This window comes from Marinobacter sp. (genome assembly GCF_041690615.1).
Taxonomy (GTDB): Bacteria; Pseudomonadota; Gammaproteobacteria; order Pseudomonadales; family Oleiphilaceae; genus Marinobacter.
The window spans coordinates 1-57,671 of sequence record NZ_JAWLGY010000021.1; the positions used below are offsets into that span (position 1 = coordinate 1).

50 protein-coding genes, 1 tRNA gene and 2 riboswitches are annotated in these 57,671 nt (G+C 59.8%); of the genes, 28 read left to right on the top strand and 23 right to left on the bottom strand.

What is annotated here, in order from left to right; all coding sequences use genetic code 11:
• Nucleotides 1-260 precede the first annotated feature (260 nt).
• Complete coding sequence (locus ACESMZ_RS14015) at nt 261-1,091, top strand: DODA-type extradiol aromatic ring-opening family dioxygenase (protein WP_372958314.1); 831 nt, start codon at nt 261-263, stop codon at nt 1,089-1,091.
• Between the two features lie 19 nt (nt 1,092-1,110).
• Complete coding sequence (locus tag ACESMZ_RS14020) at nt 1,111-1,629, top strand: cytochrome b (RefSeq protein WP_372958289.1); 519 nt, start codon at nt 1,111-1,113, stop codon at nt 1,627-1,629.
• Nucleotides 1,630-1,679: 50 nt separating this feature from the next.
• Here the strand turns inward: ACESMZ_RS14020 and ACESMZ_RS14025 are convergent, their stop codons facing one another.
• Entirely contained in the window at nt 1,680-2,279 is a 600-nt protein-coding gene (locus tag ACESMZ_RS14025; RefSeq protein ID WP_372958313.1) for a trimeric intracellular cation channel family protein, read from the bottom strand.
• A 40-nt stretch (nt 2,280-2,319) separates the two neighbouring features.
• A riboswitch (glycine riboswitch) is annotated at nt 2,320-2,417 on the bottom strand.
• Nucleotides 2,418-2,503, bottom strand: a riboswitch (glycine riboswitch). It lies immediately after the preceding riboswitch.
• Between the two features lie 183 nt (nt 2,504-2,686).
• Between ACESMZ_RS14025 and ACESMZ_RS14030 the strand changes: the two genes are divergently transcribed.
• Nucleotides 2,687-3,250 carry an NADPH-dependent FMN reductase gene (locus ACESMZ_RS14030; protein WP_372958288.1) on the top strand — a complete coding sequence of 188 codons (564 nt, stop codon included), beginning with the start codon at nt 2,687-2,689 and terminating at the stop codon, nt 3,248-3,250.
• 113 nt (nt 3,251-3,363) lie between these two features.
• Complete coding sequence (locus ACESMZ_RS14035) at nt 3,364-4,107, top strand: NYN domain-containing protein (protein WP_372958287.1); 744 nt, start codon at nt 3,364-3,366, stop codon at nt 4,105-4,107.
• Nucleotides 4,108-4,152: 45 nt separating this feature from the next.
• Here the strand turns inward: ACESMZ_RS14035 and ACESMZ_RS14040 are convergent, their stop codons facing one another.
• Both ACESMZ_RS14040 and ACESMZ_RS14045 read right to left on the bottom strand, forming a co-directional pair.
• Nucleotides 4,153-4,521, bottom strand: a complete 369-nt coding sequence (locus ACESMZ_RS14040; protein WP_372958286.1) for a gamma-glutamylcyclotransferase — start codon at nt 4,519-4,521, stop codon at nt 4,153-4,155.
• Nucleotides 4,521-6,203 (bottom strand): methyltransferase domain-containing protein, encoded by a 1,683-nt coding sequence (locus ACESMZ_RS14045; protein ID WP_372972791.1) that lies wholly within the window; start codon nt 6,201-6,203, stop codon nt 4,521-4,523. The genes ACESMZ_RS14040 and ACESMZ_RS14045 overlap by 1 nt, the downstream gene beginning before the upstream one ends.
• Before the next feature lie 391 nt (nt 6,204-6,594).
• Between ACESMZ_RS14045 and ACESMZ_RS14050 the strand changes: the two genes are divergently transcribed.
• The gene (locus tag ACESMZ_RS14050; protein ID WP_372972792.1) at nt 6,595-7,512 is read left to right on the top strand and encodes a DUF3883 domain-containing protein; all 918 of its coding nucleotides are present in this window, start codon (nt 6,595-6,597) and stop codon (nt 7,510-7,512) included.
• A gap of 379 nt (nt 7,513-7,891) precedes the next feature.
• The gene (locus ACESMZ_RS14055) at nt 7,892-9,046 is read left to right on the top strand and encodes a C4-dicarboxylate TRAP transporter substrate-binding protein (RefSeq protein WP_372958048.1); all 1,155 of its coding nucleotides are present in this window, start codon (nt 7,892-7,894) and stop codon (nt 9,044-9,046) included.
• Nucleotides 9,047-9,126: 80 nt separating this feature from the next.
• Here the strand turns inward: ACESMZ_RS14055 and ACESMZ_RS14060 are convergent, their stop codons facing one another.
• Nucleotides 9,127-9,792 carry a metallophosphatase domain-containing protein gene (locus ACESMZ_RS14060; RefSeq protein WP_372958049.1) on the bottom strand — a complete coding sequence of 222 codons (666 nt, stop codon included), beginning with the start codon at nt 9,790-9,792 and terminating at the stop codon, nt 9,127-9,129.
• Nucleotides 9,793-9,973: 181 nt separating this feature from the next.
• Here ACESMZ_RS14060 and ACESMZ_RS14065 point away from each other — a divergent pair, with 181 nt between their 5' ends.
• Nucleotides 9,974-10,891, top strand: coding sequence for an Rpn family recombination-promoting nuclease/putative transposase (locus tag ACESMZ_RS14065; protein WP_372958050.1), 918 nt, complete (start codon nt 9,974-9,976; stop codon nt 10,889-10,891).
• A 37-nt stretch (nt 10,892-10,928) separates the two neighbouring features.
• Here the strand turns inward: ACESMZ_RS14065 and ACESMZ_RS14070 are convergent, their stop codons facing one another.
• On the bottom strand, nt 10,929-11,264 hold the full coding sequence (locus ACESMZ_RS14070; RefSeq protein ID WP_372958051.1) for a hypothetical protein: 336 nt from the start codon (nt 11,262-11,264) through the stop codon (nt 10,929-10,931).
• A complete protein-coding gene (locus ACESMZ_RS14075) occupies nt 11,261-11,944 on the bottom strand; it encodes a hypothetical protein (protein ID WP_372958052.1) in 684 nt (227 codons plus the stop codon). The genes ACESMZ_RS14070 and ACESMZ_RS14075 overlap by 4 nt, the downstream gene beginning before the upstream one ends.
• Nucleotides 11,945-12,223: 279 nt before the next feature.
• Between ACESMZ_RS14075 and ACESMZ_RS14080 the strand changes: the two genes are divergently transcribed.
• From ACESMZ_RS14080 to ACESMZ_RS14165, 18 genes are all read left to right on the top strand, one after another.
• On the top strand, nt 12,224-13,102 hold the full coding sequence (locus tag ACESMZ_RS14080; RefSeq protein WP_372958053.1) for a cation transporter: 879 nt from the start codon (nt 12,224-12,226) through the stop codon (nt 13,100-13,102).
• Between the two features lie 6 nt (nt 13,103-13,108).
• Entirely contained in the window at nt 13,109-14,035 is a 927-nt protein-coding gene (locus tag ACESMZ_RS14085) for a 5'-nucleotidase (RefSeq protein ID WP_372958054.1), read from the top strand.
• Nucleotides 14,036-14,216: 181 nt separating this feature from the next.
• Complete coding sequence (locus ACESMZ_RS14090; protein WP_372958055.1) at nt 14,217-15,026, top strand: ABC transporter ATP-binding protein; 810 nt, start codon at nt 14,217-14,219, stop codon at nt 15,024-15,026.
• Nucleotides 15,027-15,125: 99 nt separating this feature from the next.
• On the top strand, nt 15,126-16,319 hold the full coding sequence (locus ACESMZ_RS14095) for an ABC transporter substrate-binding protein (RefSeq protein WP_372958091.1): 1,194 nt from the start codon (nt 15,126-15,128) through the stop codon (nt 16,317-16,319).
• Nucleotides 16,316-17,146 (top strand): ABC transporter permease, encoded by an 831-nt coding sequence (locus tag ACESMZ_RS14100; RefSeq protein ID WP_372958056.1) that lies wholly within the window; start codon nt 16,316-16,318, stop codon nt 17,144-17,146. The genes ACESMZ_RS14095 and ACESMZ_RS14100 overlap by 4 nt, the downstream gene beginning before the upstream one ends.
• 82 nt (nt 17,147-17,228) lie before the next feature.
• Nucleotides 17,229-18,890, top strand: coding sequence for a sigma 54-interacting transcriptional regulator (locus ACESMZ_RS14105; RefSeq protein ID WP_372972793.1), 1,662 nt, complete (start codon nt 17,229-17,231; stop codon nt 18,888-18,890).
• Between the two features lie 217 nt (nt 18,891-19,107).
• The gene (locus ACESMZ_RS14110; RefSeq protein ID WP_372958058.1) at nt 19,108-19,662 is read left to right on the top strand and encodes an OsmC family protein; all 555 of its coding nucleotides are present in this window, start codon (nt 19,108-19,110) and stop codon (nt 19,660-19,662) included.
• A 29-nt stretch (nt 19,663-19,691) separates the two neighbouring features.
• Nucleotides 19,692-20,831 carry an acyl-CoA dehydrogenase family protein gene (locus ACESMZ_RS14115; RefSeq protein ID WP_372972794.1) on the top strand — a complete coding sequence of 380 codons (1,140 nt, stop codon included), beginning with the start codon at nt 19,692-19,694 and terminating at the stop codon, nt 20,829-20,831.
• Entirely contained in the window at nt 20,828-22,186 is a 1,359-nt protein-coding gene (locus tag ACESMZ_RS14120; protein ID WP_372958060.1) for an FAD-dependent oxidoreductase, read from the top strand. Before ACESMZ_RS14115 ends, ACESMZ_RS14120 begins: the two co-directional genes overlap by 4 nt.
• Before the next feature lie 61 nt (nt 22,187-22,247).
• On the top strand, nt 22,248-22,697 hold the full coding sequence (cynS, locus tag ACESMZ_RS14125; RefSeq protein ID WP_372958061.1) for a cyanase: 450 nt from the start codon (nt 22,248-22,250) through the stop codon (nt 22,695-22,697).
• 386 nt (nt 22,698-23,083) lie between these two features.
• Entirely contained in the window at nt 23,084-24,718 is a 1,635-nt protein-coding gene (locus ACESMZ_RS14130) for a long-chain fatty acid--CoA ligase (RefSeq protein ID WP_372958062.1), read from the top strand.
• 10 nt (nt 24,719-24,728) lie between these two features.
• Nucleotides 24,729-26,447, top strand: a complete 1,719-nt coding sequence (locus ACESMZ_RS14135; protein WP_372958063.1) for an acyl-CoA dehydrogenase — start codon at nt 24,729-24,731, stop codon at nt 26,445-26,447.
• A gap of 5 nt (nt 26,448-26,452) precedes the next feature.
• The gene (locus tag ACESMZ_RS14140; RefSeq protein ID WP_372958064.1) at nt 26,453-27,667 is read left to right on the top strand and encodes an ABC transporter substrate-binding protein; all 1,215 of its coding nucleotides are present in this window, start codon (nt 26,453-26,455) and stop codon (nt 27,665-27,667) included.
• A 57-nt stretch (nt 27,668-27,724) separates the two neighbouring features.
• Entirely contained in the window at nt 27,725-28,483 is a 759-nt protein-coding gene (locus tag ACESMZ_RS14145) for an ABC transporter ATP-binding protein (RefSeq protein WP_372958065.1), read from the top strand.
• A complete protein-coding gene (locus ACESMZ_RS14150; protein ID WP_372958066.1) occupies nt 28,476-29,180 on the top strand; it encodes an ABC transporter ATP-binding protein in 705 nt (234 codons plus the stop codon). The genes ACESMZ_RS14145 and ACESMZ_RS14150 overlap by 8 nt, the downstream gene beginning before the upstream one ends.
• A gap of 1 nt (nt 29,181) precedes the next feature.
• Nucleotides 29,182-30,063, top strand: coding sequence for a branched-chain amino acid ABC transporter permease (locus tag ACESMZ_RS14155; protein WP_372958067.1), 882 nt, complete (start codon nt 29,182-29,184; stop codon nt 30,061-30,063).
• Nucleotides 30,060-31,028 carry a branched-chain amino acid ABC transporter permease gene (locus ACESMZ_RS14160; protein ID WP_372972795.1) on the top strand — a complete coding sequence of 323 codons (969 nt, stop codon included), beginning with the start codon at nt 30,060-30,062 and terminating at the stop codon, nt 31,026-31,028. Before ACESMZ_RS14155 ends, ACESMZ_RS14160 begins: the two co-directional genes overlap by 4 nt.
• 82 nt (nt 31,029-31,110) lie before the next feature.
• Nucleotides 31,111-31,803: a TetR/AcrR family transcriptional regulator gene (locus ACESMZ_RS14165; protein WP_372958069.1), complete on the top strand. Its 693-nt coding sequence runs from the start codon at nt 31,111-31,113 to the stop codon at nt 31,801-31,803.
• A gap of 66 nt (nt 31,804-31,869) precedes the next feature.
• On the opposite strand, the gene ACESMZ_RS14170 is transcribed toward ACESMZ_RS14165, so the two are convergent.
• The 10 genes from ACESMZ_RS14170 to ACESMZ_RS14215 form a co-directional block, all read right to left on the bottom strand.
• Nucleotides 31,870-32,640 (bottom strand): VOC family protein, encoded by a 771-nt coding sequence (locus tag ACESMZ_RS14170; RefSeq protein WP_372958070.1) that lies wholly within the window; start codon nt 32,638-32,640, stop codon nt 31,870-31,872.
• A gap of 119 nt (nt 32,641-32,759) precedes the next feature.
• Complete coding sequence (locus ACESMZ_RS14175; RefSeq protein WP_372958071.1) at nt 32,760-33,371, bottom strand: NTP transferase domain-containing protein; 612 nt, start codon at nt 33,369-33,371, stop codon at nt 32,760-32,762.
• Nucleotides 33,372-33,431: 60 nt separating this feature from the next.
• Entirely contained in the window at nt 33,432-34,430 is a 999-nt protein-coding gene (locus tag ACESMZ_RS14180; RefSeq protein WP_372958072.1) for an XdhC family protein, read from the bottom strand.
• 5 nt (nt 34,431-34,435) lie between these two features.
• Nucleotides 34,436-36,787: a xanthine dehydrogenase family protein molybdopterin-binding subunit gene (locus ACESMZ_RS14185; RefSeq protein ID WP_372958073.1), complete on the bottom strand. Its 2,352-nt coding sequence runs from the start codon at nt 36,785-36,787 to the stop codon at nt 34,436-34,438.
• Entirely contained in the window at nt 36,784-37,248 is a 465-nt protein-coding gene (locus ACESMZ_RS14190) for a (2Fe-2S)-binding protein (protein WP_372958074.1), read from the bottom strand. Before ACESMZ_RS14190 ends, ACESMZ_RS14185 begins: the two co-directional genes overlap by 4 nt.
• Before the next feature lie 133 nt (nt 37,249-37,381).
• Complete coding sequence (locus ACESMZ_RS14195; protein ID WP_372958075.1) at nt 37,382-39,442, bottom strand: TonB-dependent receptor family protein; 2,061 nt, start codon at nt 39,440-39,442, stop codon at nt 37,382-37,384.
• Between the two features lie 111 nt (nt 39,443-39,553).
• On the bottom strand, nt 39,554-41,650 hold the full coding sequence (locus ACESMZ_RS14200) for a PQQ-dependent dehydrogenase, methanol/ethanol family (RefSeq protein WP_372958076.1): 2,097 nt from the start codon (nt 41,648-41,650) through the stop codon (nt 39,554-39,556).
• Nucleotides 41,651-41,729: 79 nt separating this feature from the next.
• Nucleotides 41,730-43,214, bottom strand: a complete 1,485-nt coding sequence (locus ACESMZ_RS14205) for an aldehyde dehydrogenase family protein (RefSeq protein WP_372958077.1) — start codon at nt 43,212-43,214, stop codon at nt 41,730-41,732.
• 320 nt (nt 43,215-43,534) lie between these two features.
• On the bottom strand, nt 43,535-45,163 hold the full coding sequence (locus tag ACESMZ_RS14210; RefSeq protein ID WP_372958078.1) for a flavin-containing monooxygenase: 1,629 nt from the start codon (nt 45,161-45,163) through the stop codon (nt 43,535-43,537).
• A 4-nt stretch (nt 45,164-45,167) separates the two neighbouring features.
• Nucleotides 45,168-46,112 carry an alpha/beta hydrolase gene (locus ACESMZ_RS14215; RefSeq protein ID WP_372958079.1) on the bottom strand — a complete coding sequence of 315 codons (945 nt, stop codon included), beginning with the start codon at nt 46,110-46,112 and terminating at the stop codon, nt 45,168-45,170.
• Nucleotides 46,113-46,399: 287 nt separating this feature from the next.
• On the opposite strand from ACESMZ_RS14215, the gene ACESMZ_RS14220 reads away from it, so the two are divergent.
• Both ACESMZ_RS14220 and ACESMZ_RS14225 read left to right on the top strand, forming a co-directional pair.
• Nucleotides 46,400-48,352 carry a sigma-54-dependent Fis family transcriptional regulator gene (locus ACESMZ_RS14220; RefSeq protein ID WP_372972796.1) on the top strand — a complete coding sequence of 651 codons (1,953 nt, stop codon included), beginning with the start codon at nt 46,400-46,402 and terminating at the stop codon, nt 48,350-48,352.
• 84 nt (nt 48,353-48,436) lie between these two features.
• On the top strand, nt 48,437-49,105 hold the full coding sequence (locus ACESMZ_RS14225; RefSeq protein WP_372972797.1) for a phosphoribosyltransferase: 669 nt from the start codon (nt 48,437-48,439) through the stop codon (nt 49,103-49,105).
• A 60-nt stretch (nt 49,106-49,165) separates the two neighbouring features.
• Here ACESMZ_RS14225 and ACESMZ_RS14230 read toward each other — a convergent pair whose 3' ends face one another.
• From ACESMZ_RS14230 to ACESMZ_RS14260, 7 genes are all read right to left on the bottom strand, one after another.
• Complete coding sequence (locus ACESMZ_RS14230; RefSeq protein WP_372972798.1) at nt 49,166-50,479, bottom strand: erythromycin esterase family protein; 1,314 nt, start codon at nt 50,477-50,479, stop codon at nt 49,166-49,168.
• 71 nt (nt 50,480-50,550) lie between these two features.
• Nucleotides 50,551-50,793 (bottom strand): acyl carrier protein, encoded by a 243-nt coding sequence (locus ACESMZ_RS14235; RefSeq protein ID WP_091848648.1) that lies wholly within the window; start codon nt 50,791-50,793, stop codon nt 50,551-50,553.
• The gene (locus ACESMZ_RS14240) at nt 50,790-52,043 is read right to left on the bottom strand and encodes a dihydrolipoamide acetyltransferase family protein (protein ID WP_372972799.1); all 1,254 of its coding nucleotides are present in this window, start codon (nt 52,041-52,043) and stop codon (nt 50,790-50,792) included. The genes ACESMZ_RS14235 and ACESMZ_RS14240 overlap by 4 nt, the downstream gene beginning before the upstream one ends.
• Nucleotides 52,040-54,019 (bottom strand): pyruvate dehydrogenase (acetyl-transferring) E1 component subunit alpha, encoded by a 1,980-nt coding sequence (pdhA, locus tag ACESMZ_RS14245; RefSeq protein ID WP_372972800.1) that lies wholly within the window; start codon nt 54,017-54,019, stop codon nt 52,040-52,042. The genes ACESMZ_RS14240 and pdhA overlap by 4 nt, the downstream gene beginning before the upstream one ends.
• Before the next feature lie 20 nt (nt 54,020-54,039).
• The gene (gene acsA / locus ACESMZ_RS14250) at nt 54,040-55,770 is read right to left on the bottom strand and encodes an acetate--CoA ligase (protein WP_372972801.1); all 1,731 of its coding nucleotides are present in this window, start codon (nt 55,768-55,770) and stop codon (nt 54,040-54,042) included.
• 150 nt (nt 55,771-55,920) lie between these two features.
• On the bottom strand, nt 55,921-56,394 hold the full coding sequence (locus ACESMZ_RS14255; RefSeq protein WP_372972802.1) for an acyl-CoA thioesterase: 474 nt from the start codon (nt 56,392-56,394) through the stop codon (nt 55,921-55,923).
• 189 nt (nt 56,395-56,583) lie between these two features.
• Nucleotides 56,584-57,021 (bottom strand): META domain-containing protein, encoded by a 438-nt coding sequence (locus ACESMZ_RS14260; protein WP_372972803.1) that lies wholly within the window; start codon nt 57,019-57,021, stop codon nt 56,584-56,586.
• 253 nt (nt 57,022-57,274) lie between these two features.
• On the opposite strand from ACESMZ_RS14260, the gene ACESMZ_RS14265 reads away from it, so the two are divergent.
• Nucleotides 57,275-57,351 (top strand) — tRNA-Met (locus ACESMZ_RS14265).
• Nucleotides 57,352-57,671: the final 320 nt, after the last annotated feature.

Here is a 57,671-nt window from a genome sequence, read left to right on the forward strand (position 1 = left end):
ATAACGGCTGACAATCAACAACAGAACCCTTCGGTGACTTGCTGAAGTTGCCTCCTTGACCTGGACCATCTCCCGGTTCAAGGCCTCGCCCCGATGCCGCTGGTACCGGGGCATTTTTTTAAGCACCACGCTTCACCTGATGCCCCGCCGCGGACAGCTATCGGATTTTGCCGATACTCACGCCTATTAATAACGCGTAAATTAGTGTGCTACTCATTTCACGCAAATTTCAGCACGAGGTACGCTCTGTGTCGAATGAAATCCCGCGTCAAAGACAGCCCGCCGTTCAGCCGGTGTTGTTCATACCCCATGGCGCCGGCCCCTGCTTCTTTATGGACTGGGAGCCCGCAGACGCCTGGAATGGTATGGCAGATTATCTGAGCAACATTCACTCATCGTTGCCAGAAAAACCACTGGCCATCCTCATGGTATCCGCTCACTGGCTGGCGGAGGATTTCACCGTGACCGCCGGCGAACAACCCGGGCTTATCTACGACTATTACGGCTTTCCCGAGCATACCTACGAGCTCACTTACCCCACACCGGGCAATCCGACGCTGGCACAAAGGGTTACTGATTTGCTGGGCCAGGCAGGACTGACCAGCCGTCAGGACAGGGAGCGGGGGTTTGACCATGGCATGTTCATCCCGCTGAAACTGATGTTTCCGGGCGCTGACATTCCGGTTGTGCAGTTGTCCCTGCGCGCTGACCTGGACCCCGCGGCCCACCAGCGGGCCGGCAAGGCCCTGGAGACGCTGCGCAGGGAGGGCGTACTGATCATCGCCAGCGGCATGAGTTTTCACAATATGCGTGGCTACGGCGACCCTCACTTCACCCCGCTCTCCGAGGCTTTTGACACCTGGCTGAGTGAGACCATGGAAGCACCACACGCGCAACGAGAGGACCGGCTTAACCACTGGAGCGAGGCACCCTACGCCCACCAGTGCCACCCGCCGGGGCACGAGGAACACCTGTTGCCACTGATGGTGGCCGCCGGCGCCGCAGGTGAGGACACCGGGCAGCAAGCTTGGTCCGGGCAGGTACTCGAAACACAACTCTCAGCCTTTCGATTTGACTGGCCAGGACACTAACACAACCAGGGAGACACCCATGATCCAAGATTCCAAAACCCAATACGGTACGCTCAGCAAGATCCTGCACTGGGGCATGGCACTGCTAATTGGCTGGCAATTGATGAAGTTCGGCGACCGGATCGCAGATGGAGAGCACTGGGTTGGCCAGACGCTGGTGCCATGGCATGTATCTGTTGGTTCGTTGCTGCTGGTGCTCATTGTCGCCCGGCTTATCTGGGCAGCGAGCCAGCGCAAGCACCGTCCGGAGCAGGATCCACAGACAGCCAGGCTGGTCAAGGCTGGTCACGGTCTGCTGTATGCCGGCACGCTGCTGATGCCACTTACCGGCATGATGGTGATGCTTGGGGGCGGTTACGGGGTGAATGCCTTTGGCCTTCAGATTATCGCAAAGGGCGAAGAGCTGGGCTGGGCCGCTACCCTGGGCAGCCTGCACTCGCCACTGGCCTGGGCCCTGACGGTCCTCATTATCGGCCACATCGGCATGGCCCTGATGCACCACTTCCGGGGCGAGGATGTGCTTAAACGAATGGTGTGAACTGTTTCGGCAACGCCTGATTCAGGTATACACGGCCCGTTTAAGCCACCTCAATCCCATCGCGCCCGGGAATAACTGAACACCGGCAGCGAAAGCTTCCAGCGAATGGCAGCCATACGCAGCAACAGACCAAGGCTGAACGCCGCCAGCAGGGTGATGTTTTCGCCCACCCCGTGGTTCAGCAGGGTGAGATAGAACAGCGCCACCAGCAGGGAAACGCTGGCGTAGAGCTCGTGGCGCAGTACCTGCGGGGTTCGGTTGCACATGATGTCCCGGATAATGCCGCCAAAAATCCCAGTGGTGATACCTGCCATCACCACCACGACCGTCTCATACCCCAGCCTGAGGGCAACATTGCAGCCAATCACGGTAAAGGCCACCAGGCCAATGGCATCCAGTACGAGAAACAGCTGATGAAGGTGGCGCATGAACCGGGCGATAACAATGGTTACCAGACCGCCGGTAATGGTCATATAAATGTAGAGGGGGTGCTGGGTCCAGGTAACCGGGAAGTTACCCAGCAGGATATCCCGAACGGTGCCACCGCCCAGGGCGGTGAAAAAGGCAATCACGGCGACACCGAACAGATCCATGTTCCGCCGGCCGGCAGCAAGCGCTCCGGACATGGCTTCGGCGGTAATGGCAATCATATAAATAGAGGTCAGCACACAGCACTCCTGCGTTTCTGTGGCCTCTCCCCCTGTCCCTGATACCTGAGAGTTTACAGGGCCTGGCCCTGCTTGCCCCTTCGGTGGGCTGCTGTGCAGCCTCTCTCCAGACGGCGTTGAAAAATGCCCGCAGTACCTGTGCCTGAGCGTTTATGGGAGTTTGCGCCTTCGGCGGGACCGGTCGTCCTCTCTCCTGCGGAAGCAGCGGATTATAAAGATGCCAACGTCGGGCGTCGAGTGGCGCGCACGCACAGCCCAACCGTCAAATTGGTTGAACATCTCTGCCAAAAAGCCCTGATATCTTTATGTCCCAGGCGAAACTACATTAATCATAGTAAGCAAATTATCCTGCCGCCTGCTGAAGCGGCCCCGCAAGGAGGATTGCCATCATGTCGCTCAAACTTCAAACCATCATCTGCAGCACCCGCCCCGGGCGTATCGGCCCATCTGTCGGCGAGTGGTTTCACCAGGTTGCCGGTACCCACGGAGCATTCGACAGCGAACTGGTCGACCTGGCCAGCTTCAACCTTCCGATTTATGACGAACCCAACCACCCGCGTACCCAGAAGTACGAGCACGCCCACACCAGGGCCTGGTCCGAAAGCGTGGCCAGTGCCGATGCCTATGTGTTTGTGATGCCGGAATACAACTTCAATCCGCCGTCCTCATTCATTAACGCTATCAGCTACGTATACAACGAATGGAACTACAAGCCCTGCGGCTTCGTCAGTTACGGCGGCGTATCCGGGGGCTTACGCTCTGCCCAGGCCGCCAAGAACCTGGTGACCACCGTAAAGATGATGCCCATGGTGGAAAGCGTGATGGTACAGATGCCTTGGGAAAAACTGGCCGATGACGGCGGCTTTACCGCGGCCGATATGCATACCAGCTCTGCCAACACCATGTTGGAAGAAATGACCAAATGGGCCAAGGCCCTCAAAACCATGCGTTAAGGCCATGTTCCGGCCTTCGCCGATGGCAGGCGTTGGCCGGGTGTGGAGAAGGTAGGCACCGGAAAACATGGTAGTGTGTTCCCAACCACCCCGCACAGGAAGGTTTCGGGAAAATGAAGAGCAACTACAAAATTGCCCTGCTGATTGATTGCGACAATGTCAGTCACCGCTCCATTGAAGGTGTCCTGCAGGAGCTGGCCAAGTACGGTGCCGTCAATGTCCGACACGCCCACGGCAACTGGAACGGACCGCAGCTCGGCGGCTGGATCGAGAAACTGCACGCCAACGCCATCCGCCCGGTCCAGCAATTTGCCTATACCACGGGCAAGAATGCCACCGATGCCTCCATGATCATCGACGCCATGGATCTGCTCTACAGCGGCAACGTGGATGCCTTCGCGCTGATGACCAGTGACAGCGATTTCACTCCCCTGGTCATGCGGATTCTGGAAGCCGGCCTGCCCGTTTTCGGCTTCGGGGAGCACAAAACCCCGATGCCGTTCGTCAACGCCTGCTCGCAGTTCATTTATACCGAGAACCTGCGGGAAGAGAGCGAGAGCAGCGAAGATAACCCGACCAATGGCGAGCCTGCCCCTCAAAAGCAGACCCGCTGGGAGCGCAACCAGCTGCGGGGCGACTCGGTACTGGTCAGAACGTTGCGCACGGCAGTGGAACAAACCGCTGACGATGACGGCTGGGCACACCTTGGCGCAGTCGGCCAGTACATCTCCAACAACAGCTCCTTCTCACCGGTGAACTACGGCTACAAGAAACTCAGTGATCTGGTGCGGGCCAGTGAGCTGTTCGAGGTCAGTGTGAGAGAGAAGAACGCGATGTATATCAAGAGTCCGGGGTAACTCCCGGGCCGGGCAAACAAGATCCCGCCGGATTATCACGACAAGCTATCGGGGCCAGCCACCACACCGAATCGCACCATTCGGCGGCACAGCGTGGTTGTAGATATACACCCAGGCCTCTCCCAGGGGCGTCTCCACAAGCTTGCGGTCATACAGGCCCATATCGGGCGACGCGGCATCATAACCTTCCAGAGCATCCAGCCGGGCAAAGGTCGTACCGTCGACCTCGTAAACCTCGGTCACGACACCCTGACTGCGCTCGAGCTTCGCCCCGGGGTATGGCCCCAGATCATAGAGCACAATGGAATTCAGCGAACACTCACCCACGAACCGGGCACCGGCGAGAACGCGGTGGTTTGAGTGATGCCGCTTCAGAGTGCCGTAGACGGCAACGCGGTAGGGCCGGAGCATCATTACACCCCCAGCCATTCGGCCAATTGAAGGTTGGTTTTCAGCCGCAGGCGTTGCTGAAGCATGCCCTCAAAAACCGAATCAACAGAACGGTTGTCGCCCAACAAGGGCAACGCTGCCTCAGCCTCGGCAAAGAACCGGGGCTCGATCTTGGTTCCGATCACGGCTCGTTCCCACCACTCGGTTACCCTGGGACGGGCCTGTTTCAGCAACGCATCGGACGGCAACTTCTCGGACTTGGCGGCATTGGCCGTCTGGGAGGCGGGCAGCAGGTTCCACAAATCATTATTGCTCCACCGCGACCAGGGAAAACAGTGGTCAATATCATACCGCTGCTGAGACAAGTTACGTGCCGTCCAGACGCACTCTACCCTGCCCGCCGCCAGTTGCTGCTCCACCAGCTTACGCACCAGCGAAGTATCACGCCGGCCTTCTGCCCACTGAAGGGCATTGCGGTAAATCTCGGTGGAGTAACGCACCTCCCAGCCGGACATCAGATTGACCCACTCGTTGACGATGGCCGGCTCCACCCAGCAGGCATAGCGACTGAAGGTATCCCAAAGCATGGCGGGCACCCGGAACACCCCGAACCGGGACAGGGTTTCCCGATTCAGGGCCACCGGCTCTTCACGAATACGTATGCGGTTGGCAGCCCCCTCAAACACGGGCCGATTAGTGCCGGGCCAGGTGGTAAAGTGGGCGGGGTTCTTGAGGATATTGGCAGCAGCCTGCCCGATTGCCCGCATGACCAGGGGCCCGTGTACAGCCGACAACGACAGCCCCGGCCTGAAATCCAGTGGCGAGAGCTGCTCCAGCGCATAGAAGTCCTCGCCCGCAAATCCATAACCCTTCGAGCCAGGCGCCTGCCGCAACCGGTGGCGCAAAACCAGCGGGTGATATTGCATCAGCCAGAACAGGCCCACAGCGCCCAACGGTAAATCGACCCAGTCGTCCGTCCGGTTGATCACCAGGCCCGGCGCACTGTCAGCCAACCGAACCAGGGTGCGCAAAAGACCCAGCTTGTAAGAGGAAGATTTGTCATCGTTAACAATGATATGCCGCAGCGTGGGCAGCGCCCCAGTGCCATCATCCGGCAGGCGATAAACTGCCGTCTCCCACCACACCTCCGGCCGCTTCAGCTGGTCTGCCGCAGTGCGGCTAACCACCGGCACAGGCACCACAGCCCGGTGTCGGGCAAAACCATCCAGCTCTGCCTTGCTGACTTCATGGAACACCCGTTCCCCATCGCCGGGACCATGCCGCAGAGTGATCACCAAAGTGCCCGACGGTGCCAGCAACTCAGTGAGAATCCGGAACGCCCGCTCCCGGGAAGATGGGGCAATGTGCATCCAAACCGCTGATACCAGAATCAGGTCAAAGCGGTAGCTGAGCTTACGGATTTCGGCCAGGTCCGGCAGGCTGTCCTCCACCCACTGAATACTCCTGTGGACGGTAGCCGCCTCCCCCAGGCGTCGTAACTCCTCCGCCGGCTCCACAGCGACGACATCCCAGCCCCGCTCAGCCAGCGCCAGCGCATCGCGTCCGCTGCCCGCACCGACATCCAGTGCCAGGCCGGAGCTTGTCTCCAACAGGGGAAGCCAGTCGCTGTGGACCTGTTCGAAGGTCAGGGACTGGTATTGATCAAAGAACTTCCGGGCGTTCCGGTTGTAGGGTGTGATGGACATAGCGACGACTTTTCTGCCCGGTCCGGAATGATGGATGAGAGCGCACCTGTTCCCTATTAAAGCTGCTCTCACTAACCCGTACAACAACCGAACGACTCCAGACTCCTGAGAAACCCGACGCGTGCTTTATGAACCAAGTACTTACCTGCACATCCTGAGCATGCCTAACGTGGCCACAGACCTGGAGGTTACGGGTGACGTCCAGTTCGCATAAATCACTGCTCCATGTCTATAGGAGGACCGGGAAAGACCTTTCCGCACTTCTAACCAGGAGCCGGACAATGACTGCGAGCTTGGACAGTACCTGCCCAGAAGTTCGAGAGAGCAAACCCGCTCCGGAAAAGAACACCTAGACGAAGTCAGGCGCATAAACTTCAAACGGGTAGGTTGCTTGGCTTCAGCCCAATTTGTAACTATCCTGGATTATCACTACAACGACCCAGATGGACAAAGCAGTATGGCAAATGGGGCAAGCTGGAGCGGGGACGAAATAGCGGCTACTGTTGCCGACTATATGAAGATGTTGACCCTTGAGCTTTCAGGTCAACATTATAATAAAACAGCCCATCGGCGCACTCTTATTGAAAAGCTGGACGGGCGCAGTGAGGGAGCGATAGAGCTCAAGCATCAGAATATCAGCGCAGTGCTTCGTGATCTGGACTGTATCTGGATTCCCGGCTATAAACCGCGCGGCAACTATCAAGCGTCACTGGCAGATTATGTTGAGCGCTGGATTAACTCGCACCCGGAATTTGACTGGGCATCCCAGGCTGCCGTTGAACAACCTGCCGTTGTACCGGACGAAGTCGACTATCACCGCCTCGTAGTAGACCCACCAGCAATATCCCATAGAACACGGGAAAACTCTGCAGCCTATGCCCCTACACGTCAGGCCTCTAAACGGGACTATGTCGCTCGCGAAGCTCGCAATACAGCACTTGGCAACGCTGGCGAACTACTAGTAATGCGCTATGAGGAGTTTAGGCTCCGCCAAGCAGGAAAGACCGCACTGGCAGAAAGGATCGAACATGTTTCAGCTACCCAGGGCGATGGTCTGGGTTACGACGTTCTGTCATTCGATGTTTCTGGGAAAGAGCGTTTTATCGAGGTTAAAACCACGGCATTCGCCAAGGAGACCCCTTTCTACGCATCACGAAACGAGGTCACGTTTTCGTCCGAGGCGAAAGATCAGTTTCATCTTTACCGGCTGTTTGAGTTCCGACGGTCCCCTAAACTTTTCTCCCTTGCGGGTAGAATCAATGACTACTGTGACCTGGATCCAGTCAGCTATATCTGTCGGTTTCGGTAATATATTGAGAGCCATACTTTCTCCAGACCAAAGCGGACTGAGGAAGGTGATGTTGCAGTCTTCTGCGCCGATCGAACCCGACACCCGGAAACCAATGTGGACCAATGTCGTTCTGAACTAGTCTAATGAACATCTTGCGAATCCCAACTGGGTCTGGCCAATTCCTACACTCGTTTATTGGGTGCAGTTAAGGGAAGCCGCAGGCCTGATCAGGCCCAGTTTCCCCTCCCAACCTGCTCCAAAACTTCGCAAAACAACCTTTCGCCTCCTTGCCGGATGTCGAGCCGCCATCTACGTTGTGAACTAGTGGGTGTTTTTTGCACGACCACCTCTGCCTCAGGGGTGGTTACCCCCAACCTCAATCAGTGAGGACACAACAATGAAAACGATACCCCCTCTCAAAACCATCGCGGGCGGCATTGCCATTGCCGGACTGGCCACCGCCAACATCGCAGACGCCACTCAACTCAGTTTTGCCTCCGGTACGCCATTGAACTCCATGGGTGCCAAGGCGGTGTACGTCTTCGCCGATGCAGTTGAAGAGCATTCGGAAGGTGACGTTACCGTCAAAGCCTATATACAGTCCCTGCTCAGCTTTATGGAAACACCGGCTGGACTGCGCGATGGCATGGCGGACCTGGGCACGGTGCTGACGCCCTATTTCCCCTCTGATTTCCCCAATACCATCATGCTCACAGAGCTGACCATGGCCCTTGAGCTTGCCGATGTGAGCCCGCAGGATGCGGTGTTTGCCTACACCGGGGCGGTGTCCGAGTACGTGATTAACCATTGTCCCGATTGTTTGCAGGAACACCATGACCGTAATCAGATATTCCTGGGGCTGGCCAGTTCTTCGCCCTACGGTCTGTTCTGCAATGGTGCGATTACCAGCAAGGAGGATATGGAAGGGAAGCGCATCCGTATCGGTGGTCCCCAGTGGTCACGGTGGGTGACGGAAATGGGAGGCTCCCCCGTGTCCATTCCGGTAAACGAGACCTATGAGGGGCTCGACCAGGGCGTCGTTGACTGTACGGCCCATAACCTGTCGGATTATCTCAATTTCAAGTTTATCGAGATCGCCAGCGACGTCACCATGGGCGTACCGGGCGGCACGTTCGGTGGGGTCGGCACCAGCATGAACGCCGATGCCTGGAAAGGCCTGTCTGAAAAAGATCGTACATCGGTACTGTATGGCGCAGCGACGATTTCAGCCGAGATAGCGAAACTTTACCTGGAGGACCATGAGGAGGCCCTGAGGAGGATCGACGAGCAGCCGGAACTGACGCTCCACGAGCCAGATGAAGAGTTTCGTCAGATGACCAGGGACTTTATCGAACAAGACCTCAAAACCGTGGCATCAAGCTACGCTGAGCGTTATGACGTGCAGCAGGCGGAAGCCAGGATGGAAGAGTTTCAGCAAATGCTGAACGAATGGGTCGACAAGGTCGAGGGTATCGAAACCCGGGAAGAGCTCCGCGACCTGTATTGGGACGAGGTTTTCTCCAAGGTTGATGTCAGTTCCTACGGCATCTGAGCAACGAGCCCCGGTGTCATGCCGGGGCTTGTACTCTGCGCTGTCGCCTGAACAGCAAGCTGACGCCTCCGTCGATTCGATCAAACCTGCCCGGCCTCACCGGCTGGCACCGGAATCACCTCCACTACCATCGGAGGATTAACCGGCCGGTACCGCTCATCGCAAGTACTGGCATTGATAAACCTTGTGCCCCACCGGGCGTACTCGCCGTAGCCTTCGTGGATATGGCCGTAGATATGTAGCTGCGGCTTTACCTGCTCAACCCTCTTCAGCAAGTCCTCACAGCCCACGCTTTCAAACCGCAGCCCGTTATCTACCTCATCACCGATACCATGGGGCGGACCGTGGGTGATGAGCACATCGGTGTCATAGGGAATGCGTTGCCAGTAGCGGTCGATGGCCTCGCCCCGGTCCCGCATGAACGCCCAATCCATAAAGGTGGGTGACCAGGGGGCACCCCAGAAGCGGATGCCGTCGATCTCAATGCCACGGTCTTCCAGGTAGATGGCATTGGTGAGCAATTCCCGGGCGTGCTCCGGCGCTTCCTGGAAGACCCAGTCGTGGTTACCGGCGATGACGATCTTGTGGCGATGGGGCAGCGTGCCCAGCCAGTCGTTCAGGTCAGTCACATCCTCCAGCGTGCCGGCACCGAGACAGTCGCCGGCGTGGATCAATACGTCACCATCGGGAATGTCGGGTATGCGGCGGTGCATGCTGTGGGTGTCGGAGATGCAGACGAGTTTCATGGGGTTCCTTTCAGCTCCCTTCGTACTCACCCAGTCTATCTGCTGTGCTGCGGCGTTTCTCGTCTGAATGGGGTTCCGGGCCGTATGTGGAATGTCACGGAAGTGCATGTTTGCTCACTTGCAGAATACTGTATAAATATATAGCCTTTCGGCATTTCGGAATGCAGCCAGGAGGCGATACATGACAAGGAATCATCATGACACCGGCTATAAGGAGCTGTTCAGCCACCCGGAGTTCGTTCAGCAACTGGTTGAGGGTTTTACTCCGCCTGAGCTGGCCAGGTTAATGGATTTCTCTACGCTTCAGAACCATAGCGGTAACTACATCACGCCGCTGTTCGAGGAGAAATTCGAAGATGTTGTCTGGTCAGTGCAGATGGTATGGGAAGGCTGCCGGCAGGAGGTTTACGTGTACATTCTGTTGGAGTTCCAGTCTTCCGTGGACCACACCATGCCGATCCGGCTAATGCATTACGTGGCTTGTTTCTACGACCACCTGCGGAAACAGAAGTCCGCCCGTCCCGCGCAGGGGTTGCCGCCCGTGTTTCCAGTAGTGTTATATAATGGATCAAGGCGTTGGACGGCCCGGCAAGATATCTACGAGATGGTAGTGCCGGAGCCACCGGAATTTCTCCGACCGTACCAGCCGCATCTTCGGTACTACCTGGTGGATGAAGGCGCATACAGTGAAGCGGAACTGCATGGGCGGCAGTCGGTGCTCAGCGGCATCTTCGAAATAGAGTTCGCCAGCAGTCGGCAGGCGTTGCAAGAGGCAGTCAACCGAATCGTTGCGATCATCGAAGCCGCACCAAACAAACGCCGCCTGGACAGGGTTATAACCCGTTGGCTCAAGCGGCACCTGGTACGGATGGGTGCAGACGTGAATCTGGATAACGTAAATAGCCTTGTGGAGGATCAAAGCATGTTAGCGGAAAACTTGCGGCACTGGTCGACGAAAGATCGTGAAGAGGGGCGGCAGGAAGCACGGCTGGAAACCGCGCGCAAACTAATCGAGCGCACTGACATGGATGACCAAATGATTGCTGAGATTTCTGGACTTACCGTGGAGCAGGTTACGCAGTTGCGTGCTGCGAAATAGGTCAAGTACAGCTGCGATTTTGAGGGGTACCTTATTGTTAATCCTTATCCCTCAATGCCTCAGCGACTTCCAGTGAAGTCCATCGGAGGGTCATCATGCTGTCGCTGATCGATACCACCCCCTGACCCGCGTTCGGCTGACCTTCCCGAACCCTGTAGGCAATCAGGTTGTCCAGTACGTCCATCAGTGCAAACTTTAACCCCAACTCCCGCAGAGTGGCATGGTCGGCATCATCAAACCTCCAGGTCGCATGGCTGAGGCGGTTGTCCTCGTCACTGAAGAAGATCACTTTGCCACTCACCGTGGTGCCCTGCAGATACTGGCTTGCCAGTCGATCAAGCTGCTGGCGGTCAAAATCCGGATCAAAGCTCATGAGCCTGCCCTACCGGAACGAATCCGGGACACTTGTTGAATAAACTGGTCTTTACCAGTGCCTCGTCTGGAAGCGCGGTTCCACCAGGCAGATGCGGGGTGCGGAACCGAGCTGTGAGGCACCCTCAGTTCCCCAGACAGGTGACGGGCAGCCTTACGGGATACAAAGATGATGCCATCGGGGCGAAGTATATCTATCACCGCCGCCAGGGTTTTCCGTCCCACTTCGATATCTTCAGGCGTCACGTTCAGCGACAACCGCTCTCTGGCCGGGCGCTGGAAGCCGTTCATGAATGCTATGTTTTCCAATGCAGAATCACCGGCCCGAAAACCTGCCTCGAATAATGCGCTATCGAGATTGCGATAAATGGCATGGCCCTGCTTTCGCCACTCGCCGGTGCTCTTGTTCAGGATTTCCCTGGTATGAATCCAGCCCAGTCCTTCACCAAGCCTGAAATCGCTTTCCTGCCCCTGATACCAGCCCTGCGCATCGAGGTGACGGGTTTGGTTCTCTGGCAAATAGTGACTCTCTCCAACCAACAGGATTCGGGCTTCTGCCTCAGAATACCGACAACCTACAAAAGGTCGCATTCGCGGATAGGCCAGGTAATGGGGCACCCTGCTGAAGGCTTCGTCAAAGGCCTCTGAGTAGTGATTCTTCTCCGGTTCAGTTACTGCCATAGGTTTAACAACTCTGTTTCGTATGTTCGCACCACCCGCGACGTACAAAAGGTATTCTGATTACCCGTTGCGACACAGTTCGTCGTCAAATCGCCGACTGTCGACGAAAAACCCGGCACGGGAGTTGTTGCTGACCACGAGCAATAGCGCCCTTGCTGCCACTCACTGGATCACGACACAATAGGTTCCTCAGCACGAGAAAGTCAGACACCCTTGGTCGCCGAGCTTACGTCAGCTCCCTGACCAGCGATAGCCCCACTGCTACCTCCGGAGTTCTTGATGAGTGATTCCTGCAACACCCCATGCAGTTGCGATAGTCCAGAGACACCAGCGCAGCACCTCACTGAGGGCTCTGGCGAATGGGTCAGCAGGTACTCAATCCCCAAAATGGACTGCCCGTCAGAAGAGCGGATGATCCGCATGGCGCTGGGCGGACTCGACAACATCCGGGGGCTTTCGTTTGATCTGGGCGGGCGCACGCTGGAGGTGCTTCACGATGACGATGCTGAGCCGATTACCGGCAAGCTGACTCCCCTGGGGCTGGGCGCCGAGCTGCGTGAAACCCGCAAGGCGGACGCAAGCGCCCGCCGGGCCGCCAGCGCCACAGAAGCGGAAGAGTCCAGCACGCTCTGGATACTGCTGGCCATCAACGGCCTGATGTTCCTGGTGGAAATGACCATGGGGATCATCGCCCAGTCCGCCGGGCTGATAGCCGACTCCCTGGATATGTTTGCGGATGCTGCGGTGTATGGCCTTGCCCTCTATGCGGTCGGTCACGGTGTGCGGATGCAGGTGCGGGCAGCCCGGGTGGCCGGTGTGCTTCAGCTGATCCTTGCCATCGGTGTGCTGGTGGAAGTGGGCAGGCGTTTTGTTTTCGGCAGCGAGCCGGAATCCACCATGATGATGGCCATAGCGTTCCTGGCGCTGATCGCCAATACCGCCTGCCTGTTGCTGATCTCCAAACACCGGGAAGGCGGCGCTCACATGAAAGCCAGCTGGATTTTCTCGGCCAATGACGTGGTGATCAACCTTGGCGTTATCCTCGCCGGCGCCCTGGTCGCCTGGACCGGCTCCAACTATCCGGACCTGGTGATCGGCACCATTGTGGGCCTGATCGTGCTGTCCGGCGCCAGGCGAATCCTGGCACTCAGGGGGTAACGCACCATGCCTTTCCCCATTGAACAGAAACTGGTCATCGCCGTTGCTTCCAGCGCCCTGTTTGACCTGACCGAGTCGGACCGGGTGTTCCAGGAAGAAGGCGCCGTCGCCTACCGGGACTACCAGGAGGCGCACCTGGACCAGCCGCTGGAGAAGGGTGTGGCGTTTCCGTTTGTGCGACGGTTTCTGAATATCAACAAGCGCTTCCCGGAGAAAAGCCCGGTGGAGGTGGTGCTGCTGTCCCGCAACTCGGCGATCACCGGCAAGCGGGTGTTCCGCTCCATCGCCCACCACGGCCTGGATATCAGCCGGGCGGCCTTCCTGGAAGGCAAGTCGCCCTACCCCTATATCCCTGCCTTTAATGCATCACTGTTCCTGTCGTCCAACGAACAGGATGTGCAGAAGGCGATCGACTATGAATACCCGGCGGGAACCGTGCTGCCTTCCCAGGTGGTCGACGAGGAAGACGACGTGGAGTTACGCATCGCCTTCGACTTTGACGGCGTGATCGCAGACGATGCCTCCGAGCGGGTTTACAAGAGCCAGGAACTGGAGGCTTTCCACGAACATGAAACCTCCCGGGCCGACGTCCCCCATAGCCCGGGCCCGTTGGCCGACCTGTTCCGCAAGCTGTCTGTACTGCAGCAACTGGAAGACGAGGCCAGCAACGCCGACCCGGACTACCAGCGCATCCTGCGTACCGCCATCGTCACCGCCCGCAGCGCCCCGGCCCACGAGCGGGTCATCACCACCCTGGAACACTGGGGCGTGGACGCCAACGAGGTGTTCTTCCTTGGCGGCATGACCAAGGACCGAATCCTGAGCGTGCTGCGCCCCCACATGTTCTTCGACGACCAGCAAAGCCACCTGCAATCCGCCGGGGGTAATATTCCCATGGTGCATATTCCGTTCGGAGTGGCGAACATTATCTAGACGATGCCACGCCCGGCCCCGGTGCACATTCCCCAAAGTGCGCCATTGTCGGACATTGTCCGGTGGTGACAATGCCTGACAAACTCCCCCTGGTCAGGCCAACCCGCTGTATAACCATCAGTTTATTGATGTGGCATACAACCTGCTGCTACCGGATCAGATACCTGACCGGAGCATCACTATGGGCGCCACAATTTCCCTCGACTACATTACCCATCGTTTCAGCCGTGGGGCGGACCCAACCCTGGAGAAGATCGAGAACCGGATCGAACCGGGCGAAATGGTCGCCCTGATCGGCCGCAGTGGCTGTGGCAAGTCTACCCTGCTGCACATGCTCGCCGGCCTGCTGATTCCCTCAGAGGGCTGCGTCCGCGTCAACGGCCACCAGGTTTCCCGGCCCAGCGCCAAGTGGAACATGATGTTCCAGAAGGCTTCGCTCTACCCCTGGATGAGCGTGCGGGAGAACGCGGCCCTTGGCCTGCTGTTCTCCGGCATGGCCAAGGCAAAAGCCTTCAGCCGGGTGGACGAACTGCTGGAGATGCTGGGCCTCTATGACAAGCGGGACGTCAATGTGCAGAGCCTGTCCGGGGGACAGCAACAGCGGGTTGCACTGGCACGCTCGCTGGCCACCGACCCCGAAATCCTGCTGCTTGATGAACCCTTTTCCGCCCTGGACGCCTTCACCCGCACGGCCCTTCAGGAAGAGGTGCCCGCCATCTGCCGTGACCTGGACATCACCATGGTGATCGTTACCCACGACATCGATGAGGCGATCGCCATGGCGGACCGCGTGATGATCATGTCCCAGAACCCCGGCCGCATCGTGGGTGAGCTGGATGTGGATCTGCCCTGGCCCCGCCGGCACATGGACGCGGGCTTCCAGTCACTGCGCGACCAGCTGATGACCCAGTTCAAGGATACCGATGATGGGCTGGCCGGTCGCCAGGCCACCACTGAAACCACCGATGACGACGCCGAAAACGCCGCCTGAGATTCCGCCTGACTCATTGAGGTCCTGATCATGAAGAAGCCCAGAAGCAAGCAAAGCACTATCCCCGCCGACGAGCTGGCCTATCTGCAGAAACACGAGATGAGCCGACGTGACTTCCTGCTGGACAGCCTGGCTGCCGGAGGCCTGGCCGCCGGGTTCGGCCTGACCGCCAGCGCCTCGGCCTGGGGCAGCGTGCAGCCTCCGGAAGACGAGGTTGTACGTATCGGCTACCTGCCCATCACCGACGCCACGGTTCTGTTGGTGGCCCACGCCATGGGCTATTTCGAGGAGGAGGGCCTGAAAACCGAGCCACCGACGCTGATCCGGGGCTGGTCACCACTGGTGGAGGGCTTTGCCGCTGGCAAGTTCAACCTGGTTCACCTGCTCAAGCCGATTCCTGTCTGGATGCGCTACAACAACGGCTTCCCGGTCAAGATCATGGCCTGGGCCCACCTCAACGGCTCGGGGCTGGTGGTGGGTCGTCACACAGGCGTGGAGAACTTTTCTGAACTGGGGGGCAAGCAAATTGCGGTTCCCTACTGGTACTCCATGCACAACATCGTATTGCAGATGGGCCTGCGCCACGCCGGTCTGACACCCGTGATCAAATCCCAGGGCGATACGCTGGCACCCAACGAAGTCAACCTGCAGATCATGCCACCACCGGATATGCCCCCGGCACTCGCGGCGCGCAAGATCGACGCCTTCATCGTGGCGGAACCCTTCAACGCCGTTGGCGAGATGCTGGCCGGCGGCAAGATGCTCCGCTTCACCGGCGACATGTGGAAGAACCATCCCTGCTGCGTAGTCTGCATGAACGAAAACCAGGTGAATGCCAACCCGGAGTGGAGCCAGAAAGTGATGAACGCCATCGTCCGGGCGCAGATCTACTCGCAGCAGAACAAGGCGGAAGTGGCCCGCATGATGTCGAAGGATGGCAAGGGCTACCTGCCCATGAAAGCGGACATCGTCGAACGGGCCATGACCCTTTACGACCAGGACAGCTATGCCACACCAGAGGCCATCCAGAACCCCCAGTGGGGCAGTGGCCGAATCGACTTCCAGCCCTGGCCCTACCCCTCCGCCACCCGGCTGATCGTCAACGAGCTGAAGAACACACTGGTGGGTGGCGATGCCACCTTCCTGCAGGACCTGGATGCCGACTTTGTCACCGAAGACCTGGTGGATTACCGCTTCGTGAAAACCGCCATGGAGAAACACACCGGCTGGCAGCAGGGACCCGGCTTCAACGCCGATAACCCGTTTGAACGGGAGGAGGCCGTCAAGCTATGAGTACTCAGACAACACAGGTTCTTACCGGCACCAACGGATCGATGGTCACGCTCGGCCCCGTGTTCGGCTGGCTGGCCGCGCTTCGCTATCCGGCCATCGGCATTACCACACTCCTCGCCCTCTGGTGGCTGGGGGGCTATGTGGTCGCCAATGACCCGGACATGTGGGCCTTCGCCAATTTTGCCCCGGCCCCGACCTTCGGCGCCCTTTACGACCTGGTGGTCAGCGGTGACATCTGGCCCACCATCGCATCGAGCCTGTACCGGGTACTGATCGGCCTGTTCTGGGGCGTGGTTATCGGCGTCCCCGTGGGGGTTCTGATTGGCTACGTGGGCACCGCCATGAAGGTCGCCAACGTGCCGTTCCAGTTCCTGCGCATGATCAGCCCCCTGGCCTGGATGCCGATTGCGGTACTTGCCTTTGCCACCTGGGACGCTGCCATCATCTTCCTGCTGGTAATGGCCACCGTATGGCCGATCATCTTCTCCACCGCACACGGCGTGCGCCGCATCGATCCGAACTGGTTCAAGGTGGCGAAAAACCTGGGGGCGTCTGGTCCACAAATGCTGCGGCGGATCATCCTGCCAGCCATCATGACCGACGTCATGGCCGGCATCCGGCTTGCCGTGGGCGTCGCCTGGGTGGTGCTGGTGCCGGCGGAATACCTGGGGGTGACCAGCGGTCTGGGGTACGCCATCAATGATGCCCGCGACACCCTGGCCTATGACACCCTGGCAGCGATCGTCCTGGTTATCGGCCTGATAGGGTACGGGCTGGACACTGTCTGCGGTCTGCTCATAAAACGCTTTAACTGGCATGTCGAATAGCCAACGCCCGGATTTCTGTACCCACAACAAGCCTGCTCCCTGAGCGGGCTTTTGTCGTTGCCCAGCCAGAAGGATGAATACCATGGACACCCAGCCCATACCGTCCGTGACCACCGACGCTCCCACAGACACCGGCGCTGCCGATCTCACCGTAGTGCAGGAAGCCGCCCGGCTGATCGGTCAGTCCGCCACGCCCGGGTTGGCCATCACCGGAACACTACGCCTGATGTCCCAGATGCTCGGTCTCAACCGGGGCCGGGTGCTGCTGCCATCGGATGAGGATGGCCTGCTGGCCATTCGATACAGTTACGGACTGACGGATGAGGAGCGCAAGCGGGGCCTGTACAGTTTCGAGGAAGGCGTTACCGGCAAGGTGATGAAAACCGGGCAGCAGGCGGTGGTGCAGGATGTTGACCAGGAGCCCGGCTTCCTCTTCCGGACCGTGGACCGGGCAACCCTGCCGGAAGGTATTGTCTCCTACCTGGCGGTGCCCATCATGGAGGGCAACCTGACCGTGGGTGTGCTGGCGGCACACCGCTTACGCATGCGGCCCAGGGCCATCAATGCCGACCTGGTGATCCTCCGCATCCTGGCCACTTTTATTGCCCAGATCATCAAGATCAACACCCTGATCGAAGAGCGCACCAGTCACCTGCGGGAAGAAAACCAGGAGCTTAAAGTCGCCCTGGAGCAGCAACAGAACAACCACGGTATCCTGGGGGAAAGTGCCGCCGTCAAAGACGCCCTGCTGCAGATTACACGGGTGGCGGACACCCCGGTCACGGTGCTGCTAACCGGCGAATCCGGCACCGGCAAGGAGCGGTTCTCCCAGATTCTCCACCTCACCAGCAAACGCTGTGACCAGCCCTTCCTTGCCATCAACTGCGCGGCCATTCCCGAGCAGTTGCTGGAGTCTGAGCTTTTCGGCCATGAAAAAGGCGCCTTCACCGGCGCCACGGCCACCAAACCGGGCAAAATCGAGCTGGCCAATGGCGGCACGCTGTTCCTGGACGAGATCGGTGACCTCAGTATGGAACTGCAGTCCAAGCTGCTGCGGGTTCTGGAAGGCCAGGTTATCCAGCGGGTCGGCGGTACCCGCGATGTGCCAGTAGATGTGCGCATTGTCACGGCAACCCACAAGAACCTGCAGGAGGCCGTCAACCAGGGCAGTTTCCGCCTTGACCTGTTCTATCGCCTGAATGTGTTCCCCGTCCACCTGCCGCCATTACGGGAACGTGCCGGCGATGTTCGCATCCTGGCCCGGCACTTCCTGCTCAGCGCCAATCGCGAGTACGGCCGCTACACCCTGTTTGGCCGGGGAGTGGTGGAACGGCTGGAGAGCTACAACTGGCCCGGCAACATCCGCCAGTTGGAGAACGTGATCAAACGGGCGGTTCTGATTGCGCTGGACGGCAACATCAGCATCAGCGACATCGAGAGCATCCTGCGCCAGGAATCGGTGATCAACAAGCACCTTGAAGCCGGTCAGGCTGCTGTATCAGGCAATACGGCCATCGCCGGGCATGCCATCCCCGCCCGGATGCCGGATCCTGGCCTGCCCGCAGCCCCTGTCGCCACGTCTTCCCGACCCTACCTGTGGGTCCGGGAAGACGAGGAGGAACAACTGCTGAACGCGCTTCAGCAGACCGGCGGCAACAAGACCCGGGCAGCGGCGTTGCTGGGCATGAGTGCACGCCAGTTCCGCTATCGGCTGGACAAGCTCGAACTGACGGATACGCCCTGACCTGCAATAAACATTGTCGGACATTGTCAGCAGGACAATGTCCGACACTTCCCGCCCCGATTCTCGCAACACCCAGTCTCAAAACGGTAACTATCTGTTTTAAATAGCCAAAAACAAACCTGAAGAAACTGGCACAGCTCCTGCTGTGGACATGACAGGTAACCGCAAGGCCCGCTCCGGGCTGCGCGGTGTCATCAAAACCAATGGAGACTTGCCAATGACCACTGCAACGCCAACCAAACCGGAAACCGTTTCCACCTACCTGCGCCCGATCGACCGGGATGGCCTGCTGGCTTTCGCCGAAAAGGGCCGCAACAACCCTGGCACCCGCGGCACCAACAAGGTCCACACGGTGACCGATGGCCAGTACCGGACCATCAGCCACGTCAATCAGCATGAAGTGGTGGTGGACGAGCCCCTGCACCTGTTCGGTGAAGACACCGCGCCGGCACCCGGCGAGATCGTGCTGTCCGGCCTGGGTGGTTGCCTCGCCGTGGGCATCACCGCCGTGGCCACCTGGAAGCAGGTCAAACTCAGCAAACTGGAGATCTTCCTGGAAGGGGATATCGGCAACCCGGCGGCCTGGGGTGCCGGTGGTGCGGAAATGAAGCCCGATCAGATGGGCTTCCAGGAAATCCGCGTCAAGGTGCTGGTGGAAGGCGATGCCACCCGGGAACAGCTGGACGAGATCGTTCAGCACGCCAACTACTTCTCCCCGGTCGCCAACACCATGCGCAACCCGATCCCGTTTAGCATCAGCCTGATGGACTAACCCGGCCGCCACAGGAGGAGAGAACTGCCATGAATAACGTCGCCGTATCCAACCCACCATCAAGTCCCTGGGCCGATGACGCCATGGTGCAGGCCGAGGTCGCCCGGGTCGCCCGCGAACAGCTGGCGCCCAACGCCTACCGCATCGACCATGAAGGTTATTACCCGACTGACATCATGGCAGACCTGGGCCAGGCCGGCGCCTTCGCCACCCACCTGGACCAGCACGGTAGTCGCTTCGGCCTGGCCCTGTCGAGCATGCAGGAGATCAGCCGTCACTGTGGTTCCACCGGGTTCATGACCTGGTGCCACGATGTCTGCGGGCTCTACATGGAGCAGTCCGGCAACCCGGCCCTGCTGGAAAGACTGCAGGGCCATGCTGCCGGCCAGACCTTTGGCGGCACCGCCCTGTCCAATCCGATGAAGGCCCTGACCGGCATCGAGAAAATGGCCCTGAAAGCGAAGAAGGTACCGGGCGGGTACCGGGTCAGTGGCACCCTGCCCTGGGTCAGCCACATCGGTCCCGGGCAGTACTGCGGCGCGATCGCCGCCGTGGACCGCGATGATGGCAGCCGCTCCCATGAAGTGATGTTCCTGCTGGACATTGACGACCGGGTGCCCCTGCGTCCCTGCCCGGAGTTTTCGGGTATGGAAGGCACCAGCACCTGGTCGGTGCCCCTGGACGACTACTTCGTCAGCGAAGACCAGATCATTGCGGACCCGGCCCGGCCATTTATCCAGAGGATCCGCGGTGCATTCATCCTGTTGCAGGTAGGCATCGCCGCCGGTGTCATCCAGGGCTCCATTGACTCCATCCGTGCGGTGGAGAACCAGCTGGGGCACGTAAACCAGTACCTGCACAACCGCCCCGACGAGCTACAGGCTGAATTTGACGAGGTGGCCAAGCGCGCTGCCCGGCTCGCAGAAACCTCGTTTGACGGCAGCAAGGACTACCTGCTCGACGTGTTGGAGCTGAGAGCCCACGGATCCGAGCTGTCCCTGAAAGCGTCCCAGTCCGCCCTGCTACACCAGGGCGCGCGCGGATACCTGATGAATTCCGCCCCCCAGCGCCGGATCCGTGAAGCCCACTTCGTGGCCATCGTGACACCGGCCATCAAGCACCTGCGCTGGGAGATGGACAAACTGATGCGAGAGGAGGTTCCGGCATGAGTCCCCGTAAAACCGACCTGGAAGAACGCCCCTGGCGCCAGTATATCTGTCTCGCCTGTGGCCTGATCTACGACGAGGCAGAAGGCGACCCGGACAGCGGCCTGCCCCCGGGCACACGGTTTGAGGACATTCCGGATGACTGGGAATGCCCCCTGTGCGGTGTCACCAAGTCCGACTTTGAGCTGCTGGAAAAGCAGGAGATTACAGCAGCGGCGCCGGTGGGCATCACCACCTTCAGCAAGACTCCGGGCATTGTGGTGGTGGGTGCCGGCATTGCCGGGTGGTCAGTGGTGGAAGCGATCCGCCACCTGGACGCCGAAACCCCCATCACCCTGATCAGCGCCTGCCATGCCGACCGTTACCACAAACCGGAGCTGTCTGTGGCCCTGAGCCGGGGCCAGCAGCCTGGGGACCTGGTGCGGGAGAGCGCTGCCGATGCTGCGAACCGTCTCGGGGTTCGCCTGCTTGCGGACACTTTCGTGGTGGGCATCAGCCCGGATCGACGGGAAGTCCGCACCACCCGGGGCACTGTCGCCTACACCCACCTGGTGCTGGCCCAGGGCGCGAAGCCCGCCTTGCCTGATGAACTGCCCCCGTCACTGTGCTGGCGCATCAATGACCTGGCTGGCTGGAGCGGATTACAGCAACAGCTGGCCGCCGGCCCCCGGCGGGTCGCCATTGTCGGTGCCGGCATGGTGGGCTGCGAACTGGCCGAAGACCTGGCCCGCGCCGGCCATACGGTCACCCTGCTGGACCGCCAGAGCCACCCCCTGTCGGGCCTGATTCCCCCGGAAGCCGGGCAGGCGCTGCAGGAGAGCCTGGCGGAACAGGGCATTCGCTACCGGCCAGACAGCCAGGTTACGGCCATAAGAGCCGACGATGGCTGCAAAACCGTTCTGCTAGCAAGTGGTGAAAACCTGGCCGTGGACCAGGTGATCGCTGCCACAGGCCTGAAAACCGACAATCGCCTGGCCCGCCAGGCCGGGCTGGTGTTCAACGGCGGCATCGAGGTGGACCGGGAATTGCGAACCAGCGACCCGGACATCTACGCCCTGGGCGACTGTATCAGCCTGAACGGTGAGCCCTGTCGATTTATCGAGCCGATTCAACACCAGGCCCGCACCATTGCGGCGGCGGTGTTGGGTGTTGAGGCGCCGGCCTATGAACACAGACGACCGGTAGTGCGCCTGAAAACCCGCTCGCTACCGCTGGTGTTGCACGGCCTGCCACAACCGGATGGCCGCTGGCAGATCACCCAGCAGGACGGCAATAGCATGGTGATGGAACAACGAATTGGCGACACCGTCGTCGCCACCCTGAGCCTTGGCCAGCCCATGCAAAGCAAGGCCGCCTGATCTTTCCGGGCCGGGCGACCGGCCCAGTCCCGACAATGACGTCAAACCAAAGGTGAACATCATGATCCATACCCGTGAAGAAGTGACCAACATGATCCTCTCTGCCAAGGTCAGCAAGGGCATTCAATGGAGCCAGGTGGCCGATGCCATCGGACTCTCCAAGGAATGGACCACCGCTGCGTGCCTGGGCCAGATGACCTTCGACAAGAAGCAGGCCGAAATTGTCGGCGACATTTTTGGCCTGCCCGACGAGGCCATCGCCTGGTTGCAGGTGGTTCCCTACAAGGGATCACTGCCGACGGCCGTACCCACTGACCCGCTGATCTACCGCTGGTATGAAGTGGTGAATGTCTATGGCAGCACCATCAAGGAACTCATCCATGAGGAATTTGGCGACGGCATCATGAGCGCCATCGACTTCAACATGGACATCCAGCGCGAGGAAAACCCCAACGGCGATCGCGTCAACGTGGTGCTGTCAGGCAAGTTCCTTCCCTACAAAGCCTACTAAGCCGATTCCCACCTTCCGAGAACCGCACACCCAACGGCGACCAGCTGCCAGGTGTGCGAACCCGCATTCGGCCGTCGCGCCCGTAGCTGGGCGACATGACGGCGCTTTCCTGACACACCTCGCTCCCCCAAGGCAGAAACGGGCAACTTTGCCCGTTTATACGGCTTGCCTTTTGTCAAAAACTGAACTAGCCTCGAATCCATTGAACATTTGTAATAACAACTAACCGATCGTTTAATTAGTGCAGAGACATGCTCCGGCTATGAGGCTGAGCGGTGTGGTTGGAATCAGAAGAACAACAAGGGTTGGCACCAGGCCGTTACCAGGATCCCGACGGCCTGAACTCGAATAAATCAGAAAACATCAATAACAATCAGGAGCTTGCCATGCTTTACGGCCAGATGATGCAAGACCAGCTAACAATCACAAAGATCCTTCAGCACGCGAACCGGTTCCACGCCGGGTCAGAAATCGTATCCAAGACCTCCGACGACAAGGTTCACCGTTACCGCTATGACCAGTTCTATCGCCGGGTATGCCAGCTGGCCAATGCCCTGATGAAGGCTGGGGTCCAGTCCGGTGACCGTGTCGGGACGCTGGCCTGGAACGACCACCGTCACATGGAGATCTACTACGCTGCTTCCTGCATCGGTGCAGTCTGCCACACCATCAACCCCCGCCTGTTTGACGACCAGCTGACCTTTATCGCCAATGACGCCGAGGACAAGTTCCTGTTCTTTGACCCGCAGTTCTACGGCAAGGTGGCGGAACTCAAAGACACCTTCGAGTCCATAGAGCGTTACATTGTGCTCTCCGACGCTAAACCGGAAGCCGCGGATGATCAGGGCGTGGAGGTATACGAGGACTTTATCGCCAACGAAGCTGAAAGCTTCGACTGGCCGGAGCTTGATGAAAGACAGGCGAGCGCCCTCTGTTACACCTCCGGTACCACCGGTAACCCAAAGGGTGTCCTGTTCAGCCATCGCTCTACCCTGATACACGCCCTCTCCGTCAGCGGAGGCGACTGGCTGTGCGTACGCCAGAAGGACAGCATCCTGCCGGTGGTGCCCATGTTCCATGCCAATGCCTGGGGCATTCCCTACGCGGCGCTTATGAATGGCGCCAAGCTGGTACTGCCAGGTTATGCGCTGGACGGACCCAACCTTCACACCATGCTCAACGAAGAGCAGGTGACCCTGATGGCGGGCGTCCCCACGGTCTGGCTCGGGCTTCTCGATTACCTGAACCGGAATAACCTCACGATAGATTCAGTCGACCGAATGATGGTCGGCGGCTCGGCAGCGCCCATGGCCATCATCCGGGAGTTCGAAGAAAAGTATGACGTGCGGGTTATGCACGGCTGGGGCATGACCGAGCTGAGCCCGGTGGGCACCCTGGGTGCCCTGAAGAGCCACCAGGCCAACCTGCCGCCGGAGGACCGTTACCAGATACAGGCACTGCAGGGACGCCCGCTGTTTGGTGTAGACCTGCGCATTGTCGACGAGCAAGGGAACATACAGCCCCACGATGGCAAGGCCATCGGTGCACTACAGGTGAAGGGCCCCTGGGTAGTGGGCAGTTATTACAAGGATGCCTCGCCGGATTCGTTTACCGAAGATGGCTGGTTCGAAACCGGAGACGTGGCGGCCATAGACCAGGAAGGCTATCTGATCATCACTGACCGGACCAAGGATGTGATCAAGTCTGGTGGTGAATGGATCAGTTCCATCGAACTGGAAAATGTCGCCGTGGGTCATCCCGCGGTGGCAGAGGCCGCCTGTATCTCCATCAGGCACAGTAAGTGGGGCGAGCGACCAGTGGTCTGTGTCGTGCTCAAGGAAGGCGCCGACGCCGATCCGGAAGACATCAAGGCGGTCTACGAGGGGCAAGTAGCGAAGTGGTGTATACCGGATGAAATAATCCTGGTAGACGAACTGCCCCACACGGCAACCGGCAAGCTGTCCAAGCTGGAACTGCGTCGCAAGTTCGAAGGCTACGCCCTGAAAACCGACGAGGCGTAAAGGTCCGGCCATGAACACGCAAACCGAGCGCGACTTTATCGTCAGGCAAGTGCTGGACCGGGCGAACCTCGAACGCGTCTGCGCGGCAAAAAAGGTGGAGCCCTCCGACCTGATCGGTATTGCCGGGCATTTCGACAACGACATGGCACCGGCCATAGGTGCCATCAACCCCCTCCTGGACCAGGAGGGGGCAACGCTGACCCAGGGAGCAGTATCTCTGCCAGGTGCGATGCAGGCGCTCTACCGGGATTTCTGCCACCACGGCTGGAACGGCCTGGCCTGCAGCCCTGAGTTCGGTGGCGAAGGCCTGCCCCATCTGTGTCACGCCCTCCTGCGCGAAACGCTGAATGGCAAAAGCCTCTCTTTTGGCCTGCTGCATGACCTGAACTTCGGCTTTTACAAGGCGCTCAGCCGCCACGGTTCGGACGAACTCAGGGCCCACTACCTGGAAAAAGTCGTTTCCGGAAAATGGACAGCCACCATGTGCCTGACGGAGCCCCATTGTGGCACAGACCTGGGTCTGATCCGGACCGTTGCCCGGCGGGACCTCGATAACGGCCACTGGAAAATCTCGGGCAACAAGATCTTTATCACCTGGGGCGATCACAACCTCACGGACAACATCGTCCACCTGGTGCTGGCCAGGTCCGGCGAACCCGGCAGTGGCCTGTCAGGCCTCAGCCTGTTCCTTGTGCCCAAATGGCTCGGCCCTGATGGCGCACAGAGGTCAAACCAGGTTCAGACCATGGGCATTGAAAACAAGATGGGGATCCATGGCTCACCCACCTGTGCCCTGGCCTTTGACGAGTCCGTCGGATGGCTGGTGGGCACCGAGGGTGAAGGCCTCCGGTGCATGTTCACCATGATGAATGCAGCCCGGGTATCCGTTGGGCTGCAGGGCCTGGGGACGGCGCAGGAAGCCTATCAAAAAGCCTTGGCCTACGCTGGCGAACGCCGGCAGGGCAAGGCACCTCGACAGGATGGAACCGATACCCGGCCACCGCACCCCATCATTGAACACCCGGACATCCAGCGCCGCTTCCGGGACATGGAAGCCCGCATTACCGCAGCCAGGGTGCTGACCTATGACGCCAGCCTGCTGCTTGACCTCGCGGATGTGGCCAGGAATGAGGATGAAGCCCACGAGATCCAGTCCCGCCTTGAGATCTACACGCCGGTCCTGAAATACGCGCTCTCGGAGCTAGGCTCATCAGTGGCCAATGAATGCATGCAGGTCCTGGGCGGCCATGGCTACATCCATGAGAACGGCATCGAACAGCTGGTTCGGGACGTCCGGATCGCCTCCATTTACGAAGGCACCAATGCGATTCAGGCTAGGGACCTGGTTCAGCGAAAACTGCTGAAACAGTTTGTCCAGTTCGAAAGTGTTTTTGATGAGGTAGCTGTCAGTGCGTTGCGCCTGAGCCGGATTGAAGGCTTCGCGGACCAGGCCAATGCGTTAACCCACCTGAACGGGAGGATCAAGAACGCAGGCTCCATTCTCATCGAGCGTATGGAAAACGAAGACCCGGATGTCAGTGCTGATTTCTGTGGTTTTCTGGAGGCGTTTTACCTGTTGCTGTGCGGTTCTGCCTGGGCACGCATCGTTACAGCCTGTCATGACCAGGAATCCCGGTTTCACCGGGACAAAGTGAATACGGGACGTTTCTTCTTCCGGAGAATTCTTCCCGAAGCCGACTTGCCAACAACAATAATCGAAACGAGGTAAAGATCATGAACTACAAGAACATAGTAAGAACCGTAGGGATGTCACTGGCTGCCACCAGTGTTTGTATGGCTGCCGCCGCCGAAACCGTATCAGACAACGTCGTCAGGATCGGTGTACTCAATGATATGTCGGGGGTCTATGCGCCGGCCGCCGGCCCCGGCTCCCTGGAGGCTGCAAAAATGGCTGCTGAAGACTTTGGCGGGGAAGTGCTGGGTGCAGCCATCGAGGTTATCGGAGCAGACCACCAGAATAAGCCAGATGTTGGCACCTCGGTAGCCAACCGTTGGTTTGACAGGGAAAGTGTAGACGCCATCGTTGACCTGCCCAACTCCTCAATCGCCCTAGCCGTTCAGGAGATCGGACGAGAGCAAGGTAAAGTCATCATTGGTGGTGGCGCCGCTACGGCACGATTGACCGGGGAAGACTGTTCCCCGACTGGTATCCACTACATCTACGATACCTATTCCATGGCGAAAGCGTCAGCGCTGGCCATCACAGAAAACCTAGGCAAGAAGGTCTACTTCGTTACCGTTGACTATACCTTCGGCCAGCAACTGCAGGACGCCATCGCCCATTTCGTGAAACAGAACGGTGGTGAAGTCGTCGGCTCTGTCAAGCACCCCCTGGGTGCCAACGACTTCTCTTCCTACATCATGCAGGCGATGTCGTCAGACGCTGATGTTGTCGTGTTTGCCAGTGCCGCAGGCGATGCCGCCAACGCGATCAAGACAGCAAAGGAGTTCGGCCTGCAGCAGTCCGGAAAGAATTCATTTGCACCGCTGGTCATGATTCCGGACGTCAAGGGTATCGGTGCGGAAGTCGCCGCCGGAACCATGCTCATTTCGCCTTTCTACTGGAACAAGAGCGAAGAAAGCGCTGCCTGGTCCGAGCGCTATTTTGAGCGCATGAACGCCATGCCGTCCATGGCCCAGGCTGGTGCTTACTCCTACGTGATGCACTACCTCAAGGCAGTGGAAAAAGCCGGTACCGATAACGGTGTCGATGTGACAAAGGCCATGAAGGAGCTGCCAGTTAACGACTGGTTCGCTGAGGGTTACATTCGTGAGGATGGCCGCATGGTTCATGACCAGTACCTGGTGAAGGTTAAATCCCCCGGGGACGCCAACCACCCCTGGGACCTGTTTGAGCTTGTTGAAACTATTCCTGGCGAGGAAGCCTTCCGTCCCCTCGAACAGGGCAATTGCAGCTTTATCCAGTAAAACGCTTCCACCGAGGGGGCGCTTGCCCCCTCCGCTACCTGCCCACTGGTTAGATAAATGACTGACTATATTCTTTCAACACGAAAGTTGACGAAGCACTTTCATGGCTTTTGTGCGGTCTCGGAAGTGGATATTAATGTCCGTGAGGGAGCCGTCCATGCCCTGATCGGCCCGAATGGTGCAGGCAAGAGCACGTGCTTCAACCTGATCACGAAGTTTCTTTCACCCAGCAGCGGCCAGATATTCTATCGGGGCCAGGACATCACCTCGCTCAAGCCTGCCGAGGTCGCCGAACGCGGAATGATACGTTCGTTTCAGATCTCCTCCATTTTTCCCGACCTGACCTGCGCGGAAAACGTGGAGATCGCTATCCAGAAACGCGAGGGTATGTCGTTTAATTTCTGGAGCCCCCGGCGAACGCTTCATCAGTATCGTGATGAAACCATGGACCTTCTTTATCGCACTGGTCTCGAACAGCAGGCCGATGATCGTTCCGGCAGCCTTTCTTATGGCAAGCGCCGGGCCCTGGAAATCGCGACCACCCTGGCCATGAACCCATCCGTGCTTCTGCTGGATGAGCCCATGGCGGGCATGGGACGGGAGGATATCGCAACCATCTCCGACCTCATCCAGGAGATCCGGAGTGGACGAACCATCGTCATGGTGGAGCATAACCTCGATGTCGTGCGCGACTTGTCAGACACCATTACCGTCCTTGAAGCCGGCCAGGTCATTTGCCAGGGCAACTACGACGAGGTTTCTTCCAATCCACGGGTCATGGAGGCCTATCTCGGCACAGGTGACGACGATGAGTAAGGTAGTGCTTGATGTATCACGACTGAATGCCGGTTATGGCGAAATTGACGTACTCAGGGATATATCACTCAACGTCAAGGAACACGAAGTGGTCACCCTGCTGGGACGTAATGGGGCAGGCAAAACCACCACGCTCAAAGCCGTCGCCGGCCTGCTCGATCGATGCCAGGGTGACATCCGTTTTTTTGATGAGCCGATCGATCGCCTGCCCTCTTACCGGATCGGCCGTAAAGGCCTTGGTTACTGCCCCGAGGAGCGAGGCATCTTTTCCAGCCTCACGGTAAGAGAGAACCTGACCCTTCCTCCCAGGGTGTCCGACCTAGCCTGGTCGCTCGACGCTATCTACCAACTCTTTCCAAAACTGAAAGTACGCGGAAACAGTATGGGCACCAAGCTCTCCGGCGGTGAGCAACAAATGCTCGCGATCGCCCGGCTCCTGTACTCCGGCGCCCGGGTTCTGCTTCTGGATGAACCTACCGAAGGGTTGGCGCCTGTGATCATCAAGCAGATTGGTCAGACACTGCTGGAACTGAAGGCAAAAGGCCTGACCGTGGTACTGGTTGAACAGAACTTCAATTTTGCACTGAAAGTGTCGGACCGGTTTTACGTGCTCGACCAGGGCGAAGTGGTGGCCTCTTTCGATCGACAGTATGCCCTCGAAAACAAAGACAAGATAAACCAGATGTTAGGGGTCTGATATGTTTGAACTATTGGGCGTTTCGTCCCATGCCTTGATGGCCCAACTGGTGCTGGGCCTGGTGAACGGCTCATTCTACGCCGTGCTCAGCCTGGGACTGGCATTGATTTTTGGCATGTTGCATATCATCAACTTTGCCCATGGCGCGTTCTACATGCTGGGCGGTTTTGCCACCTGGCTGCTGATGCAGTGGCTTGGAGTCAACTACTGGCTCGCCCTGATCCTGGCTCCGTTGATGGTTGGTGCAATCGGTATCGCGCTGGAACGCACCTTTATCTCCAGGCTGTACTCCTTGAATCACCTGTTCGGACTTCTGTTTACATTTGGCCTGGCCCTATTTATCGAAGGGGTAATGCACGAGGTCTTCGGTGGCATATCCAAACCTTATAGTGTTCCCGCAGCGCTGCAGGGAGCGCTCAACCTGGGCTTCATGTTCCTGCCCACTTATCGGGGCTGGGTCATTGTGTTCTCCGTGGTGGTCTGCCTGATCACCTGGTTTGTGGTGGAGAAAACCAAACTCGGGGCATACCTGAGGGCGGCGACAGAAAACCCGGCCCTGGTTCAGCAGTTCGGCATCAATGTCCCACTGTTGATCACACTGACCTACGGCGCAGGTGTCGGACTCGCGGCCCTGTCCGGTGTTCTTGCCGCCCCGCTTTATCAGGTCAACCCGCATATGGGGGTAAACCTGATGATCACAGTATTTGCGGTGGTCGTAATCGGCGGCATGGGCTCGCTCGGAGGCGCCATTATCACCGGCTTCATGCTGGGCATCATTGAAGGTTTGACCAAGGTGTTCTATCCGCCGGCCTCTAACCTGGTGATTTTCGTGGTCATGGCCCTTGTTCTGGTGGCCCGACCCAATGGACTGTTTGGAAAGTGAGCGCTGCACCTATGAACTCCTATAAGAATCAGAAAGCCATCTGGGCTGGAATTTTCCTGGTCGCATTAGCTCTCCCCGCATTCATCTATCCGGTCGTTCTAATGAATGTCCTGGTGTTCATGCTGTTTGCCTGTGCGTTCAACCTGATGCTGGGATTTGGTGGATTGTTGTCATTCGGGCATGCCGCATTCTTTGGATCTGCGGCTTATGTCACCGGGCATGCTGCGAAGGAGTGGGGCCTTACCTTCGAACTGGCTGTCGCTTGCGGAGTGCTGGTCGCATTGGCTCTGGGCTGGATATTTGCCCTGATCGCCGTCCGAAGCAAGGGCATCTACTTTGCCATGATCACACTGGCACTCAGCCAGATGATCTATTACATCGCCCTTCAGGCGCCGTTTACCGGAGGCGAGGATGGTATTCAATCCATACCGAGACCGCCTGTCTTCGGCGTAATCGATGTATCTTCAAATCTTGCCCTGTTCTACACCATCCTGGTGATCTTCGTCATCGCCATGCTCGCACTGGTGCGTATTTCCCAGAGTGCGTTCGGCCAGTCCCTGAAGGCGATCAGAGACAACGAGGACCGTGCCATATCCCTCGGCTATGACGTAGTAAAGTACAAGCAAATGGCGTTCGTCATTTCCGCTGGTTTCAGTGGTATCGCAGGCTCGCTCAAGGTTTTCGTGTTCAGCATTGCAACTTTGACAGATGTCTCATGGCTGCTTTCCGGTGAAGTGGTGTTAATGGCATTGCTTGGCGGGCTTGGTATTATCTGGGCCCCCGCCCTTGGTGCCCTGATCGTTGTGGCAATGCAGTACCTGCTGGCGCCCTATGGTGCCTGGGTCACCATCCTTCAGGGACTGATCTTCATGAGCTGCGTACTTCTGTTCCGCGAGGGCATCTTGGGCATGATTCGCGACCTGTTGAACCGGCGCAGGGCGAAGCCGAGCACGTCGCCGAACTGAGCCTTGACCGAGCGGCACCCCGCACGTGCGGGGTGGAGCACCGGAAATCCTGTTTTCAGTACACCAGAAACGGACAAACTGTATGAGCAAGACCCAGCCCAAAACCACCAATGGCCGACGGAGGTCCTGGGGCGGAGGTGTCCAGACCCTCGAGGAGCAACGCGAAGCGCGGGAGAAAATCCTGCTGGAGACCGCCGCAAGACTTTTCAATCGCTACGGATTCCACGGCACCAGCATGAGCATGCTGACGGAAGAACTGGGTCTGACCAAGGGTGCCCTCTATCATTATGTGAAAGACAAGGGTGACCTGCTTTACAAGATTCACCTCAAATCTGCCGAGGCCACAAGCAACGCAGTCAAAGCCGGCGTTCAGGAAGGAACAAACGGGTTTGAACGCGTGCGCGCCATCGTCCGAAATTACCTGGCGTCTGTCACCCAGTCACAGATCGAAACTTTTCTCTATTTGGAAGACGGTGCCCTCAGTGAACAGCAGGCAGTCGAGGTGCGCGCCCTTCGGAAAAGACTTGAGCACAGCCTGAGAGAGCAGGTGCAACAGGGGATTGATGACGGCTCCATAGCGCCCTGTGACCCGGCCCTCACCACCTTCGCCCTGATTGGCGCCATGGCCTGGGTGTCGAAATGGTATCGCCGCGGTGGAGCCTGGTCCTCCAACCAGATAGCAGAAGGTATGGCCGACCTGCTGGGGCGTATGCTCAAGGCGGGCGACGCTACCTCCCTGCCTGAAAGCATCGGCGCATCCTACCCGTCCGAATAAAGGTTTTCAGCCCATATCCATTTTAGTACGAGGTTATGGCCAGTCCGCCAGAAATGCAGGTACGCACTACCGCAGCAGGAATTCCACACCACACAGGTTCAGGCTGTGGCCGGTGAGCTCGGCCCCCTGCTCCATGGAGCGCGTCAGAATCGTCGCAGGGTCCCCCACCGCCACATCAATGGCCGTCAGCCCGGCGGCGTCCTCGTGATCGCACTCTGCAAACTTCAGTACCGTGTTTGGGGTCTCGATTGCGGGCATGCCATCCCGGTCTTTTACGGGCATCCCCATAACGTCTGACCAGTGCCGGGCGAGTTGGGTAGGCTTCGTGTGGGAAAGGGTGATGCCGGTAATTCCTGAGACCCGATCAGTCATTGTGTGTTTTACCCAGTCCATACCTCCCGCTGGCTGCCAGTTACCCTGGGGGTCGGCCTGTTCGTCCCAGTCCACTTCCAGGAAGGCTGCCCCCATGTCCCGGGGGTGCAGTTGCATGATGTTCCCGCTTTGGTGATCCGACTCCCAGACTACCCGGACATTGTTTTCAGCAGCCCGGGCCCGCACGCCAGCCTGCTCTTCAAGTGAGGTAGCCTGGCAGATCACCATGTAACCCCCGGGGCCACCCCGGCGCTCCAGGAACCGCCCGGCGGCTGTGCCTTCCCGGATGGGTGCCACCACTTCCAGGAACTGGCTGCCAAAGGCAAACAGGGCGTTTTCCAGCCCGAAGGTGGCCACCTCCGGATCACGATGGCATACCGGTACGCCGAACAGGTTTTCAATCTGCTCGACAACCGGTGCCAGCTCTTCGGCCACCAGGCAGATCTGGCGGAGATAAATGGACATCGCAGGACTCCTTGAAACATGGAACACGCGGACATGCGTGTTTGTAGCTTGTCACGCAGTATCAGCAACGACATCGTTTCGGACAAGCTGCTGCCTGGACTCATGGATTGAGCTGTTGATTATTGCTGCGAAGTGTCCCCTCCGGCCCCGCTCCCAGGCCAGGCCTCGAGCTGCTCCGGGGTATCAATATCCCGTTGTGCATTGGGCATGGAACACTCCCGAACGGGGATAGTGGTTTCGTACAGCACCGCCTTGGCACCCTGGTCGCCACCCAGCTGCCCCAGCCGTGGAAAGCTGCTGCGGGGAAAAATCGCAGGCACGCCCCGGCGGCCGCCGTATACGCCACAGGCGATATTGTGACCGTCGAAAGCCTCCAGCAGGGCGGCAAGGTCAGCCTTCGTCAGCGCCACCTGGTCCGCCAGCAGCACCAGCACCGCTTCGTAATTAACAGACAGGGTGTTGATTCCGGCCCGCAAGGATGCCGCCATGCCCTCAGACCAGTCCGCGGCGTGGATGAACTCCGCCCCACAAAGCCGCCCCTGTGCCTTTGCCGCCATCAGTTGCGTATGCCAGGCGCCGGTGACCACATGGACGTGGCCTGGTAACACGCCGGATGCCAGGTCAATACTACGCTGCAACAGGGTTCGGCCATCAATTTCCGCCAGCAGCTTGCACCCGCCAAAGCGTGAGCTGGCGCCGCCGGCAAGTATCAGGGCTGCGACTTCAGCCATCGGGCACGTCCTCGGTTAACCGTTCGGGGTGTGGAGACGGAGCAAACTCCAGACAGGCAGTCATACCTCTGACAGGTCCCGACCCCGACGAACCCGCAACACGTCCGCCATGATGGCCAGGGCGATTTCCGCCGGGGTTTTGCTGCCTATATCCAGTCCGATGGGCATATGAATACGGCCGATTTCATCGGGCGCAAGGCCACCGGTGCGGGCAAGCCGCTCCGCCCGCGCCTGTGAGGTACGGCGGGAGCCCATCACGCCGATGTAGCCGGCGGAGGTTTTCACCGCCGCCATCATGGCCAGGTCGTCAATGCGGGGGTCATGGGTGACGGCGACCACCGCCGTTGACGGGGTACAGGCTCCCGGTGAGGCGATGTAGAGGGATGGCAGCTGGGGTATGAACGCCACGGCATCCGGCAGGTTCATGCCATCGGTGACTTCGCTGCGAGGGTCACAAAGCACGACTTGGTAGCCCAGGGTAACCGCAAAACCGGCACAGGCCTCGGCAACGCTGGAGTAGCCAGCCAGTATCAGCCTGGCCACCGGCCCCACCCGGATCCGGACAACCTCCTCTTCCGGATGCCACTGCACCTGGGGCCCGCTCGGGTCCGCCTCCGACAGGGAACGGTGCCCATCGGCGAGCCGTACCTGCCGGATCCGGTCGTGCTCACCGCCCAGCGCTGCTTTTATCTGTTCAAGGTGTGCCAGGTTCTCCTCGCTGGCGACCATGCGTTCAACCAGCACTTCCAGGATTCCGCCGCAGGGCAATTGCACCCGGGCAGTCCCGGGTTTGCCGCCCACGTCCTCTGGTCCACCATAACGAACTACCACAGCTGGCTGCTGATACTCGCCGGCCACCAGCCGCTCGAGGAAATCTTCCTCCACACAGCCACCGGAGAGCGAGCCCAGGTGTTCGCCGCTGGCGTTGGCCACCATCAGCGAACCAGGCTCCCTCGGCGATGAACCAAAGGTGGACAGCACGGTGCATAGCCACACCGTGCGGCCTTCCTGCAGCCAGGCCATAGCCTGGCCGACAACCCGATAATCCAGGTTCTGCATGATGGTCAGCCCAACTGGTTCCCTACCGGTAACCGGCGGATACGCTTGCCGGTGGCCGCGTAGATAGCGTTGCAGAGGGCCGGCGCGACCGGTGGCAGGCCGGGTTCACCCACACCGCCCATGGGGGCATCCTCGCCGCCGTCCACCAGGTGCACATGCACTTCCCGGGGGGCATTTTCCATGCGGGGAATCAGATAACGGTCGAAGTTGTCCTGTTCGGCCTTGCCATCCCGGAATGACACTTCGCTTTGCAGGGCGATGCCGATACCCATGACACAGGCGCCTTCCAGCTGCGAGCGTACCCGCTCCGGATTGACCGCCTTGCCGCAATCAAAGGCAATGTCAGCCCGGTGGATGATCACCTCATTGTCGTCGTTGACCTCCACATCCATCACGATGGCGGTGTAGGACACGAAACTGTGGTGCATGGCCAGGCCCAGCCCGCGCCGCTCTCCCCGGTCCTTGTTATCCCAGTTGGCTTCGCGGGTTGCCCGTTCAACAACGGCTCTCATGCGACCGATATCGATGGGGTAAACCTCCGGGTTTTCCCCGTAGTTCCAGCCGTCCTTGAACTCTTCCGGGCTGATCTGCCGGGACTCACCCAGCAATTCCAGAAGATAGTCGCGGTGATCCCGCCCTGCGGCCTCAGCCATTTCCGCTGCGAAGCTCTGGATCGCCCAGGCATGGGGCAGGTTGTAGACCGCGCGGAACCAGCCGATACGGGTGTGGGCGGCTGCCTCCGGGTTTTCCAGGCGAATGGCCGGGATATCAAAAGGCATGGTGTTGAAGCCCATGCCCAGCTCGAAGTCCGCTTTGTGTTTCGGGTCTTCGGCGAACAGTGAGCCGATGCTCGGTGACAGGGTACGGTGCAGCCAGCCCGTGGCCTTGCCGTCCTTGTCGAGGCCGGCTTGCAGCCGGTCCACCGACACCGCATGGAAATAGGCATGGTGGATATCGTCTTCCCGGGTCCACTGAACCCGTACCGGGCGGCCTTCAAACTGTTTGGCCAGCATGGCCGCCTCGATCACGAAGTCCGGCTTGGACTTGCGACCGAAGCCACCCCCCAACAGGGTCTGATGGACGGTTACCTTTTCCAGGTCAAGCCCCAGAGCACCAGCGACTCCCTCCCGCGTCGCCCTGGGATGCTGGATTGGCGCCCAGGCTTCCGCGCTGTCGCCATTAAACTGAACGATAGCCACCGGGGGCTCCATGGGCGCCTGGGCCATATGCGGCATGTAATAGGTGGCGGTGACGGTCTTGTCCGCTTCTTCCAGGGCCTTTTCCACATCCCCGGATTCCCGGATAACCTTGCCGGGTGACTCGGCGCGCTCTTCCAGCATCTTGCGGTAGTCGTCGGAGGTATAGCCGGCGTTGTCTCCGGCGGATTCCAGGTCCCACTCTATGGCCAGTGCCTCACGGCCCTGGATGGCGGCCCAGGTGTTGTTGGCGACAACCGCCACGCCGCCAAGCGGATTGAACAGGGCGGGCATGCCGGTACCGTCCAGGCGGACGATTTTTTCAACACCCCGGACCTTGACGGCATCGCTGTCATCCACGCTGCCGATCCCGGCACCCAGCGCCGGCGGTCGTGCGATCACCGCGTAGAGCATGTTGTCCATCTGCACATCGGCGCCAAACCGGGCTTTGCCGGTCACCACGTCTTCGCCGTCAATGGCGGGTGGACGGGTGTCGGTATTCGTCAGCTTGCCGTTGACCGGGCCGGTTTCACGGCCTATGTAGCGCAGCTGGCTATCCGCTTTCAGTTCCAGCTCATCCCGCTCGGGTACGTCCAGTTCGCGGGCTGCCCTGGCCAGCTCACCAAAGCCAAGCTTGCGGTCGCTGTTCTTGTGGACCACCTCGTGTACACGGGTTTCCACCTCGTCAACCGGCACGCCCCACTGGTCGGCAGCCGCCCGCTCCAGCATGAGGCGGGCACCGGCAGCAGCACGGCGCATGGGCTCATACCAGTGGCGCATACTGCGGGAACCGTCGGTATTCTGATTGCCGTACTTTTCCTGGTCGGCGTCAGCCTGCTCTACCTCAACCCTGTCCCAGTCAGCGCCAAGCTCGTCTGCGGCCACCAGAGCCAGGCTGGTACGAATACCCTGGCCCATCTCGGCCCGGTGATTGGTAATGGTGACCGTGCCGTCCTCATCGATGCGGATAAACACATTGGGGTTGTCTACCCACCCTCCCGGCATGGCGTCAGCGCCATATTTCGGATCGTCTGCATCCTCTGCGGCCGTCGCCAGGCCCCAGCGGGCGGCCATGACAAAGGCACTGCCGGCGGCAAGCCCCCGCAGAAAGTGGCGCCGGCTCACATTGGCCAGCATGACCGAATCGCCCAGCCTGCTCATGACTTGTCCTCCATACCTGCCGCCCGGGCAACCGCTGCCTCAATACGGTTATAGGTACCACAGCGGCAAAGGTTACCGTTCATGGCGTCACGGATCTCGGCCCCATCCGGGTTGCTGTTCTCCTTGAGGAGCGCCGTTGCGGTCATGATCTGACCACCCTGACAATAACCACACTGGGCCACGCCCAGTTCCAGCCAGGCCTGCTGTACCCGCTGTCCAACGTCGTCATCGGCCATGGCCTCTATGGTAGTGATTGCCTTGCCTTCGGCCTTCGCCACCGGGGTCACGCAGGAGCGGGTTGCCTCACCGTCCAGGTGCACCGTGCAGGCACCGCACTGGGCAATGCCACACCCGAACTTGGTACCGGTCAGCTTGACCACATCCCTGAGAGCCCAAAGCAGGGGCATATCATCAGGCACGTCGAGTTCGTGCTCCTGCCCGTTTATTGTCAGGTTGATCATTGCGTTCTCCCTCATCCTGTTATTGTGTGGCCTGCCGCAGGGAGCAGGCCCTCTCCGGTATTCAACACGCCGGCGTCATGTCGTGGCGGGTGCCCGCCCGCAAGTCGTTCAACATAGTGTGGTTACGAACCCATCAGAAGGCCAGTTCAACACCTCCGTGAAAGGTCAGCCCCGGTGCAGGTTCGTAGTAACGGCCGCCATTGGCGTTGATACGAACATTGGCGTAGTACTCTTCCTCAAGAAGATTACGGATCCCGGCATGGACCTTCAGTGTGCGGTCGCTCCCCAGCTGCCAGCCTGTGCCGGCCCGCAGGTTCATGACCCAGCTGCTGTCCACTTCGACGGTGTTGGCGTTGTCGGCGTAGAAATCACCGGAATACAGTCCCTCAATGCTGGCAAAGCGGTAGCCGCGGCCGGACCAGGTCAGGCGGTTGTTCCACTGGTGGCGGGGTAACCCGGGCATTCGCAGACCGCTGTAATCATCGCTATCCGTCTCGAAGTCCTCGAAGCGATAACTGGCCAGGGTCAGGGCACTGTGCCAGCGCCAGGAAGGCGTCATGTACCAGTCCAGGGCCAGCTCGCCGCCCTGGCGGGACGTCTGCCCGGCGTTCTGGTAGTAGGTTCGGCCGTCGATGGCTTCGAACGGGAGCAGTTCATCGTCCACATCGATGCGGAAGAGGCTGAGGTCATACTCGAGCCCCATCGACAGATAGCCCCGTATACCCAGCTCCCGGCTGATGGCTTTCTGGGGCTCCACGTCACTATTGAACCCGCCCTGCCCGTCCGGCCTCGCAAACTCCGTGAACGTGGGGGTTTCAAAGGCTGTGGCGACGTTGGCATAGAGCGAATGGTCCGGGGCCAGGCGATAAAGCGCGCCCAGGCTGCCGGTCCATTCCCGGAAGGTGCGGCTGCCGCTGTTGTCGACCCCGTCGGCCAGGAATCGGTCATCGATGGACAGGCGGACCCAGTCGTGGCGCACCCCGGTGCTTAGGGTAAGGCGGTCATGCACATTCATGTCCGCCAGCGCGAACACACCCGTCGAAGTGGCGTCCTGCTGCTCATCACCGGTACGGGCGGTGATCTCCCGATCGGTATTCACGGCAAAGCGGGAACGGTCATCCTCCTGCCTGCCCACTTCGGTGCCCACCATGACGGTGGTGGGCCGGCCCCAAAGCTGTAGCCCTCGCCGGTAGTCCGCTCCACCGCCGTAATAGAAGCGGTCGTAACGAATCCGACTGCTGCCCGGGAAGGGCAGTTGCTGTTCGAAATCCCGCCAGCTGGCAAACGCCCTCAGGTTAAAATCTCCACCACCGGCGTCACGATCCTGGTAGTGGAGCCCCACAAGCTGTTGCTCCACCTCCTGGCCGGCGTCCAGCATGGCCGACATGGGAGCAGCCTGGTCCCGGTCGTCCTCGACCTCGTCCAGGGTCAGTCCACCGGGGTCTTCCGCCAGCGGCATGTCCAGGATGTTCACCAGGGCCGACAGGGTTCGATGGTCATCAATCTGGTAGCCGACCCGCCCGTTGAACAGGCGCTTCTCCACCTCGCTCTGGTCCCGCTGGCCCTCGAAATCCAGTGCGGAGACGCTGATATTGTGGGTCCAGCGACCGTGCTCGCCGCCCTGGCTGGCGGAAAGCTTGCGGTAGCCATCGCTGCCACCCTGTAATCCGATATCGGCGGTATTACGCCGCTGACTGCCATCTTCCGTGGAGACATCAATCACACCGCCAGCGGCGTTGCCATAAAGTACCGAGGCCGGCCCACGAATGACCTCGATGCGTTCTGCACTGTCCAGGTCAATGGCGTCCACCTGGGCCTGCCCATCGGGCAAGGTATAGGGAATACCGTCCACGCGGACGTGAATACCACGTATGCCGAAGGGTGATCGAGCGCCGAAGCCACGACTGGCGATCCGCTGACCCTGGGCGAAGTTGTTATGGTTCTGGAGAAACAGGCCAGGAACAATAACAAGGCTCTCATCCAGCTGGAGTCCCTGCTGGCCCTGCTGTATCTGGTCCCGGGTAACCGCCGAGACGGCGGCCGGAGTATCCTGGAGGGAACGGGAAAGGCGTGGGGCTGTTACCAGGATGGCGGGGCGCTCTTCTGGCTCGCTCGCTGACCTGGCTGACGTCTCAGCCTGCCCCATTACCGTGGCGGGCAGAAACAGGCCTGCCCCAATCAGAAATAGTGTCACACGCTGCTGCATTCTTGTTGTCATAGGTTTGCCCGGAAACAGGTGGAGTTGGAACAGGCACGCCCCGGCGGCCAGGGCTGGCCGGCGGGGAGTGCGGGTTTGATGACCGGATTATTGGCTGGCGCGGATGGTGTCCGCCGTGCCCATAATAAAGGCCCGGATCTTGTCCACGTCCTCCTCACTCAGTCGCTCCGAAAAGTCAGGCATACCGCGGTTTGCCAGTACCCCTTCCAGTACAAACGATTCCAGGTCACTGATCACCTTGGCATTGGAATAGCCCAGGTTGGGAATCGCGCCACCGCGATCTACCCCCGGCACGCCATGACACGCGACACAGTTGGCGATATACAACCCGAGCCCTTCTTCGGCCTGCTCAGGGTTATAGTCAACGCCGGAAACCAGGTTGGCCTGCTGGTGCTGGCTGTACTCGGGCGGTTCCGCCTCGCCTGACAAGGAGTAAGTGTAGACCGTTCCCGGAATGGTCCGGTCACTGCCACGCTGAACCAGGCCGTAGACCCCGCCCCAGCCGGCGGCAATGGAGACAAACTGCTGTCCGTCCACCTCGTAGGTTACCGGCGCAGCAACGATGCCCGTGCCTACCATGGTGTCCCACAGCTTGTCGCCGTTACTGGCGTTGAACGCCATCAGGCGGGCGTCGGCAGTACCCTGGAAGACCAGGTTACCGGCTGTGGTCAGGGTGCCACCGTTCCAGGGCGAAATGTGCTCGTAGCGCCAGGCTTCCTGCTGCTTCACGGGATCCCAGGCCACCAGGCGACCAAACGGTTTGCTGCCCGGTTCGGTGGGGTTCAGGAACATGCCGGTATTCCAGCCCGTGCCACTCATGAATACACCTGGCTCTTCCTCGTTGTAGTCCCACTCAGGCATTTTCTGCATGGAAGCCGGAATATTCTGGGCCGGTATGTAGGCGAGCTGCGCATCCGGACTGAACGACATGGAGTGCCAGTTATGGGCGCCATAGGGCCCCGGTATGGCGTCGAAAGCCTCGTCCTCGGACCGGGCTTCCTCTGTGACCATGGGCCGTCCGGATTCGTCATAACCGGTCGCCCAGTTCACGTCCACAAAGTTCTCCGCCGAAATGAACTCGCCGGTTTCACGGTCCACCACGTAGAAAAAGCCGTTCTTCGGGGCGTGGAGCAGTACCTTGCGGGTTTCGTCGTTGATGGGCAGGTCCGCCAGGATGATGTCCTGGGTGGAGGTATAGTCCCAGTTGTCGCCTGGGGTTTCCTGATAATGCCAGACGTACTCTCCGGTATCCGGGTCGAGCGCGACAACAGAGGCGAGGAACAGGTTGTCGCCACCACCCGGACTGCGATGCCGGTGAGACCAGGGCGATCCGTTCCCGGTACCGATGTACATCAGGTCCAGTTCCGGGTCGAACACCATGCTGTCCCAGACGGTGCCACCGCCTCCGGCTTCCCAGTACTTGCCACTGGGATCCCAGGTTTCAGCGGCCATTTCCATGGCGTCGTTCTCGAACGGCTCATCCGGGTTGCCCGGCACCGTATACCAGCGCCAGGCTTCCTCGCCGGTGTCGGCATCGTAGGCGGTGATATACCCCCGTACGCCGTATTCGGCGCCGCCATTACCGATGATCACCTTGTCCTTGAAGACCCGGGGTGCACCGGTGATGGTGTAGGGCTTTTCGCGATCTTCAATGGTGTCGGTTTCCCACACACGCTCACCGGTTTCCGCATCCAGGGCGATCAGCCGTCCATCGAAGGCCCCGAAGTATACCAGTCCGTTGCGTACGGCAACACCCCGGTTGCCTACATCGCAGCAGCCCTTTTCGCCATAGGACCTGGGTACTTCCGGATCGTAGGTCCAAAGCTTCTTGCCGGTGCGGGCATCCACCGCGTGAACGATGCTCCACGGCGCCGTCACATACATCACACCGTCCACCACAATCGGTGTTGACTCCACGCCCCGGCTGGAGCCGAGGTTGTAACTCCACTCCAGCTTCAGGTTGTCCACGTTGTCGGTGTCGATCTCGTCCAGGGGACTGTATCGCTGCTCCTGGTAGTCAAAACCGTGGGCCGGCCAGTTTTTCCCCGTGTCGCCGTTCTCGGCGATGGCCTTGTGGGTTTCGTCGACATACCTTGCCTCATCGGCAGCAGTAACCAGACCGTGGCCGGCGGCAAGCACCCCCACCAGGCTGGTTAACAGAATCCGTCTATTGTTCTTTGTCATGGGAATTTCCTGTGCATTGTTGTTATATGCCGTCACTGACAACGGCTGATGTGTTACCCGGTCAGATCGGAGAGCCCTCTCAGCATAGAATGACCACAGACTTCTGCTCGGTGTAATGGTCAATCAGGCTGTCACTCAGCTCTCGACCGGAGCCGGACTGTTTGAAACCGCCAAACGGCATGCAGGGGTCGATCAGGTGGTGGCCGTTAACCCACACCGAGCCAGCGTCGATTTCCGGAATCAGGCGGTTTACCTGCGACAGGTCATTGGAAAAGATACTCGCCGCAAGCCCGTAGCAGTTGTCATTGGCAAGGCGAATCAGCTCTGGCGTGTCGCTGTACTGCTGGACCACCACTACCGGTCCGAAGATTTCTTCCTGCACGCAGCGGCTGCCCTGGGCCAGGCCGGTTATGACCGTGGGCTCGACGAAATAGCCTTTATCCAGCCCCTTGCCCCCACCGATCTCGATCTTGCCGCCGTCGGCACGGGCCTGCTCGATGTACCCCAGCACCCGGTCCTGTTGCTTTGCAGAGACCAGCGGGCCAATCATGGTGGTCTCATCCATTCCCGAGCCGAGGGTTAGCGCCCTGGCCTGGTCCACCAGCTTGCCCACAAAAGCGTCATGAATGCTCTCGTGTACGTAGATGCGCGAGCCTGCGGTACAGGCCTGGCCCTGGTTGAAGAAGATCGCCTGGGCGGCACCGGCCGCGGCCATATCCAGGTCGGCGTCGGGCAGAATCATCACCGGCGATTTGCCACCCAGCTCCAGGGTGGTGCGGGTCATATTCTCCATGGCGGCCCGGCCCACCTGCTTGCCAACGGCGGTTGAACCGGTAAAGGCAATCTTGTTGATGCCGGGATGCCCTGAAAGGGCTGCACCGGCCTCATAGCCAAGCCCCGGAACCACGTTCAGGGTGCCGGGCGGAAAGCCAACCTCGTTGACCACTTCCGCCAGCAGCAGTGCCGTGAGGGGCGTATCTTCGGCTGGCTTGAGAACCACCGTGCAGCCCGCCGCCAGGGCAGGCGCCACCTTCCAGGCGGTCATCAGCAAGGGGAAATTCCAGGGAACGATGGCACCAACCACCCCGACAGGCTCCCGGCGGGTGTAGGCAACAATCTGTGCCTCATCCGGGACCGGCGGTAAGCTGGGGGTCATGGACCGGCCATCGATCTTGGTGGCCCAGCCAGCGGTATAACGGATAAACGACACCACACTGGCCACATCCATGCCCTTGGCCACAGTCACCGGCTTGCCGTTATCCAGCGTTTCAATGATGGCGAAGTCATCGGCGCGAGCCTCTATCGCATCCGCCAGGTCCAGCAGCAGCTTCTCCCGGACCGCTGGGCGCGCCTTGCGCCAGGTGCCAAAGGCCTCCCTGGCAGCGCTGACCGCACGGTCAATATCTTCTGCCCCGCCGGACGCCACGCGGGCAATTCGTTCAGTGGTTGCCGGGTTGAATACGTCCAGCGAGTTGCCGCTCACCGCATCAACCGGTTTGCCGCCAATAAACAGTTTGTGGTCTCTATCAAGCCAGGCCTTAACCGAATCGGAAATCTGGGTCATAGCGTTACCTTTTCACCCTTGTTGTCATTGTTGGTGTACAGGCTGAAGCAGCCTGCCCAGGTACGTATCAATAGTCATGCCAGCAAGGAAGCTATCAAGCCGGCCTTTTTAATCATGGGGTTACCGGTAGGCATTCAATAACAACCCTGGCTTGGCCTGTGTCAGTGTGCGACAGGTGTCGCAAAATCAGACACCAGGGAACGGGCAGGTCCGATTTGCTGGAAGGTCGATCCGGAAAGAAAAATTTGCAGGTTGGCCTGGCCTGACAGACACCTCCACAGAAATTCGGCATCTGCCAGGCCAGGCGCGGTTATTGCGCCCTAAGTGAGTTCAAAGCCATGGTAGTTGGCCACTCGCACACCAGAGATGATCTGGGCGTAGGTATCCACTCCGCCCACGAATGGCATGAAAACCCGCTCTTTGCCGGGGATATTCGCGCCCATGTACCAGGAGTTGGCCTGGGGCATCAGGGTGAGGTTGGCGAGGTCGTTGGTCGTATGGACCCAGTTGTCCTCTGCCTCAGCCGCCGGTTCGATCCGGGTCTGACCCGAAGCGGTCAAATCCCTCAGCGTCTCGCTGACCCAGTCCACATGGTCCTCGATGGACACCATCATGTTCGATAGAACCGATGGGCTCTGGGGACCGGTAATCATGAACAGGTTCGGGAATCCATGGCTCATCAGGCCGAGGTAGGTTCGCGGTCCGTGACTCCATTTCTCACGCAGCGTATGGGTACCGTTGCGGATGTCCATACTGTTCAAGGCACCGGTCATCGCATCAAAGCCTGTGGCGAAGATGATGACATCGAAATCGATCTCCCGACGGCCCACACAGATCCCGGTTTCCGTAATCCGTTTGAGTGGTTCGGTTTGAAGATCGACGAGGTCGACGTTGTCCCGATTGTAGGTCTCGAAGTAACCGGTATCGACACACATCCGCTTGCTGGCGATGGGATAACTCGTGGGGCACAACAGCTCCGCCGTTTGCGGGTCTTTCACTTTCTCACGGATCCTGTTGCGGACATAGTCCGCCACAAACTCATTCGCCACGGGCTCAAACAAGACGTCCTCGAAGCCAAAACTGAACCCCAGGCCACCACGAGCCCATCGTTTGTCCAGGTCTTCGCGTGCCTTTTCCGGGGAAACATCGGCGAACATCACGTTACCTGGAGGCTGGTTGAAGCCGACCGTGGTCTCGCGACCGAGGCGCCGGATTTCATCGTAATTGGCCTTGATTTCGGCGTCTCGCTGGTCAGAGATACGGGTATTGTGAGCAGGCACCGCGAATGTCGGCGTTCGCTGAAAGACGGTCAGGTGACCAACCTCCGGTGCGATTGTGGTGATGGTCTGTATGCCCGACGACCCGGTACCGATCACAGCGACCTTCTTGCCCGACAGATCGACACCCTCACGTGGGTACCGGGAGGTCCAGTACATCTCTCCCTTAAAGTCTTCCATACCTTCGAACGTCGGTTCAGAAGGCTTGGACAGGCATCCAGTCGCCGCAATGACGTATCGGGCAGTGGTGGACCTGCCGTCCGATGTGCTCACCGTCCAGGTCCGCGCGTGTTCATCCCATGCCAGTTTATTGACCCGGGTCGAGAAGCTGATGTCCTTGCCCAGATCGTAACGCTCGCAGACATGGCGGGCGTATTCCAACAGCTCGGGCTGGGGCGCATACCGCTCCTTCCAGCGCCACTCCTGCTGCAGGTCGTCGTCAAAGGAGTACGAGTACTCCATCGACTCGATGTCGACCCGCGCGCCCGGATAACGGTTCCAGTACCAGGTACCGCCGACGTCGTCCCCGGTTTCAAAGATATGCGCACTCAGCCCGATCTGACGGAGCTTGTGCAACTGATACATACCGGCGAACCCCGCGCCGATGATCACGACGTCGTAGTCGACGCCTCCAGGCTTATTATGCCGATTATGTGCTGCTGATGTGTTCATGATCCTAACCCTCCGCAAGCTTGTTCAGGTGGGCATTGATCCGCTCACTGACATAGTCAACGCCAACGTCAAACCCCGGCAGAATGTTTGCCATCTGGAAAAATGCGTGCATCTGGCCCTCGGCGACGCTCACTTCCACCTCGACGCCAGCCTCTTTTAACGAGCTCGCGTACTCGGCACCCTCATCGTGCAGAGGGTCGCATTCGGCAAGGTAAACCAGCGCCGGCGGCAGGCCGGATAAATCCTTCGCACGCAACGGCGATGCATCCGGGTGGGTCCGGTCTCCGGCGGGCAGGTAGTGGTCCCAGAACCAGATCATCGTCTCCCGATTGAGTAGTAGCTGATTCTCGGGAGCAACATAGGAGGGCCGGTCAAAGTCACAGTCAGTGACCGGATACACAAGGACCTGGTAGTCGATGTGCGGGCCACCTTCGTCCCGGGCCCGCAAGGTCATCACGGCCGCGATATTGCCGCCTGCGCTGTCCCCGGCGACGATCAGTGGCACATCCGAGCCGGCGAGGTCCCGCTTGCGCTCTGCAGCCCACTTCAGACCGGTAAGGCTGTCCTCGATCGCGGTCGGGAATCGGTGCTCCGGCGCCTTGCGGTAATTCACCAGTACGATCACGGACTGTGTCTTGACACACAGTTGACGGGCCAGGTTGTCGTACTGGAGATCAATGTCGCCGATGACCCAACCGCCACCGTGGAAATAAACGATGACCGACTTTGCCACGCCCTCGGGTTTCATGACCCGCATCCGGATTTCGTCACCGTCACGGGTCGCAAGCCTGAATGCCTCGACCGCGCCGACCTCCGGCCCCTTCCCGCTCATGCCGGCCAGTATCGGACCACTCATGCGGGCGACCGCAGGTGTGCTCTCGTGGATTGCCGGGGCGCCGGGTTTGGCGAGGGCCTCAAGGAACATCTGTGATGCCTGGTCAATAGCCATACCAGCAAACCTCCCCGGCGCGGCACGCCCCATTGAATAATTTTCCGGAACTCTGAGTCATAACGTTTCCCTTTCACATTTGTTGTCATTGTTGGTGTGCAGGCTGAAACAGCCCGTCCAGATGCTCATCAAGAGCCGTGCCAACCAGGGGATATATCAAGGAAAGCTTGGCAGTCATGTGGTTAGCGGAAACTTTGCTAATATGAAGCAGGCATCGTCTGTGTCAGAGTGAGACAGGTGTTGCAGAATCAGACAACAAGAACAAGACCCCTACAGGAGTGCACGGGATGTTTCGGACGGTCCTCCGTACACCGGAAGTTATCAGGCAGGCTTACCTCCAGGCAGAGCGAGGCCACGTGTCCACCGATTTACTCGATGCCAGTATCGGCCAGTCCTGGCTCAGATGCCTGGAATCCGGTTTACGGGTAGGTTCCGAGCCGGAATTGCCCCAGATGGCCAGCGCGGAACTGAAGCATGAACTGGGCCGTCACCAGCGTTTTCTCAAGCTCTCGTCACCACTGGCGGAGCGTCTCTCTGGCAATCTCAATGACTGCCAGGTGATCCTGGCTTCTCCCGATGCGACGGTACTTAAACGATTAGGGCCGCACCAGGACTTCATGGCCGACGTCACCATGGATCCCGGTACGCTGATGCCCGAGTCTGTGGCCGGTACGAACGGCCCCGGGCTTTGCCTGATTGAGCGCAAACCGGTGCTGGTGAATTCCTGTGAGCACCTGTTATACCCGGAGGTGACCGTCGGTTGTGTTGCCGCGCCGCTGTTCGATTTGCACGGCGAGGTTCTGGGGCTGATCGACTTTACCTTTGCGGCCAACCACCCGCGACCGGACCAGTTCCTTGACCACGCAAATTGGTTTTCGGCGGCTTTCGAGCACCAGTTGTTCCTGGACAGCTACCGTGATCACTGGATCCTGCAGGTGCAGGCCCTGTCCACCTGGTCACAGCAGGAGCCGTCGGGGCTGCTTGCCTTTAACGAAGACGGCTCACTGACTGCTGCCAGCTCACACGCACTCAAGGCCTTCGTAACGGCTGAGACAGGGCTGGTCGGCTGTCCGGTAGAGTCAATTTTCGGGGTGTCCTGGGGCGCCCTGGTGGACCATTGCAGGAAATATCCCGGCGTACTGAGCCTGGAAACAACCGGGCGTCAGATGATCGGCCGGCTGTCGCCACCGTCAAACTGGCGCGCTGTCACCTCACTCCCAATACGCAAACCCGGGAAATTATCGGCAACGGACGGACTGATCCGATCCTGGCCAGGTGAACTGGCCACGGAAGCCCGGCGGGCCGTACGGGCCCTGGAAGCGGGGATGCCGGTGCTGTTACAGGGCGATACCGGCACCGGCAAGGAACAGTTTGCAAGGGCCCTCCATACCGACACAGGATCTGCTGGCCCCTTCGTAGCCATCAATTGCGCAGCCCTACCCGAGGGCGTTATTGAGGGTGAACTGTTTGGTTATCGCGACGGTGCGTTTACCGGCGCCCGCAAGGGCGGTTACGACGGTCGCTTCCTGCAGGCCCAGGGCGGCACCCTGTTACTGGATGAAATTGGCGATATGCCGCTGGACTTGCAGGCCAGGCTGCTGCGGGTTATCCAGGAACGAGCCGTCACACCCCTCGGCGGCCATGAAGAACTGCCGATCGATTGTCGCATCGTAGCGGCAAGCCTCCACGACCTGGAGGAACTTGTGGACCAGGGACGTTTCCGGGAGGACCTGTATTTCCGGCTGGCAGCGATGGTGGTCGAACTGCCGGCACTCCACCAGCAAGGCGACCTGCCGGAAGCCATCGACCGCCTCTGGCACGACGTCTGTGCACGCCACGCCAGCGCCGCCGAACTTGACCAGGAACTGTTGCAGCAACTGGCGGGATACCATTGGCCCGGCAACTGGCGGGAGCTGGAAAACTGCCTGGAAGCCCTGCTGGTAGGAGCGCAACCTGGCGTTGAGTATCTGACCACCGCAGATCTCCCGATACGCTGGCGCCGCAAGCTCCAGCAGCACGCCCTGGTGCCGGTGCGAACAGACACCCGGTTTGCCACCCCCGAACAACAGCCCCAAAACCTCAAAGACCTGGAATGGGAGCACATGCAACGAACCCTGCAAGCCTGCAATGGCAACTATTCCGCTGCCGCCAAGACCCTGGGTGTGAGCCGGTCCACACTCTACCGGCGCCTGAACAAGGAGCCCGCAAGCAGCCCTGGCCAATACAAGACGCCCTGTTGATGCTGGCCATGGACATTTGTCACGGGAGCATGACTGGACTTAAATAAACAAAGGTGTGACGGGCAGACTATAAGGACAGACACCATGGCCGGATCCTCATTCAGGGACCGGGTTGAAGCTGGTCAGGCGCTTGCACAGAAACTGCGGGAATATTCGATACCCCATGATGCGGTGGTTCTGGGGCTCCCCCGGGGCGGGGTTCCGGTTGCGTGGGAGGTTGCCAGAGAGCTGGGACTGGAACTGGACGTACTCAACCTTCGCAAACTCGGACTGCCGGGGCAGCCCGAACTGGCCATGGGCGCCATCGCCGAAGATGGAACCCGCTACCTGAACACCTTGCTGGTCGACCGGCTCCGCATCCCGCAGGAGGACATTGAGCGGGTCGAGGCCGAGGAAAAGGCCGTTCTGGCAACCCGGACCCGACTTTTCCGGGAGGTACGACCGCAGGCCGATGTCACTGGCCGCACGGTCATACTGGTGGATGACGGTGTTGCCACCGGTGCCACCATGGAGCTGGCGGTGCAGGTACTGAGAAAACGCGGTGCCGAATGGATTATCGTTGCTGTACCGGTCGGGCCACCGGGCACCATCGAACGCTTCTCCGAGATCGCCGACCAGTGTGTCTGCCTGCTGGAGCCCCCGCGCTTCAACTCCGTTGGCCTCTGGTACGTGGATTTTGACCAGGTGTCGGAGGAAGAAGTCATTCGCGCCCTGGAAGCCTCCCTGGCGGACCGCCAGGGTCGCGACAACTGAGGGAGGTGACCGGCCGTTGCGCCAGGCTCTCCACCCCACCCCCTCATCGTACCAGCGGGTTCAAAGGCCAAAGGGATAGGTGTCCGGTAACCCCTGCAGGGCACGTGCCTTCAAAGGCGTCACTGCCCGTGTCTCGTCAAGCCAGATGTACTCGTCGAATTGCCGCGGCAGGCTGGCGTGGTAATAATGGCTGTGCCGCTCTGTCTCGGGACGATAGATAACACCAACGGCTCTCTGAAGGCGCTTTGGCCGGAGCAAATGGAGTAATTCATCATCGCCATGCCTGAGCGGGACCAATGCCCGCTCAACACCACTACCATGGAACGCGAGTTCATAACTGTCTGCGAGGGAGGGACGAACCAGCTTGACCTCGGCCTCGCCACGCCAGTCAGATGCCGCCATCACGGTGCCCTGGTGGGTACCGAAACCAATGCTGAACAAATCGTCGCCATAACGCGCCCTGGCCAGCCGGCCGATGTTGTATTCCCCCCTGAGGCTCATATCCGTCGCATCGCTGTCGCCGACATGGGAGTTGTGGGCCCAGACAATGCCCCGGCTGTTGTCGCCATAGTGCTCCAGCAATCGCTCCAGGGTAGAGAACATATGGGTGTCCCGCAGGTTCCAGGCATTGGCATCACTGAAGAACATGGTGCGGTAATACTCTTCGGCACTGGCGACAAGGTTGGCATTCTGGAGCGCATCGAAAAGCGATTCGCCATCGTGCCTGGCGAGCTCGCGCCGATGCTGATACAGGTTGGCCAGTGTCGACAGGATGTCGTCTTCGCAACTGCGGAAACGGGGGTTCAGCGCAGTCCGGGCGTAATTGACCGGGTCATCCCGGTACGGCAGCAAACACTGATAACCGGCCAGGGCCTGCTTCGCCAGGCCAGGCTCATGGCGGCGGAGGTAGGCGAGCACCTCCTCCATGGACAGGTACAGGCTGTACAGATCCAGCCCGTGGAAGCCAACGCGGGTGGCTTCTGAGCGTTCCAGGTTCCAGTGCCGCAGCCAATCCACAAACTCCCGCACCTCTTCGTTACGCCACATCCAGGTTGGGAAACGAGCAAACGCTGTCCACTCGGACGCCGGGGCGCGCCGGTGCCGCACATAGTGGTCCACCCGCGATACGTCTGGCCAGTCGCCCTCAATGGCGACAAAGTCGAAATGCAAGCGCTCAATAAGGTGGCGGGTAATCCGTGCACGGGCTGCATAGAACTCGGACGTTCCGTGGGACGCCTCGCCGATCATTACGACCCTGGCATTGCCGATGCGTCGCATCAGGCCATCCATGGGCATGTCCTGAAGCGTATCAAAGTGAATCGCGACCTGGGACAGCCGCTTTGAAATGGGCGTGATTGCTGAGCTTGTGTGCATGCTTTTCAACCCCCGCGGAAATAATCCTTGTTCATGGATCCCCCCGGACCAGCAGTCTTCAACATGCCCCGTCAGACCCGTTCCTGCAGGTAATCCAGCAGGTCCGCAACGCACCGCATCCGCGCGTAGTCCTGGTCGGGAATGTTCACACCCAGCCGCTTGTGTACCGCTGCCGCCAGGTTAAGCAGGTCCATGGAATCCAGGTCATATTCGTCCTGCAGGCTGGCCCTGTCGTCAAACGTGGCCATGTCGATGTCCGGCGCCACATCCGACAACTCCTCCAGCACCGCCTTGCGCAATTCGTCCCGATTCACAGTGCCTCCGGTTGCTGTAGTCGTTGTTCAATCTCGTTGAGAAACAGTGCACCAAGGTGGCCATCACAGACCCGGTGATCGGCCGCCAGGGTCAGGTCCACGGCCAGGCGCACGGCGACCCCGTCCCCCACTGCCAAGGGCCGGCGGCGGGCACGACCAATGCCGATCATGGCGACTTGGGGTGGGTAGATCACGCCGTAGACCGTATCCACGCCCCGATCACCAAGGGCCGTAACGGTGGCGGTGCCGCCTGTGATCTCGGACAGCCGCAGGCCACCTCCCCGGGCGCGGCCAACCAGGTCCTGCAACCGCTGCATCAACTCCGGCAGCGACAGCTTGTCGGTATCCGGTATGGCTGGGGCCACCAGGCCGCCGCCACGCAGATGCACCGCCATGCCCAGACTGACCCGGGCAGCGGCGACAAAGCCTGCTTCGCCATAGTGACCATTGAGCTCGGGATAACGGGCCAGGGCCATGGCGGTGGCTTTCATGAACAGGGCAGCAAGCAACAGCCTTTTCTCCGGCGGTTGATGCTGATTATAGTCCGCCAGCCAGGCTTCAGCCGCATGCAGGTCTACCATGGTCGCCAGGTAATAATGGGGAATCTCGCGCTTGGACCGGGTCATGGCTGCTGCGATAGTGGTGCGCATCTGCTCCCGGTCAAAGCCGCCTCCGGCGGGCGCCTGCCTGCGCCCAGGCGTTGCACCCTGCAGGTCCCGCAGCACAATGGCGCCGTCTGGACCGCTGCCCCGGATATCCGACAGATCGACCCCCGCCTCCCGGGCCTTGCGCCTGGCCGCCGGTGAAGCCGGCACTCGCCCCGAACCCTGGCTGTCCGGGACCGACTCTTCAGCCCCTGCTTCTGACGGCGATAGCTGGTGTTCCATTGAGGCTTTTTCTGGCCCGATATCGTGAGCGGTCACCTCGGCAACGGTGGCCCATGTTGCTGTCTCTGGTGAAGACACTTCTGGCCCGGAGCCCGCTTCAGTCAACGGGCCGGGACTGCCCGTTCCGCTACCATCACCAATCCGCGCCAGTGGCGTGCCCACATCCACTTCGGTTCCCTCTCCGACGTAGAGCGCCTCGACCACGCCATCCTCGAACACCTCCACATCCAGCACCGCCTTGGAGGTTTCCACGGCGGCAATGACCTGCCCCCGGGTTACCTGGTCGCCGACGTTCACTTTCCACTGAACCAGCTTGCCGACATCCATATCCGCACCGAGGGAGGGCATGGTGAACTCACTCATGGGGTCTCTCCGAGCGTCCGCCGGGCCGCCGCCACAATCTGCTCAATACGGGGCAATACCAGCTGCTCAAGATGCCGGGGATAAGGCACCGGAACTTCTTCACTGCAAACCCGGGCCGGCGGTGCATCCAGTTCCCAGAATGCGCGCTCATTCAGGATGGCCATCAATTCACCGGCCAGGCCACCGGTTTTCCATCCTTCATCGACAATGACCGCCCGGTGTGTGCGGGTAACCGACTCCACCAGCGTATCGGTGTCCAGCGGCCGCAGCACCCGTAAATCGATCACCTCGGCCTCGATCCCCTCGCCGGCTAGCTGTTCCGCCGCTTCCAGTGCCTTGTAAAGGGAGCCACCATAGGTAATCAGGGTGATATCCGTGCCCGGACGGCGGATAGCCGCTTTCTCGATGTCCACACCCTGCGGTTGCGGCGTCAGTTCGGCGGTGTGGTTGTAGAGCATCACATGCTCGAAGATCAGTACCGGGTTGGGGTCCTGCAGTGCGGCCCAGAGCATGTACCGGGCATCTTCCACCGTAGCCGGTGCCAGCACACGAAGACCGGGCACATGGGTGTACCAGTTTTCCAGGCTGTGGGAGTGCTGTGCCGCCACCTGCCGCCCGGCGCCCGTCGCCATGCGGATCACCACCGGCACATTGAACTGGCCACCGGACATGTGCAGCAAGGCAGCGGCCGTATTGACGATCTGGTCCATGGCCAGCAGGCTGAAGTTCACGGTCATGATTTCCACGATGGGCCGCATGCCACCCAGGGCCGCTCCCAGACCGGCACCGGTAAAGCCGTTCTCCGCCAGCGGTGTGTCCCTCACTCGATCGCCCCCGAACTCGGCAAGCAGGTCACGGGTTACCGCATAGCAGCCACCATAGCGACCAATGTCTTCCCCCATCAGGAATACCCGCTCATCGTGCTCAAGGGCTTCCTGCAGGCTGCGATTGAACGCCTCGCGCATGCTGGTTTGCGCCGGTTCCGACTCCGGTGCCGGTGGTGGCGCCAAGGGACTGGGCAAAGGGAGGGAAACATAGTCGCGCAGGGTTTCCGGCGGCTCCCAGTCGGCGTTCTCGGCGAACTGGACCGCCTGGTCGATCTCCTTGGCGATCTCCATTTCGAGGGCCTCCCGCTCCCCTTCCTGCATGAGGTGGGTCTGTTCCATCCAGTCGGCCAGGCGGACAATGGGGTCTTTTTCCTTCCAGGCCTCCACTTCCGACGAGTCCCGGTAGAGTTGAGGGTCGAACATGGAGTGGGCACGGAACCGATAGGTATCACATTCGATCAGTCGTGGCCCCTTGCCCGACCGTGCCGCGTCAAGGGCGTTGCGGGCGGCGGCCTCCACCTGGACCACGCTCATGCCATCCACCCGCTCGGACGGTACGCCAATGGCCTCTGACTTGTGATAGACCTCGCCCCGGGCATGCTCAACGTTCAGGGGCGTCCCCATGGCGTAGTGATTGTTTTCACAGATAAAGACAACCGGCAACTGCCAGAGGGCGGCCAGGTTGAGACTTTCGTAAAACACGCCTTCCGAGGCGGCGCCCTCACCAAAGAAGCAGACCGTTGCCCGGGTGCGGCCCTGCATTTTGTCTGCCAGCGCCAGCCCCACCGCCATGGGAATTCCGCCACCAACAATGGCATTGCCGCCAAAGAACCGGGTATCGGCATCGAACAGGTGCATGGACCCACCTCGCCCCCTGGCGCAGCCCGACACCTTGCCGTACATCTCCGCCATGACCCGCTCCATGGAGATACCCTTGAGCAGGGCATGGCCATGTTCCCGGTAGGTGGCCACGACGGCCTCGTCCTCTGTCATATTGAACATGACACCGGCGCCCACGGCCTCCTCACCGATGCACACATGGAGGAAGCCACGGATTTTTTCCTGTGTGTACAGTTCCACACAGCGTTCTTCAAACCGTCGCACACGCAGCATGTCCCGAAGCAAGCGAAGCGCGTGCTCCCGGGACATCCTTGGCTTACCGGAAGGGTTCATTGCGCACCCCCGCTCTCCAGGGTGGAGGTATCACCTTCCGGCAGGCCCAGTTCCCTCGCCCGTAACAAGCGGCGCATGATCTTGCCGCTGCGGGTGCGCGGCAGTTCTTCCCGGAAATCGATCTGCCGGGGAGCCACCGCCGGCCCCAGCCGCTTGCGGGCCAGCCCCATCAGCTCCTTGCGCAGAGCCTCCTCCGGCTGATAGCCCGGTTTCAGGGACACAAAGGCCTTCACGGTTTCTCCCGCGATCTCGTCGGGGACGCCGATAACACCGGCCTCGGCTACCGCAGGATGCTCGAGCAGGACACTTTCCACCTCGAATGGGCCGATCAGGTGTCCCGACGACTTGATAACGTCATCGTCACGGCCGACAAACCAGTAGTAACCATCGGCGTCCCGGCGTGCCAGGTCACCGGTGAGATACCAGTCACCGACGAAGCTGTTACGGTATTTTTCTTGCTGATGAAGGTAGCCACGGAACATGGAAGGCCAGCCCTTCTTCAGTACCAGCTCCCCCGTCTCGTCCGGTTCGGTGATCAGCTCGATACCGGTTTCGGTCTTCCGCGCCAGCGCTGCCTCGACACCGGGGATGGGCTTGCCCATAGAGCCGGGGCGAATCTCCATGGTGGCATAGTTGCTGATCATGATGCCGCCGGTTTCCGTCTGCCACCAGTTGTCGTGAAAGGGCCTGCCCAGCACCTTGCGGCCCCAGATAACCGCTTCCGGGTTGAGGGGTTCGCCGACACTGGCCATGAACCGGAGTGAGGACAGGTCATGGGACCGGGGCAGCTCCGGACCCAGCTTGATCAACATGCGGATGGCGGTGGGAGCGGTATACCAGACGGCGACTTTCTGATCCTGGATAATCCGGTACCAGCGCTCGGCGTCGAATTCGGCTTCGTCCACCACCATGGTGACACCATTGGTCAGCGGCGCGATGATGCCGTAGGAGGTTCCCGTGACCCAGCCCGGATCGGCAGTGCACCAGTAGATGTCACCCGGGTGCATGTCCAGCACATACCGACCGGTCATGTGATGGTTCACTACGGCCTCGTGCACATGCAGGGCGCCCTTGGGCTTGCCCGTCGTACCGCTGGTAAAATGCAGGAGTGCAGGGTCCTCCGGGTCCATGGCCCGGGTGGCATACTGATCACTGGCCGCCGCCATCAGCGACGCGGCATCCCCGGTTCCGGGTGGCGCCTCGTCGAGCTGGTCAATCAGCAATACATGGCGTATCGACGGTGTGTCTGCCACCCAGTCCGCGACTTTTTTCCGATACAACCGCTCGCTGGTCACCAGCACCGCTGGCTCACCGATCTCCACACGCTGACGTATGGGTTCCGGGCCGAAGGCAGGGAAAAGGGGTGTGAACACGCAGCCGTGCTTGAGGGTACCCAGCACCGCTGCATAGAGATTCGGAATCCGGTGGGACAGACCGTAGACCCGTTCGCCGGGCCTGACCCCCAGATCCTGCAGCACATTGGCAAATCGCGCGGCGCGCTCGTTCAGGGCCCGATAGCTGATCTCCACCGGGACTTCACTGTCGCGGGGCATAAAGCGGATGGCGGTGCGTTCTGCCACCTCAGTACCCATGTGCCGGTCCAGCGCCTCGAAGGCAATATTGAGCCGACCATCGCCCATGCCTGCCAATTCCTGCCGGGCCTGGGCCCAGGAAAAACTGGCACAAAACTGCTCGTAATCCGGCAGATTAGCCGACTCAGCCTGCATGTCGCTCCTCCCGATGCTTGAGCTTCAGTCCCATGCATGAGCTTAGTCCAGAATGACTCCAGTGGCGTCGTGAATCCGTATGCGCACGGGGGGTCGGCGATCATTGGTCATCCGCCCGGAGCCGGCTGCCCCGAGCGGCCACAAAGGAACTCAGGCTTCTACGGAGGTGGCAACTTCGCTGGCGGTATGTATGCCCGCATGGTCGATAAACTCACCACGTCCGCCCTGCTCCAGCGCCTGGCGCATCAGCTCGGGAATGGGCATTTTCTCAACGGTTTCCGGATGCACGGTCACGCCGATCATCTCGCCCTTTGCCAGGAACTGACCGGTACGAGCGTTGGCGATGTCCATATCCAGGGTGAATGACGTATTGCCGATATGTCCCGGCTTCACCGTGATTTCAAGCTGATCCCGATAGCGTGCCGGGGCCTTCCATTCGATGGTCAGCTTGACCACCTGGTAGTCAAACCCTCCGCCGGGCAGCTGATCCTGCTCGCAGATGTGATGGAGGAATTCGGTGGCTGCCAGGTCGATGTAATCACCGTAGCGGGCATTAAAAACCACTTTCTGGGCATCGCATTCGCCGTAGCGGACCTGCATGTAATAGCGGAATGGGGTGTCCATGATTACTCCTGATTATCATTGTTTTACATGGGGGGGTTGCCGTACCGGTTGCATGCCACCATTTGCCGGTCGCATGCCAGTCGGGCAACGTAATCTGAAACGGCAATTATGGCAGATAGCAATGCAACTATTCACCCCCTCGACCAGGCAGTCGCTGGCTACGCCCCGACGGTCGCTTTTCCCGCACCTTCAGTACAGATAGATTGCCTGGAACCGGGCCACCGGAGCACCCCGTTCATCCCGGCACACGAGCGCGTCACCATCCACCGTCCAGCTGGCCGTGTCTTTCAGCGCCTCCAGAAGTAGCGCTTCCTGTTGCATCACCTCACGACAGGCCATCAACGTAGTAACCAGGTTCCGGAACCTGACCTGGTCATCATCCAGCTGATAACGGCCGGAGAGGTCATTACACCCCGTTGAACCTGCGAGGCGCTGGCCCTCCTGGTACAGAACCAGGTGTGGCTCCCGGTGTCCCTCGATAACCGTCACTCCTGAGCCTTCCAGGCTCACCAGTTTCCAGTAGGTATTCAGCAGCGGCTGGTCCGGCACCGACCGGCCGGTTGCACAGCCTGCCAAGACAGCAAACAACAACAGCAACACCGTGCGTCTGATAACTCCCTCAATCATGCGGTTCTCCTGACCAGGACAGTTGAGCACTGAAATGTTTTACGATGCCCCGGAATCTTATCACCCTTTCCAACAGCCGCACTCCCAGGCTGAGGAGACGTAGGGGTTATCCTCAACAGAAAATCTTTAAATAGCCGTTGACAGCCCCCCGCCGAATCCTTAATATACGCACCACGTTGAGCGGTGAAGCAAACAGAAAACACTGCTAAAACAAAAAGTTAACCAGAACTTTTTGTGATGACGACAAGTTTGATGCGGGGTGGAGCAGTCTGGTAGCTCGTCGGGCTCATAACCCGAAGGTCGTAGGTTCGAATCCTGCCCCCGCTACCATATTAAGAAAAGCCAGCTTATCGCTGGCTTTTCTTGTTTCTACAGGGGACTTTTGAGTCAACACCTTCCACCCGCACTGCGTGCGGCAAGGCCGCTGCCTCAGGCGCTCATCCGTGCCCGCTCCCGCCACCCTATAAAAGAAAGGCAGATCAGTGAGTTACTGGTCTGCCTTTTTTTGTTTCTCGTTGGTGTGATGCCTGGGCGCATCCCATGGCAGACGATGAAAAAAGTGCCGCTGTAGTATCAAGAGTACCTACCCTGAGCCTGGTACGGTTGGAAAGCCGATACAAAATGCGTAAACCGCTGAAGGTTGCCACCCA

What these genes read in the sequence shown, in the direction of transcription:
- ACESMZ_RS14020 (WP_372958289.1), top strand. Translation starts at nt 1,111, where the DNA reads ATGATCCAAGATTCCAAAACCCAATACGGTACGCTCAGCAAGATCCTG.
- ACESMZ_RS14025 (WP_372958313.1), bottom strand. Translation starts at nt 2,279, where the DNA reads ATGATTGCCATTACCGCCGAAGCCATGTCCGGAGCGCTTGCTGCCGGC.
- ACESMZ_RS14030 (WP_372958288.1), top strand. Translation starts at nt 2,687, where the DNA reads ATGTCGCTCAAACTTCAAACCATCATCTGCAGCACCCGCCCCGGGCGT.
- ACESMZ_RS14035 (WP_372958287.1), top strand. Translation starts at nt 3,364, where the DNA reads ATGAAGAGCAACTACAAAATTGCCCTGCTGATTGATTGCGACAATGTC.
- ACESMZ_RS14040 (WP_372958286.1), bottom strand. Translation starts at nt 4,521, where the DNA reads ATGATGCTCCGGCCCTACCGCGTTGCCGTCTACGGCACTCTGAAGCGG.
- ACESMZ_RS14045 (WP_372972791.1), bottom strand. Translation starts at nt 6,203, where the DNA reads ATGTCCATCACACCCTACAACCGGAACGCCCGGAAGTTCTTTGATCAA.
- ACESMZ_RS14055 (WP_372958048.1), top strand. Translation starts at nt 7,892, where the DNA reads ATGAAAACGATACCCCCTCTCAAAACCATCGCGGGCGGCATTGCCATT.
- ACESMZ_RS14060 (WP_372958049.1), bottom strand. Translation starts at nt 9,792, where the DNA reads ATGAAACTCGTCTGCATCTCCGACACCCACAGCATGCACCGCCGCATA.
- ACESMZ_RS14065 (WP_372958050.1), top strand. Translation starts at nt 9,974, where the DNA reads ATGACAAGGAATCATCATGACACCGGCTATAAGGAGCTGTTCAGCCAC.
- ACESMZ_RS14070 (WP_372958051.1), bottom strand. Translation starts at nt 11,264, where the DNA reads ATGAGCTTTGATCCGGATTTTGACCGCCAGCAGCTTGATCGACTGGCA.
- ACESMZ_RS14075 (WP_372958052.1), bottom strand. Translation starts at nt 11,944, where the DNA reads ATGGCAGTAACTGAACCGGAGAAGAATCACTACTCAGAGGCCTTTGAC.
- ACESMZ_RS14080 (WP_372958053.1), top strand. Translation starts at nt 12,224, where the DNA reads ATGAGTGATTCCTGCAACACCCCATGCAGTTGCGATAGTCCAGAGACA.
- ACESMZ_RS14085 (WP_372958054.1), top strand. Translation starts at nt 13,109, where the DNA reads ATGCCTTTCCCCATTGAACAGAAACTGGTCATCGCCGTTGCTTCCAGC.
- ACESMZ_RS14090 (WP_372958055.1), top strand. Translation starts at nt 14,217, where the DNA reads ATGGGCGCCACAATTTCCCTCGACTACATTACCCATCGTTTCAGCCGT.
- ACESMZ_RS14095 (WP_372958091.1), top strand. Translation starts at nt 15,126, where the DNA reads ATGAGCCGACGTGACTTCCTGCTGGACAGCCTGGCTGCCGGAGGCCTG.
- ACESMZ_RS14100 (WP_372958056.1), top strand. Translation starts at nt 16,316, where the DNA reads ATGAGTACTCAGACAACACAGGTTCTTACCGGCACCAACGGATCGATG.
- ACESMZ_RS14105 (WP_372972793.1), top strand. Translation starts at nt 17,229, where the DNA reads ATGGACACCCAGCCCATACCGTCCGTGACCACCGACGCTCCCACAGAC.
- ACESMZ_RS14110 (WP_372958058.1), top strand. Translation starts at nt 19,108, where the DNA reads ATGACCACTGCAACGCCAACCAAACCGGAAACCGTTTCCACCTACCTG.
- ACESMZ_RS14115 (WP_372972794.1), top strand. Translation starts at nt 19,692, where the DNA reads ATGAATAACGTCGCCGTATCCAACCCACCATCAAGTCCCTGGGCCGAT.
- ACESMZ_RS14120 (WP_372958060.1), top strand. Translation starts at nt 20,828, where the DNA reads ATGAGTCCCCGTAAAACCGACCTGGAAGAACGCCCCTGGCGCCAGTAT.
- cynS (WP_372958061.1), top strand. Translation starts at nt 22,248, where the DNA reads ATGATCCATACCCGTGAAGAAGTGACCAACATGATCCTCTCTGCCAAG.
- ACESMZ_RS14130 (WP_372958062.1), top strand. Translation starts at nt 23,084, where the DNA reads ATGCTTTACGGCCAGATGATGCAAGACCAGCTAACAATCACAAAGATC.
- ACESMZ_RS14135 (WP_372958063.1), top strand. Translation starts at nt 24,729, where the DNA reads ATGAACACGCAAACCGAGCGCGACTTTATCGTCAGGCAAGTGCTGGAC.
- ACESMZ_RS14140 (WP_372958064.1), top strand. Translation starts at nt 26,453, where the DNA reads ATGAACTACAAGAACATAGTAAGAACCGTAGGGATGTCACTGGCTGCC.
- ACESMZ_RS14145 (WP_372958065.1), top strand. Translation starts at nt 27,725, where the DNA reads ATGACTGACTATATTCTTTCAACACGAAAGTTGACGAAGCACTTTCAT.
- ACESMZ_RS14150 (WP_372958066.1), top strand. Translation starts at nt 28,476, where the DNA reads ATGAGTAAGGTAGTGCTTGATGTATCACGACTGAATGCCGGTTATGGC.
- ACESMZ_RS14155 (WP_372958067.1), top strand. Translation starts at nt 29,182, where the DNA reads ATGTTTGAACTATTGGGCGTTTCGTCCCATGCCTTGATGGCCCAACTG.
- ACESMZ_RS14165 (WP_372958069.1), top strand. Translation starts at nt 31,111, where the DNA reads ATGAGCAAGACCCAGCCCAAAACCACCAATGGCCGACGGAGGTCCTGG.
- ACESMZ_RS14170 (WP_372958070.1), bottom strand. Translation starts at nt 32,640, where the DNA reads ATGTCCATTTATCTCCGCCAGATCTGCCTGGTGGCCGAAGAGCTGGCA.
- ACESMZ_RS14175 (WP_372958071.1), bottom strand. Translation starts at nt 33,371, where the DNA reads ATGGCTGAAGTCGCAGCCCTGATACTTGCCGGCGGCGCCAGCTCACGC.
- ACESMZ_RS14180 (WP_372958072.1), bottom strand. Translation starts at nt 34,430, where the DNA reads ATGCAGAACCTGGATTATCGGGTTGTCGGCCAGGCTATGGCCTGGCTG.
- ACESMZ_RS14185 (WP_372958073.1), bottom strand. Translation starts at nt 36,787, where the DNA reads ATGAGCAGGCTGGGCGATTCGGTCATGCTGGCCAATGTGAGCCGGCGC.
- ACESMZ_RS14190 (WP_372958074.1), bottom strand. Translation starts at nt 37,248, where the DNA reads ATGATCAACCTGACAATAAACGGGCAGGAGCACGAACTCGACGTGCCT.
- ACESMZ_RS14200 (WP_372958076.1), bottom strand. Translation starts at nt 41,650, where the DNA reads ATGACAAAGAACAATAGACGGATTCTGTTAACCAGCCTGGTGGGGGTG.
- ACESMZ_RS14205 (WP_372958077.1), bottom strand. Translation starts at nt 43,214, where the DNA reads ATGACCCAGATTTCCGATTCGGTTAAGGCCTGGCTTGATAGAGACCAC.
- ACESMZ_RS14210 (WP_372958078.1), bottom strand. Translation starts at nt 45,163, where the DNA reads ATGAACACATCAGCAGCACATAATCGGCATAATAAGCCTGGAGGCGTC.
- ACESMZ_RS14215 (WP_372958079.1), bottom strand. Translation starts at nt 46,112, where the DNA reads ATGGCTATTGACCAGGCATCACAGATGTTCCTTGAGGCCCTCGCCAAA.
- ACESMZ_RS14220 (WP_372972796.1), top strand. Translation starts at nt 46,400, where the DNA reads ATGTTTCGGACGGTCCTCCGTACACCGGAAGTTATCAGGCAGGCTTAC.
- ACESMZ_RS14225 (WP_372972797.1), top strand. Translation starts at nt 48,437, where the DNA reads ATGGCCGGATCCTCATTCAGGGACCGGGTTGAAGCTGGTCAGGCGCTT.
- ACESMZ_RS14230 (WP_372972798.1), bottom strand. Translation starts at nt 50,479, where the DNA reads ATGCACACAAGCTCAGCAATCACGCCCATTTCAAAGCGGCTGTCCCAG.
- ACESMZ_RS14240 (WP_372972799.1), bottom strand. Translation starts at nt 52,043, where the DNA reads ATGAGTGAGTTCACCATGCCCTCCCTCGGTGCGGATATGGATGTCGGC.
- pdhA (WP_372972800.1), bottom strand. Translation starts at nt 54,019, where the DNA reads ATGTCCCGGGAGCACGCGCTTCGCTTGCTTCGGGACATGCTGCGTGTG.
- acsA (WP_372972801.1), bottom strand. Translation starts at nt 55,770, where the DNA reads ATGCAGGCTGAGTCGGCTAATCTGCCGGATTACGAGCAGTTTTGTGCC.
- ACESMZ_RS14255 (WP_372972802.1), bottom strand. Translation starts at nt 56,394, where the DNA reads ATGGACACCCCATTCCGCTATTACATGCAGGTCCGCTACGGCGAATGC.
- ACESMZ_RS14260 (WP_372972803.1), bottom strand. Translation starts at nt 57,021, where the DNA reads ATGATTGAGGGAGTTATCAGACGCACGGTGTTGCTGTTGTTGTTTGCT.